Below are 40,736 nucleotides of genomic sequence, written 5' to 3'. Positions count from 1 at the left end.
TCGTCCTTCTCCCAACCAGCGGCGAAGGATGTCATAGATGCGCCCATAGCAAGAAGAGCTGCTGCAGAAAGAACTGCAACATATTTAGTCTGCTTTCTCATTTAATGCACACTCCTTTTTCCTTTGTGTTTTTGTAAATGCTTTTTCTCGAAATTCCTGATCGCATTACCGGCACATTATACAGCCTTCTTCAGAAATAATCAAGTCAGGATTAAAACTTTCTTAATCATTTCCGTGGAATCCTTTTATGTTCCCGGTTCTCCGATTACAGTTCACATTATAATATACTGCTTTTTGGATTGCTATAAACACTTTCTAATTGATTTCTTACGGAAACGTTACAATTTGAGACTTGTTTTCGTAAGGTTTGAATGCAATATTTCCTGCAATATCTGCGTTATAAAAGGGTCAATTCCCTTTTTTCATGCGGTTTCCATTGTTTTTCCCGAATTCCCGTTATAAAATGTTCATATGAATTATATTTAAACCCTTTATTGAACAACATATGGAATGTATTCTTACGGAGGTTTTATGGATCGGATCGGAATGGTCATACGCAGCTATTATGAACATGATGCGCTCTCACAGCGTGCATTGGCCGATCTTCTCGGCGTATCCCTAGGAACCGCCAATGCACTTGTGGCAGATTGTACGGCAAAGGGATTCCTCGCGGAAGTCCCGGGAACTTCGCTGCGCAAGATGACACACCGGATCACCGAGAGTGGAATCGCATATCTGGAAAACTATCGTGTCGACGGCGCCGTAATCTTTGCGGACCGCCCGCTCGGCGATCTCCATTCGATCTTTTTATACGGATTCGAATGCCGCGACCAGCAGATCACATTTCCGGCGTCAGCGCTTATGCCGCTTCCGCTGCGGAGCCTTAACGGGGAGGTGCTGATCGAGCGGCTGATCCGTCAGCTAAAAGAGGCCGGAATCCGGGATATCACGGTTGTCATCGGATACATGAAGGAAATGTTTGAATACCTCACGGACCAATTTCAAGTCCGGCTTCTCTATAATCCCGGCTTCATCACGCCCGGAACGCTTTCTTCTTTCTGCAGCGCGAAAGATCACATCCGCGGAAAACGGGTTTATCTGCTGAACGGCAACATTTGGCTCCGCACCAATCTCTTTCATACCTATGAGTGCGGTGCGAAAGTGAGTTCTGTATATAAGAAGGGTCCGGTCAGGGAATGGTGCCTTTCCTTAAATAAAAGAAACCGGGTGGAGGAAACGGTTTACGGCGGTGAAAATACCTTGGTCTTTTTCGGCCCGGCCTGTCCGGACCCGGCCACAAGCAAGTTATGGGCTGCAAAGGCGGAACAGGCTTTTTTGATGCCGAAAAATAATGCCACCGATTGGGAATCGGTCATTCTGAGCCGCACCGACGATCAGGAACTCTATGCCGAACGGATTGAGGACGGTCAGATTTATCGTTTTCATTCGCCTTCAGAATTACATACCTTTGGATCCGAACGGGAGAAGATCTCTTCAAGAACCGCAGTCCGCGCAGTAGCGCAGGCATGTGAACTTCCGGAAGCCTCGGTTTCGGTTCTCGGAACGCTCAGTGAAGAAACGGAAAGCCGGGTTTATCTTTGCGACGCCGGTGGAAAACAGCTTGTGTGTCGGATTCCGATCCGTTCCATACACCATTCTTCACTGACAAGCGCCGCATCCCAGAATCCGTTTCAACGGCGTGCGCTTAACCCTTATGCAGGCGAATACGCCGCATACAACGCAGTTCGGCCGCTGCACTTATCCGAAAAGATCATCTCGTTTGATATCGAGACAGGTTATAAGATCTCACGGTATTATGTCAATACTCTGCCTGTTAATCTTTCAGATCCGGCATCTCCGACCACTGTAAAATGTCTCAGTCTTTTGAGGATGCTTCATGACGCCGCGCTTGTCATCGACAGTCCGTATGATCTTGACTCACAGATTTCCGCGCGGGAACAGTTCTGCGGAGACATGGCCGGCTTTCTCTTCGCAGATTACGCAGAAATGCGGGAGAATATGCGAAAAATCCAGAACGACCTTGCTTCGCTGAAACGTCCGCTGGTTCTTTGCCACAACAACCCGTCGGCAGATCGTTTTATTCTCCTTTCCGGCGACAACGTCCGGCTTGTGGATTGGAAAAATGCCGGAATGCAGGATCCGCTTATGGATCTGGCAATGTTTTCTTTGAACAACGATTACGATGAGTGGAAGACGCTGCGAATTCTGGAGATCTATCTCGGAAGGAAGCCGGACGCAGAGGAACAGTATGTAACCTTCGGTCTCGCCGCACTCAGCGGTTTTCTCGGAGTTCTGAGGGCGGTATCCGGCGGAATGCGCGGCATTGATGCCGGCGACAGCACTCTGCGAATGTACGGTTTTGCCAGACGCTACTATCAGATTATTGTCAGGGAGCATTTAGATGATTGCATTAAAGATTGAAGACTTAAAGGAATTTACGAAGCAGCTGTTTACCGGGGAGACTTTTGACCGTTTTCTGGTGAAGGAGGCAGCATTTTCGACGTTCTGCTCGTTTGCAATTGACGGGGAGCTGAGGAGAGGATTTTTAGAAGAGGCCTCTGATTCTTCGGCAGTTTCCGCGGATAACAGCTCTCCGGCTTCCGCTGCCGGAAACTCGTCTCCGGTTCCGGCTGACCGCTACGCGACCTGGAAGTTGCTGCGGCCGCATTGTTTTCAGATCATCAAAGGGAAACAACTCCCGGAGAGTTTTTCGGTTGTCCTGAAACTCCCGGCTGCAGGGACAGAAAAATTCGTTCGGAGCACTGCACCGAATCTGGCAGAGGGAACCGTCTCCGGATTATATCTGAATATCCGATACGCCGAGAAAGCCCTCACCTGTGTCACGGCGGTGTCTTATGGCCAGTTTACGCTGGATAAGAGTGTCGAGAGAGAGTGGGACGAGTCGATCAGGAAGTTTCTGAAGACCGCGGGGATCGCGGCGATGGAAGGGTAATTGCTGCCGGTCGGATCATGATATATCATACCGGTCATCCACCGGGCCGAAACACATTTCACAGATTCCGCCCATTATAGCAATAAACCTGCCAATGTCTCGTGCCAGCACGGACTTTGGCAGATTTACTACATCAATTAAATCCTTCTTAAACCGATTGGACGGAACGATATCAAGCATCAGCGGTAACCTCATCAAACATATCGTCAAATGAACGATATCTCTTATAAGAAGACTTATCTTTCTTCATTTCCTCATACTCAGCCAGAGCGGCTGCCGTCTCTGCATTCGGGACCTGGCGCTTAACTTCAAAAGGGATTCCATTATGAGATACGGCACTCTTCAGAAACATTGTGATTGCGACAGACATATTCAACCCAAGATCATTGAACAAACTCTCTGCATTTTGTTTAAGTTCCGTATCGACGCGAACATTGATATTCGTTGTAGCCATTATCATAGCTCCTTTCTATAGTTCCATCATATCTTGTTGTAATCACATCGTCAATACTGTGTAAAACAATAAACAAAAACTGATAATTGAGGTGCTGATAACTGACAAAAAACTCATATCAACAGAGATCCAACACTGCTGATATGAGTTTTGCTTTGCTATACCTTGCCTTTTTGATTTACACTTACCGGCTCATCACGCTCTGCGCAATCAATCCCGGAACCATCTTATTCTGCTCCCAGAGAGTCGAGAATTCGCCGAAATTCACCGGTGCATTGCTCCGGCCAACCTCAATTGTAATTCCCGGAATGGAGTTTGCTCTCCGCTGAAGCCAGTCCTTGAGTCCGGCCACGCCGTCGCAGGACTGGATCGCATATCCGTTCGCATTGTGAACGAGATTAGCAAATTCCAGTGAAACCGCGGCTTCCCTGTTATTCTCCGTATCCCAGTAAATCACGTCTCCCATCGCGTGATAGTTGATCACGGCGCGGAATCCTTCGCGATCAATGAAATCCGCCAGAGCCTTGCTCTCTGTCTCCGACAGCGGAGCCATTCCCTTATATCCCTGATTCGATGGATGTTCCACCGTCTTTTTCTCTGCCCAACCGGCATCAAAGTTGCGGTTCAGATCCACGCCGCGCGCGTTGGACTTCCAGCGTCTCAGATATTCTTCAAAGGAAACCTGCGTTACTCCCTCTGCGAGATCCTGCGCATACATCTGCTGGATTCCGTTCCGGAGTTCTTCATGTCCGATGCCGCCGAGACCGAACTGACTCAGGCTGACACCATCCGGATTGGTCATCGGAATAAAATGAATACACATATTCTGAAGGAGACTGCTGACCGGAGTTCCGTTCAGTGTTCCGCCATTTGCCGCCCCCTGCAGAAGATTCTCCGCCTGCCGCATCAAGATCGGAACAACGATGTATTCTCTGGCGTGCATTGCGCCCTGAAACAGGATTTTCTTTCGAGCGCCCGTATTACCGATCGCAATGTCATAGATCTGACGGCCATCCGCGGTTGTGCCGATGGATGACACCGTCACAAGATTCGGATATTTTGCCTTGAGGGCATTCATGTCGGCTGACATCTGATCGTAGGAATACCGGTCGACCGGATTTACGATGCTGTCACTATAGCCGGCATTATAGTAATTGTCATTCTGCATAGTCTGTGTGCCGGAACCGCCTGAAGCTCCTGTTCCCCCGGTCTGCGAAGAACTTCCTGAGCCTGCCGGGCCGGTCACCGCTCCGCCGCCGGATGTCCCGGTCCCCGCCGGGCCGGACGCGGAACCGCCGCCCGATGTGCCGGATGATCCGTTTGCCGCCGCACCCGCCGGATCTGTGTTGGACGATCCGTCTGCCCCAGTGATCTCCGATGCCGGGCCGGCATATGCCGTGATTTCACCGGTAATTACGCTTTTTAAGGCACCTGCTGCCTCAGCAATTTCAATCCATTCCGCAGCGGTTCCGCCTGTTGCCGCTAACATTCCGGATGCCATCGGAAGCATTGACGGTGAAAGCGTCAGCAATGCCGCGGTCAGTGTGATCACCGTTGCGGATTTCATGCTCCTTCGTCTGAAAGCGGTTCGTTCTGCAGTCGTTTTGTATTTTCTTACACTTGTGAATTTTTGTTTCATATTTCTTTGTTTCCCACCCAATTATTGCCAAACACATAATACTCTATGTTCCGCCGGAATAGTTGCATTTTTCATAACTATTTCGACGAACGATGTCTATTATAAGCAGATGCGGATAGGGATACAAGATGAATTGTGTCACAGTTTTGCCGCTGTGTAAAATGAATACATACTTATCCTTTTCTCCCGTACTTCCCGAGCAGATACACCGCCAGAGCAATGAGAATGACCACCAGAAAGATTCCGACCATCCCCTGCCCCATGATCTGCAGGGATATAAGGAAATTCTGCATCACACTTGAGTTCATATCACGTCTTCCTTTCTCTCCTTTGCATCCGATACCGATGTTAAACTGTCATTTCCGCTTCATTCTCAATCCGAAAATGCTGTATCGTCCCACGATCGATATCCGGACTATCCGATGCCATTTCTGTCTGACTATGGCATTTTCATCAGCACAGATACTCACCAATACTCACCAATTCTCACAGGTATTGTCCGACCAGCTTGATGACCAGTCCGCCCGCGATCACGGACGCGATCTGGCCGGAGACATTGACCCCGACTGCCTGCATCAGAATAATGTTACCGTTGGACTCGGCTGTCGCAAGTTTCTGCACCACGCGGGAAGACATCGGAAATGCGCTGATGCCGGCTGCGCCGATCATCGGGTTGATCTTAGTGCGAAGAAACAGATTCAGAACTTTGGCGAACAATACGCCGCCGATGGTATCAAAGATAAATGCAATCAATCCGATCGCCATGATGAGAAGCGTATCGACGCGCACGAACTCGTCAGCTCGCATACTGAAGGAAATGGTGATGCCGAGCAGGATGGTGATGAGATTGGCCAGCTCATTCTGCGCGGTTTTGGCAAGATTATCCAGCACACCGCATTCGCGGAGAAGATTTCCAAACATCAGGAATCCGACGAGCGCCACCGATGCAGGAGCAATCAGGCCCACGATGATCGTTGTCAGAATCGGAAAGAGGATTTTGGTCTGTTTCGTAATCTCCCGCGGGTTATACGTCATACGGATCTGGCGCTCTTTATGCGTGGTTACCAGCTTGATCGCTGCCGGCTGGATGATCGGCACCAACGCCATATAGGAGTACGCCGCCACTGCGATCGCGCCGATATAGCGCGAATGCAGAATCTGCGAAACCAGAATCGAAGTCGGGCCGTCGGCGGCGCCAATGATGCCGATCGACGCGGCGTCTTTTAAATCAAAACCGAGAAGTGTCGCGAGACTGATGGCGAAAAAAATGCCGAACTGCGCCGCAGCGCCGAACAGAAACATCACCGGCTGTGTGAGAAGAGGTCCGAAATCGATCATTGCCCCGATGCCGATAAAAAGCAGAATAGGCAAGGCCTCCGACGCCTCAATGGTTGTCTCGAACAGCCACTCGATAATTCCGGCAGTCTCGCCGATACCGGCCATATTCTGGTTGATCACGCCGGACAGCGGAAGATTGACCAGAATCGCTCCGAAGCCCATCGGGAGAAGGAGAGCCGGTTCGTACTGTTTTTTCACGGCAAGCCAGATGAGAAATGTTCCGATCAGATACATGACGATCTGCTGCGGTGTCACCGCAAGAATGCCTTCCAAAAGATATGACATGCGTTACCTCCTTGATTCGTCCATACACAATGATAAACTCTGTCCTCGTATGTTGCTTATGTTTTCCGTTCAAACCAAAATTGAGCAGACATACCGCCCGATACCGTTTTCCAGCCGGCGAGTCATATTCAAACCATGCCGGATGATCCGAAAAAAAGAAGACTTCCAACATGTACGGCATTCTGAGAAACGGGCCATTTCCCCCGTCATCTCAAAAGCGGATACATGTTAAAAGTCTTGTTCCTTGGTGTTCAAAGGGCATACAACCATGGGACAAACCCAGGGTATGTTGATTGTATGCTGAAAACTACTCCCCTTTAACGGTATTCATTTTTCAATCCGCAGAATCACTGTTCTGCTTTCTATTCCGTTTTATTTCTCAGCCGGAACATTGACACCGGCGATCTTAACATTGACTTCCAGAACGGAGAGTCCGGTCATGTTCTCGATGGAATCTTTCACCTTGTCCTGAACGGCAACGCTGACATTCGGAATGCTGTAACCGTACTTGATATTCAGGGAAATGTCGACGTAGACATGATCCTCGTCAACGGTAACTTTTACGCCCTTTCCGAGGTTCTTCATGCCGAGTTTAGACAGCATTTCCTTAGTGTAATCTCCGGCCATGGAGTGAACGCCCTCGACCTCTGTCGCCGCAAGACCGGCAATCACAGCCACGACATCATCCGCGATCTTCACCTCGCCGATGGAATTGCCCGAATAGATTGTATGTGTATTCTCTGCCTTTTCAGCCATGGGATTATCCTCCTCATATTGTTAGCGTTATGCATTATCTGTAAAGTATACCGACATTATAACAAATTGCGGGGGGATAGTAAACTGTGTGAGAAAATACACATGGTTTGACACAACTTTTTCTTTTTCATCGGCATCGACCTATTCTATTTTGCAATATAAACTTGATTGATTCTTGATTTGCAGACGCTATCCATTACATGAAGCAAGCCGTTCTTGACACAACTTTTGACTCAATTGATATCTTAGACAGATTTCTTTGCGATCGGTGAAATAAATTCAAGTTTAAGCTGCATCCCAAGTCCCTCTGCAAGTCGCTTCATCATCGTCAAGCTTGGATTGCGTGTGCCGTTTTCAATGCGACTAATATCTGCCTGAGTAATTCCTGTTTTTATTGATAATTCCTTTTGAGTCATTTTCTGATCATTTCGGGCATTAATCATTGCCTGAATAATGTCATATTCCGGTTGAATCGCATCATACTCTTCTTTTACAAGAGGATTTTTTAAAACTTCTTCCTTATATTTTCTATAGCTGCTCATTTCCCAAACCTCCTCATATAATCATCCCTGTATTTCTTTGCAAGATCGATGTCCTGTTTCGGTGTTTTACGTGTTTTTTTCAACAATCCATTAGTCAAAATTACCTTTTGTCCTACAAAGAAAAAGTAAAAAACTCTGGTAATATTCGATCCTTGTTTAGTACGGAGTTCAAATATTCCATCTCCCATCGGTCCAGAGTAAGGTTCTCGAAGAACCGGACCATTAACTTCCAATAAATCGATAGTGCGGAGCGTCTTCGCCAACATTTTGGGTTCCAATGAATTCAGAAATTCACGAACTGGACAATAACCATCCTTTGTATCATAGAATTCAACTTCGAACATATTTACTCCTTCTCCTAATTCAATAATATGTTGTATAGAACATATTGTCAACCATAGTTTCACTTTTATCTGCATTTTTAGAAAAAGCATTTACACAAAACACAAAGGAAAAAGGAGTGTGCATTAAATGAGAAAGCAGACTAAATATGTTGCAGTTCTTTCTGCAGCAGCTCTTCTTGCTATGGGCGCATCTATGACATCCTTCGCCGCTGGTTGGGAGAAGGACGAGACAGGTGCATGGCATTATTACGACAAAGACGATGACATGGTTACCGGCGAGTGGAAGAAGGACGGCAATAAGTGGTTCTATCTTGACGACGACGGCAACATGGCAATCAACCAGTGGGTTGAGGATGAATACTATGTAGGCGAAGATGGCGCGATGATCACCAATGGATGGGTTAAGACTCTCGAGGATGATGAGGATGTTGACAGCCCGGAAGATACCGGTGAGCATTGGTACTATTTCAATGCCAAGGGTAAGAAGATTCAGGATGCTAAGAAGACTATCGGCGGCAAGACATATCACTTCGGTGAAGATGGTAAGATGCTTACCGGTTGGCAGAATAGCGGTGATAATATTTACTATCTTGGAACAGAGGATGAAGGCTGGGAATCTCGAAACGAATGGAGATGGCTTGAGAAATCCGGAATCGATGATGATACTGATGATCCTGATACCGGTCACAGTGTCCTTGGATGTTACGAAGAAGATGACTGTGATGACGAAGGCTGGTATTGGTTTGATGCATCCGGAAAGCTCTATCATCAGAAAGGCGAAAAAACCATCAAAGGCCGTAAGTTTGCGTTCAACAATCACGGTCAGATGCTCTATGAGTGGGTTTTCAACAGAAAAGTAGATGCTACCTATGGCCAGCTTGATAAAGCAACAGATGGCAATGTCGACATCACTGATATGCGATGGTATCAGGAGAATGGTGATGGCGCAAACAACGGTGCGCGTTATAAGGGTTGGCAGTACATCTCTGGTTCGGAAGCTTTAGATAAAGCCGGTGATACAAACTGGTATTACTTCAAAGACAGTAAAGCAAAACACGCAGATAAGCTTGATGCTACAGCTGAAGCGGGTCGTTCTACTCTCACAAAGGCTGAGCGTAAAGATTGGACCGGTCTGGACGATGAAGGATCACCGGTATACAGAAAGAAAGAAAAGCTCTCCTGGGACGGTAAGAACGGTACATTCTGCTTTGACCAGTTTGGTAGAATGAAGACTGGCCTTCAGTACATTGAAGGCAACACTTACTTCTTTAACGATGACGGTTATATGCAGACCGGTAAGATTTCCAACGTTGAAGAGGCAGATGGCGATACCTTCACCTACTATTTCCAGACCAAGAACACCGGTAAAGGTCATGGCATCACCGGTGAGAAAGATGGATATCTCTACTTCATGGGTAAGAGACTGGAAGCAGATGATGATTACAGAATTTACTACGTAGATAATAATTATTATCTTGTAAACAGTAAGGGTAAACTCCAGAAGACATGCACTAAGAAAGATATCGAACTCTTCACCGGAGATACCGAAGAGGATAAGACTCTTAGCATTAACAACAAAAACTACAGAATCAACCTCGAGAAGGACAAGAATACTGGCGCGATCGATTGGACAAACGAATATAACAAATTCATTAAAGATAATGCTGTTATTCCGCACATCCATCTCGACAGCACAGATAACTACATCTTAGGTAACGAAATTCTTAATGCTACTGAAACAGCATTCGCAGAAGACTATGATTTCCTGAATCAGGCTAAGCTTACAGTTGCTAAGACGGATGCAGCTAATGCTAAAAAGGCCAACACGAAGTAATTCATTCTAACTACTATGTGATCTTCATTTGTCTGAATGAAAATCATGACAGGGGGGGTCCCGCTTCGGCGGGACTCCTTTTGCGTATTTTACTGTATTTTCCCGCTCTTTCCCGTATAACTCTTATCGAACTGAAGTTATCTGCGATGTTATGTTTAATATCTTTACTATATTAAAATAAGGAGATGACGACTATGGAGAAGAAATTGCCACAGGGAATTACACATCGCAAGGACGGCCGCTATATGTGGCGGTTCCAGCATGAGGGAGTATCGTACAGCGGATACAGTGCCCATTTAAAAGACGCGGAGATCGCGATGTATCGCAAGAAATATGAAGTTTACAATCATTTGTGTGAACGCATGACGACGCCGACGATGAATCAGTGGTTTCTGGAATGGATGACTATCTATAAAAAGAACTGTAAGGCCGTGACGGCGTATTCTTACTGGAAAGCATATAAAAACTACATTGCCGATGATTTGGGGGATTACCGCCTCGATCAGATTCCCGCCAAAGAGCTTCAGGAGACTATGAACGATCTTTCAGACCACTACTCTCCCACCGTGATCAATACCAGCCGGGTGCTGCTTTACGGAATGCTGGAACAGGCGAGAAAGAATGCAATGATCGAGTTTAATCCGATGAAGAACATCAGCCGGCCGAAGACGCAGGAAAAGCCGAAAAAGCAGGTTCTGACCGCCGAAGAAGAACTGATCTTCCTGAATGCCGCATTGCCCAGCTTTTACTACCCTCTCTACAAGCTGGCGACACTGACCGGGATGAGGATCGGCGAGATCACCGCCCTTCGCTGGAATGACATCGACATGGAAAACCGGCTGATCCATGTCCGTCATACGCTGGATTACACCGCAGAAAAAGGGTTGTTCCTCGAAACGCCCAAGACAAAATCATCCAAACGGGATATTCCGATGATTTCCGCTGCCGCCGAGCTTTTGGCAGAACACCGCAAAGAACAGAAACGGCTACTCCATGAAGCGGCGATGAACGCCGCTCCGGACCGTGGCGATGAAGATGTCAACGCCTGTTCCGCCGTCTGTGTTCCTGCCCTTTCTCCCGATTACAGAGTCAAGAACGGTACGAAAGTCATCCCGAATCTTGTATTTACGAGCCCCTGCGGCAAACCGATCTATCAGGCCTGTGTCCAGAAGGACCTGTCCAAAATCATCACTCCTCTTCTTGCAAATAATAGCATCAGTCACTCTTTCACGTTCCATACGTTACGTCATTGCTTCGCGACGCGCTGCATTGAAAACGGCATGAGTTACAAGACACTGCAGAGCATTCTCGGCCACAGCTCTCTCTCAACGACGATGGATATCTATGCGCACAGTCTGGATGAGACGAGGCGCAGCGAGATGGAGAAGGTTGCGTCATATCTGGATCATTTATGATCGACATCGCTCATCAAAACCCGTTTCACTGATTACTCGATCAATAACAGATCAGGCGACAGGATCTTTGTCCCGCCGCCTGATACATTTTCCGATGATTCATTCCATCTCTAGAAAGGCATCAATATCTTGCGAAAATGATTTCCTTATGTAGCTATATGTTGTTGTGGTTTTACATTTATTCCGTCAATTCGTTTGCTTTTTACGATTTTTTGCAACCAAAGTGCAACCATTAACCTTGCATAAGATTGTAAGGCCTGATATCTGACATATCAACAATCTTACCTGTTACCTTAAGCATATCAAGATCATACTGATTCTGAATGTTAAGCCAAAACTGAGGAGTTGTTCCAAAGTACATTGCGAATCTCATAGCAGTGTCAGCTGTAATTCCTCTCTTTCCGTTTAGAATATCACTGATTCGCGACTGAGGAATATGAACCTCCTTGGCAAGTCTATATGCTGTTACATTCATTGGTTCCAAAAACTCCTCCTGTAATATTTCTCCAGGTGATACAGGTCCTAAATCTATCATATAGGTCACCTCCTTAGTGATAATCTCCAATTTCTTCAATAATTACGTTTCCGTTATTCCAATAGAAACATATTCTATACTGATCGTTTATTCTAATGCTATGCTGGCCTTCTCGATTTCCTTTTAATGCTTCAAGATGATTAGAAGGCGGTATTCTCAAATCATTAATGCTTGCAGCCGAGTGAATCATTACAAGCTTTCTTCTCGCTGTCTTCTGAATGTCATGAGGCAGCTTCGTCGAGAAATTCATATTCCATATTTTTTCGGCCTCTTTATCATGCCATTCTGCTATCATTTACTTCTGTTCTCCATTAGTACTTCTGTTTTAAAGATATACCTTATTACTCGTTTTGTCAATCCTCTACTCAATAAATCTTGTTCATTAACGAATAACAATCCTGAACACGCATATATTCCACCACCTCCTTAAACTTGCTTAAATCTGCACATAAAAAATAGGCATAAAAAATGCGTGGGAAGAAAATCAATTCTTCTCACGCATCTTAAATGCCTTTGATTTTTCTATCTTAATATTATCACTATTCTTTTCCCGCGTATATGTCCAATGTCGGACGAGACGAGACAAAACAGGTCAAAACGAGACAAAATGAGACAGAATATTAAACTGCTGATTATTGCAACCATTTTGCAACCAAACAATTTAAAAATCCAGTATTTATATCTGTTTCCAGCGATAATACATTATTCCATCTCTATAGTGTCTTACTGATTGTTTCCTGATTCCGTCTGCTGAATACGGCTCTCAAAACAATGATGTGTTCGTTTTCTTCATCGACAAAATAATACGCCGTAAAATTATTTACCAGAAAACGCCGAACATCATTTCTCCTTATATACGAATTTTCTACAGGTCTTCCGATCTTCGGATTCCTACAAATCTCTTGAAGAGTATCTTCCAGTTTCGTCACAAAATTTGCAGCCGCAGCCGAGTTTGATAAATCTTCTGCCATATATGATAGTATTTCATCGATATCAGCTTCTGCCATCTCAGTAAAAACATATTCGTATTCTTTAAATACCATGTTTTTCCCTTATTCTTTTCAGCGCAGTTTTGCCGTCAACCACATTTCCGTTCTCATAATCTTCGATTCCCTTATTGACAAGAGCCGCCTCATCAATTTTTCTCATTGTCCGTTCATAGTAGTCGATGTCCATGACAACAAGTCTTCCATATCCATTCTTCGTGATAAAGATCGGCTCATTCGCTTCTGCACACATACGCTCGATTTCAACGGTGTTTTTTAAATCTCTCATTGGAACGATCTGCATAGAGTCCTCCTTTCTGTGGCCAAATTATAGTATATATTTGGTCGCATTTCAATTTTTATTTCCCTTACATCTCAAAATTATTTATGATACGGCTCATGGCTGATGATCTTAAAGCTCCGGTAGATCTGCTCCAGCAGAATAACACGCATGAGCTGGTGCGGGAAGGTCATTTTGGAAAAGCTGAGATGGTAATCCGCTTTCTTCAGGACCGCCTCGGAAAGACCGAGGGACCCGCCGATAATGAACTGAATGTGGCTCACGCCGCTGACGGTCTTTTTCTCAATCAGTTCGGCCAGTCCCTCAGAGCTTTTCATCTCACCGTCAATGGCAAGGGCCGCGGTAAATGCGGATTCATCCCATTTTGCCAGAAGACGTTCTCCTTCCGTAATACGGATCTGCTCTTCTACTGCCGGTGGAGCATTGTCCGGTGTCTTCTCATCCGGCACCTGGATGATCTCCGGCTTGCAGTAGCGGCCGAGACGCTTCATGTATTCGTCAATGGCGCCGTTCCAGTACTTTTCTTTTATTTTTCCGACGCAAAGAATGGTGATTTTCATTGGTTGTTCCTCTTGTTACATCGTATCCTTCTGAAAGGGATTTACTTTTTTCCACTGCGTTATATTCAAAACATCAAATGCATATTTGAATGTCTTTCAAGAGAGTGATGTCCATTTTGAATAAATTTCCACGTTTCCTGATAGGTTCCCCGAACCGCAATATCCGCAGAACCAATCCGTCGGAGAAAGCCTTCCAGATCTTCCTCGTATTTCTCCGCAAAATCATCGGCAAGTTCCATTTTTTCATCGTCCGACATATCATCCGCAATTCCATACAATGCATGTTCCAGATTTCTCGAATTATAAAAAGCACGGTATGGTATTCTGTGAACACTTGTTGTATGGCTCAGTTTAAAAAGAATGTCACTTTTTCGATGATTTCTCTCCCGAATGAATCCTACATCCGGCGTTTCAATGTGATCTAAGTAATACTTTATGGAGGTCATCTGTTTCGCTTCCCTGACGTCCTCATCCAGAATACAGACACCATCCATATCCAATATATGAAAAATCTGCTTCATATCCGCATCGTGATAACCATACCGGTTCATCATGATATGGATTTGCTCATCAATCACCCGGATGATATTGCCGGCATTGACATATTTCTGCAACGTGATGTCCCCATGAATAACCACAAATTGGATTTCCTCCGAAGAAAAATATGCTTTCAGTATAGAACCGATTGCATCTTCATCTGTCGGACCTTCTACGATGATCGCAATAACCTTCTTCTCAGTCTTAGCCATTTGCAATCCTCCTGCCAGCCTTCCGGAATGCACGTGCTATCTTTAGACTATCCGTTTCTTCATACAGTTTTTCGTTCTGTCCCCCCAAAGTAATGCTCCGAATATACACATCCCGAAGATTGTTTGTATTTTTCACATTTTTCATATGAATATATCGTTTCTGTGGGTTCGCCGTAGAAAATACAATGCTGTCTTTATTCAGCATTTCCAGCGGGCGGAGATTATGCGACGTAAAGATCAGCTGTCCCTTTGCGCTTTTAGCAGCTATCGACAGAAGTTCGCCAAACATATACTCAAATATTCCGGAATCCATCTCATCGATTACAAGGCAGATCGACGGATTAGCGAAAAGTTGAATCATAGCATTCAAAATAGAAACGATCTTGATAATACCTTCGGATTCCATACGGATTGGGATGGCCGGAAGATCATAATGCTGTGCCAACAGTTCAACACGGTGTCCCTCTTGTCCGTCTTCCAACGTCTGCACACCAAGATCTTTCACAAGAATGTTCATTCCCGGAATAATAGTGAACAGCACAGTGTTAATATCAGCAATAATCTTATTAAGTACTTCCAGCTTATTAAGATCAATCAGCGTCGGTTCCCGAAGCGAAACAGCAAAATCCCCTTTGATTCCACTATTTTCTTCATCAATTCGGAATGCCATCGGCAAGGCAATGTTTGCCGTAATATATCCGGAATGAGTATTCCGGATAACAAAGAGGTCTTTTACTGCAAAGGTAAATAACGCCGAAATAATGATTGCATAGTCCCATCTTGCCCTTCCGGTCTCGTCGCAGGACAGAAAAATTTCTCTGCTGTTTTCACCGAAGATATAGGAGCATCTGCTTTTCTCCGCTATTCTCTTTGCGACAATTAAATTGATTGTCGCATTCGGGACTTGTTTTATAATCTCATCATATCTTTTTTTCGGAGTGAATGCTTCAGACTCTCCGGTCTGAAAGCTGAGAAATGTTGTTTTGTTGGTACGTTTATCTGATGTAATCGTTGCGGAAGCCAGCGACTCTTCTGATATTTTTACCATTTCACCGTCCCGCGATATGACCACGGAATAGGTGACATCATATACTGCGTTTTCACAAAATACCGTAAAGACTGCCTGAATTTGCGCCGTGTCTTTTCTTGAATCGATATAATCAGACCAGCTTTTATCAATACTCTTTCCGCAAAGCAACATTTGGAGGAAATGAATTGTATCAACAACCGCTGTCTTACCGGAACCATTTTGACCATATATGCCCAGAATTTCCGCCTTGTCATATGTCATCTCTTTATTGAGTGCAAATGGCATCTGAATCTCACCATCCTCAACATTCTTTATGTTCCTGATCGCAAGAGTCTGAAGACGTACGATGGGTGTTCTCATAATAATTCCTCCATCACCGGCTTTATGGGACACGAAAATACTATAATCCACGAGCTAAACTAATAGTGTTCATAATTTCCGGCAATTTTCTATATAAGATCATTGTATTCTTACTGCATTATAGATCATTCCCGGAGGAAATATCAACTTTATTTGTGATTCGAAATTTTATATTCCATTCTTTTCAAAATAACATCTCTTGATTTGTTTTTTAAATTCATTTTCCGTCAATCCGTCTTTTCCACCGTACGTCTTTTCTATGTGATTCATTTCAATTGAATTCTTTCTCTTGCACTCTATGTCATCCGTTCTCCGCTTTCTTCCTCAAAAACGAATACTCCGGATTGAGCACAATGTTATGTCCGCCGGACACTTCGAGTGATGTTCCGTTCACATAAGAGGACACGGGACTTGCCAGAAACAGCACCGCTTTTGCGATCTCTTCGGGATCTGCCATGCGGCGGAGAAGATTGTTCTCCATCAGATGATCCAACGCCTCTTTCGTAAATGTGGAGGCGACCAGCGGCGTCATTGTATATCCCGGCATCAGGCTGTTGACTCTGACATTGTACGCGCCGTATTCACCGGCCACAGTCCGGGAATACTGCACCACCGCCGCTTTCATCGCCGCATAGATGGTCGAACGCCCTGTGGTTGCCGCGCGGGCGGCAAGGCTCGCGATATTGACGATACTTCCGCCGTTCTGTTTCATAAAGGAAAATGCCGCCTGCGTGCCGAAGACGGTGGCCTTAAAGTTTGCCGCGATCAGAAAATCCAGTTCCCCGTCCGTGTATCCTTCTCCTGCTCTCGCCCGGTTGGTTCCGATATTGTTGATCCAGGCAGCAATGGACCGGCTGCTGCTCTTTTCCGCTGCAAAAGATGCCAATTCCGATACCGCCTGTTCATCCGTACCGTCCAGAACCAGTCCATGGATCCGGTTCCTCATGGTTTCCGCCGTCTGACCATCCACTTCCGTATGACACAGTTCCTCCACTGCCTGTTCCACTTCATCCCGATTTCTGGCATTGAAGGTGACGATCGCGCCTTCTTTCAGGAATTCTCTGCAGACCGCAAAACCGATCCCCTTGCTGCCTCCGGTCACAACAACAGACTGATCTCTTAACTCATAATCCATTTTCCCGCTCCTTTTTATCACTGTATGCCTATCTGTATTATATGTTTTTGTTTTCCATCATATACCTATTCTTGATTTATGCAAGTTTTTTATATCTCCGACACCGTTTTTTCCCGTTTTCGCAGCAAACGCAGAGGACAAAGCAGGCTTGAACTGCGCTGAGTTCTCACGCAAAAGAACAAAGTCCGCGAAAAAAGCAGCCATCCGCTTTATTTCATCCGGGAAACAAAGCAGTATGGCTGCAAATTTCAGTATTCAAACTCCTGTAGAATCTCACGGTTGCATTCCATCGATCTGCTTTACAAGAAGCAGGTTCTGTCTATGCAATGTGCCATGTCTTATCGAGTATGCATTTTGTATTACACGATCTCCAGATCGTTCCGGTCCTTCAGCATGTAGCTCTTCAGCGGAGTAAGGCTCGCCACATAGTAGAGAAGGCCACCGAAGATCGCGTCGAAGCCGCTTCCGGTTGTCACGAGGAAGATCGGGCTCTGCGCGGTCGCTGTGATCGGATTGTATACGAAGAATACGGTCACAACGCAGGAAATGATGACGCACGCCAGGCCGACCAGATTGAAGCCGTCCGTGAACTCATACGCGTCATGGCCCTGCATGTGATATGCGGATTTCAGCGAAATCTTTCTGCGCTTTACCATCATGTAATCGACGATGGACATGCCGATGATCGGCGCCTGAATAAATGCCGCAATGGAGATAAACGCACCGAAGTTCTCTTCTACTCCGCCCCATACGGTCAGGAACGCCACATAGATGCCGGTCAGAATGACGAGCATGCGGTAGTTAAGTTTCGGAAGACCGCTCTTGATGATCATACAGTTGACGTAAGATCCGGTTCCCTGTGTGCCGACATTGGCAAATGCCACAAGCAGAAGGGAAAGAAGCGCGAAACCGCCGCCGCAGAGTGTCGCGAGCATTGCGGTCGGATCACTCTCGTAAACACCGGTGCGGACAAACATGGCCAGCGCCATAACGCCGCCCGCAAATACGAAGAACGGTGCCACAACGCCGTAGGCAAGTGTGGTCGCCCAGTAACCGCTGCGCTCGGTTCTCGCGAGGCGCGGCATAACCAGCGCCTGCGTGGACCAGGAGAACGCAAATGCTACATTTCCCTCCGCGGAAACCATAAAGTTCATCAGGGGACTTGTACCCGGCTCAAGAACCGGCTGAACATTCAGGATGTCGCTCAGCGGAACCGCGCTGAAGCAGAGAAATACGATGATGACGCCGACGCCGAGAAGCGCGGTTACAAGGAAACGGTTCGTCCACTTGATGACCTCCGGTCCGCCGACTGCGATCAGGCAGCCGAGGAAAACGCACAGAACGCCCAGAACCGGTTTCCAGACCGTCGGATCGAGGGCGAGTCCCATGTTGCCCGCAAGGTTGATCATGGACGAGGAGAAGAGGCCTGCTGCCACGGCATACCAGCCGAAGTTTGCAAGGCTGATGACGGTTGCAAGGATGGCAACGCCCTTCTGTCCGAGAACGGAGCGGAGCCAGATCCAGAGGTCAATGCCGTAGCGAACGGCGAAGAGCACCGGAAGGCACTCGAGGGTTACCCAGATCAGATTAAAGCAGAAAATGTTGATGAGCATCTGCTTGAAACCGAGGTACTGAGCGACATACGCGCCCTGGGTGTAGCACCAGGTTGCGATCGCGAAGCCGCTGGTGGAAAGAAACAGATCGAGGAAACTGTACTGACGGTCCTTTTTCAGCATCGGAACGACGCCGGTTACCGTTTCCTGAGCGATATAATCGGAATGGTTCATTGGTTTTACTCCTTTTTGTCCGGAATGACTGCGGACGGATTATGAAATAATGCTACAGAATATGGTCATTCAATGCATTTCTTTATCTTATGTCTTTTTCATTGAATGTTCCCGCTATGCGAATCCGATTACCGGATTGCGCCCGTCATACACATGGCGATCAGCACAAAGCTGACCACGCAGATTCCGGTGATCATTACCCAGTCGATGGTTTTCAGCTGCTTCGGAAATTCGTATTCCGGCTTCTCCATCTCCGCAAGGCGCTTTTCGGTCTCATCGTAGATGAGCTTTCCGATATCATTCGACTTGCTGTCTGCATTTACTGCGGCATTCGGCATGCTGCCGGTTAATTCATTTGCCATAGGTTCCTTCCTTTCATTGTTCTGGTTATTATTCATATTCTCATCCTCAACTCTGTTTTACCGTTGTTTTGTGGCACCGGTATTTCAGTTGGTTTCATACATCGCAAGCGCTGCTCTTCCGTACATCTTTGTATGACGGTACCAGAGATACATCCACTCGCCGACAGTCTTGCCGACGCTGTCCTGATACAGGGACCATACAAACCAGTAGTAGGATAAAATGCCGGCGTACGCCATGTAATGGCGCATCACCTCATCATCCGGCACTTCGTCGAAATAGGTAGTGATGAGCTTTTTCGCCTCATCCACACTGTAATCGGAGCAGGCGATGAAGGTTCCGAGATCGACCGCCGGATCGGCCATGCCGGAGTATTCCCAGTCGATCAGGTACATTTTCCCGTCTTTTCCGATCAGGAAGTTCGGATCGTAGCTGTCCGCATGGCAGAGCGTCTTCTCCACGCCGTCCGCATCCGTATATCCGCGGAGCTTCTCAATCATCTGGGCCAGTTCCGGCGCATCGGCAAAATCATCGCGGTTGCTCGCCCGAAGCGTCTCCTCGAAGGTTTTGATCTGTTTCCAGATATCAAACTCAAACCCGGTATCCACGCCGGCCGTGTGCAGCTTTCGCAGCATCCGCATGGCTTCTTTGACCTGCTCATCGTTGTGATAATCGAGCGTTTTCGCGTCCTCAACGAAGTACGAGATCTTCCAGCCCTCTTTCGCATCCATGTAGATGAAGGTGTCATCCAGCCCGAGCTTCCCGGCCGCATCCATGGATCTCGCCTCACTCTCACGGTTAATGTAGGCGTTCGTGCCGACACCCGGATGGCGGTATACATAATCTCTGCCCTTGCAGGTAAAGAAGAAGCTGAGGTTGGTCAGGCCCGTCTTGATCGGATGGATGTGCTCAATATCCTTCTCTTCGCAGTGAAGCACGCCGCAGATATTCTGAAAGATCGCGGAGTGGGTGTGATTCCAGTAGGACTCGTCGAACTGACGGAGTTCATCCAGAGAATCAAATTCTTTGATCTCCTCCTCATCATATTTGCGAATGTAAAGATCCAGTTCTTTGATGTGCTGGATGTAGAGATCCTCCCAGAGCATCTGTCTGGTCGCCGGCTTCTCATACTCATTTTTCAGAATTTCCGTGAAGCGGCGGCTGAATTCGCGGTCCCAGTATACATGTCCGAGCATGTACCATGCGCTTCTTCCGCCGATATCCACTCTGGTGATGCGGCCGTCGCGGGCGGTGGTCAGGCAGTACTCGTCGGTCTCGCCCGGCGCATAGACGGCGGAATAATACGCCCGGTAGACGTATTTTTCAAACGGGTTCTTCGTAAAATAGTTGTCGGAAGAACAGATGTAGGTATTGCCCAGATCCTTCAGAACCCGCATGATCGTGGATGTGTTGTTGAAGCGGTAATAATCCTCGTTGACCACGACGTCGATTCCGAATTTGTCAGCCAGATAGAAGAGCTTTTCCTTCATATATCCGGTCACAAGAATGATGTCGCGGATGCCCGCCTCCTGAAGCTGACGGATCTCACGCTCGATGAGAAGTTCGCCTTTTACTTCCATAAGTGCCTTCGGCTTCTCGTAGGAAAGCGGCGCAAACCGGGTGCTCATGCCGGCAGCCATGATGACCGCATTCTGGACGCGGTACGGTTCCAGCGCCTTCCGGCCGTTCTCAGTGAGGACATTTTTCTCATCGATGAGCCGCTCGTCTTTGAGCGCAGCCAGAAGCTGGTTAGTCTTGCCGAGGGCAAAGCCGACCGATTCGGCGATCTCCCGCTGCGTGTGTTCCGCGCTTCCGCCTTCTTTTTCAAGGTAAACCAGAAGCTTAAACTGATTTTCTGATAACATGTTATTTCCTCTTTTTGTTCTGATGAAATCCGTGGCATTGCTTTCCCAACGGACAACGTAACGCTCCCTGCGTCACCTGCGGTATCGCGTGAGTCCTCTCTTACGGTATCTCCCATGGCGTTGCTTGCGGTATCTCCTGCGGCAGCGCTTGCGGTATTCCGTATGTATCCGCGCGGAGTATCTCATGACGGATTCGCATCAGTCTTTTGTGTTCACATTTTTTAAAACTCACAAAAATTATGAACATGCGGTGAAAAATCTGCTCCCGTTTCCGCAGAAACAGGAGCAGTCTCTAAAAAAACCTCATGTATCATATCACATTTCCGGGAAAATGGGTATGACATTTTAATTTTTGTCTGCCTTGTCGGTTATATCTGCTTTGTCTGTCTTATCTTTTTTGACATCGTAGATGATCTTCGACTTCTTTGGTTTCTTCGCCACATCCAGCGGGTCGGTGCTGTTCTCCGCCGTTACCGTCCAGTTCTTCCGGTTCCACATATCATCGTGAACCGCAAACCAGGTCGACGGCGTGAACTGCGTTCCATTGTTCGTGGACGCGTCCCAGTCATCGGAACCGATGATATACTGCGGATGTGCGGTCTTCTCACGGTTGTCGATCACCTTTCCGGTAAACGGGTTCACCGGATTCTCCACGACATCCTTCAGCGCGAGTGTCGGCGTGTCCGCATTGGTCATAAATGTCTCATCGGTTTTGAATCCGGTCGCGCCAAAATCCTTCACCATCAGCAGCGGTGCATAGGACTCGGCATCGTAGAGATTGCTGGATCCGTCGTCGAGGGTCAGCGCATCGAACTGCCACAGATTTCGGCCGTGGTCGGCAACCAGAATGATCTTCGTGTTGTCGTAGACGCCGTTCTCCCGCATGAAATCGAACCACTTTCCGAGCTGGATCATGGACGCCATATTGACCTCATAGTGTGCAAGGCGTCCTTCCGTGTGGATGATCATGTCGCGGTCTTTCGGAAGTGTTTTGTGTTCGATGGAACCGTTCTTCAGATCAAAGCGGTCGCGATGCGCCTCATCGTACTCCGTATTGTCGACATTGTCCGCCGGTTCGTAAGCCGGTTCCTGAAGCAGCATCGGCTCGTGCGTGGAATCGTTCGTCATCATGAGGAAGGTGCCCTTGCTGCCTGCTGCGCCCACGTTTTCGTTCTGTCCGGCCTGTGCGGCGCTGCCTGCTGCCGGAGCGTCAGCTTCCGAATCACCCTCTCCTACAATCTCCGTGATGTTCGGCAGATTCTTTAATACATTGAATGTATTCATAAATGCCGCTTTGAGGCCCTGGCTTCTGGAAATTCCGTCCTGCACCTGCGCGCCGTAGGCCGCCACTTTCTGCTCGGACTGGTTATACCGTCCGTTCTGATAGAAATACGGCTGAACGATCACCGGCATGACTTTCGTGAGACCGAAACAGAAGAAATTGCGGTTCAGGTCGCGGACCTCCGCCGCTTTTTCCTCCGGATCATTAAAGCTTCCTTTTGTGTTAAATGCACGGATATCCGGATAGTCATCATAGATCGTCAGATCCGGTACCCATGCATAGCTCGCGTACGTCGGATCACAGACCGTGACATCGTAACCGTTCCGGTCAAAGAGAACCGGCATCACCTTGAGCGCCTCGTTCTGCTTGTCCGCGAGAAGCTCTGTCTTCCGGCGGTTCATCTCCGCCGGCGTATACTCATACCCGCCGAAGAGTCCCGGCGTTCCGAAGATGGTCGAGCCTCCGAATGAGATCGTATTCGGATAGTAGGTAAATCCGTCAAATTGTTTCTTTAATTCCGGTTTTTCATTAAATATATATGGTACAAACGGTCCCATACCGCGGTCGAGCATAAGAACGATAACATTTTTTCCGGTCTTGCTGAGCGGAATCGTCGCCTTCTGCGCTTCGCCCTGCGCGAGGAGACTTTCCGCCTGCGCTCTCGCCTCTTCCACCGGTCCTCTCGCGGTGACAAGCTGGAAAACGGTCATCGCGGAGATCGCAAGCGACGCGGCCAGAACCGCGCCGCGGATATGAATGCGGATACGTGTGAAGCTGCGTAAAAGGATGCCTGAGTGGATCTGTGGGCGGTGGCCGGCGCCAGTGCCGGAATAATCACGATAAACAAACACGATCCCTGCTGCAATCAGCAGCATGAGTACGGTATTGAGGATCCTTTCCACAAGCGAAAAGCTCATTCCGTCATCGTACTGGAGCGCCGTCGAGAGATTGCCGAGCCCCCGACCGAAGAACATATAGTTCACAAGAGCCGCAAGGCAGGCAGTCACCATCAGGCGCTCAAAGATCACCTTTCCGCGATGATTGGCCAGCCAGTAAAAGACTCTCATCCAGACACAGAAAAAGCCGACGGCGATGCAGAAGCTTGAGCCGACATACCACAGCGGATTGTGAAAGTCGTGAATATCTATGAATTCCTGCGGCGATGCCTGAATGATGGCGGCCGGGATCGCACCGCCGATCAGCACCGCGAGGAAGAAGCCGCAGGTGCGGAAAAGTCCCGGATTCGGTGTCGCACCCGCCGCGCCGGTCCGTTCCCCCGAAGCGGCATCATTTCCGTCCGGAGCGGCATCATTTCCATCCGGCGCAGCAGTCTTTCCGTCCGGAACAACAGTCTTTCGGTCCGGAACAGCAGTCATTCCATCCGGAACAACAGTCTTTCCGTCCAGCTCCGCAGTCTCATCTGCCCGTCTCTTTCTTCTGCGTTTTTCAATGATCTTGTAGACAATCGTCTTCACCAGTGAAAAGAGGTTATTCAGTGTCCAGTAGAATACCAGTCCCGCCGGGGAGGTATAGAGGAAAAAGAGGAAAAACAGCGCCATCACGTTCAGCTGAATTTTCGTCTTTAACGGATACCCTTTTGTGAAGATCGCGCAGGAGATCAGATTCACACCCGTCATCAGAAACGGGAGAACATTGATCCGTGTTCCGAATGCAAAAAGGAGCGCGTCCGGTGCGCCGAGGTCCGCGATCGGGCCGAAGCTGACACCCTGAATCGTCACCAGATTCGAGAGAAACCGGTACGCCGAGATAAAAAACGGGATCTCAAGGAACAGGGAAACAGAGCCTTTGATCGCATCCGTCGGACGGTAGTTGTTCTGACGGTAATAGGCGTTCAGCATCATCATGCGCTCGTCGCCGTCGAACACCTTTTTAATGTGATCGACTCCGCGCTTCAGCTTTTTCTCCATATCCCGCGCTTCAGCCTGAACCGCGTCCGCGCGGTCATAGAGCGGAAGCACCAGGATGTTGATTGCAAGACTCAGGGCTATGATGGAGAGCCCCGGATGATGCGTAAACCGGTTTGCAGTGACAAAGATGACCTCAAAGAGTAGCCGAAGCGGCTCGATGAGAATCGTGTAAAGAATATCAATCATGTTCATAATCGTAACAGTTCCAAATTCTGAAAGCAATCGATGGACCCGCATGATTCTGCACACGGATCCATCCATACTATCTGTTTATTTTTTTCTGTATTTCATCCCTTCCCATGAGGAAGAAATATTTCCGCGGATTGGTCATTCTCGCGGGTTCGTCTTTCCCACGGATTTGTCATTTCCGCGGATGCGTCATTCCCATGAATCGTCATTTCCGCGGATGCGTCATTCCCGCAGTTCGGTTTTGTCCGTCCGGGATTCTTCCGGGAAGACCGCCTTGTGGTTCAGCACCTTCCAGTTATCCGGATTCCAGATGTCATCCCTCACCGCAATCCAGGTGTCCGGTTTATACTGCGTACCGTCGTTGACATTGATATCATAATGATTCGACGCAAGGATGTACTGCGGATGCGCCGTCTTCTCGGCGTCCGTGATTTCTTTTCCCGTGAACGGGTTCACCGGATCCGCGATCACATCCTTCACCGCCAGCACGGCGGCATCGGCGTTGGTCATAAAGGTGCTGTCCGTGGTAAATTCCTTCGCGCCGAAATCCTTCACCATCAGAAGCGGACAATAATACTCCGCATCGTAGATATTTTCCGAACCCTTATAGGTGTCATATCCATCGAGAATAAGCTGAGGGAAACGATTTCTGCCAAAACCGTGGTCGGAGACAAGGATGATTTTCGTGTTGTCGTAGACGCCCTGATCCCGAAGATAGTCAAACCATTTTCCGAGCTCCAGCATCACGCCCATGTTTGTCTCGTAATCGCCATACTGCAGCGATCCCTTGACCTCCATCTTCCGGCCGTTCACGGTGAAGCGCTTCCGGTGCGCCTTATCGTAGACAGTATTGTCGATGGAGCTGCTCACCGTGTAATCCGGCTCCTGCAGGAGAACACTGTTGTGCGTTGAATCGTTCTGCATCATGAGAAATGTTCCGGCGCCGGTGTTTCCGGGATCGGATTCCGCACTCGGTCCGGCATCATTTCCCACCACTTTCGTGATCTCCGGAAGCTTCTGCAGCACTCTGAAGCTGTCCATGAAGGTCTGGTTGATTCCCTCCTGCTGGGAGGTTCCGTAGATCACCTGACCTTCGTCCTCCGATTCCGCAAGCTTTGCACCCGGCGCCTGATTGTACTTTCCGGCGTTGTAGAAATAGTTCTGCGCAAAGAGCGGGGAGGATTTCATCAGCGCATAGAGGAAGAAATTCCGCTGATTGTCCGCGCGGACGCGCTCCGCACCGCTGTGGTCGCTGAATTTCCCCTGTGTGATATAGGCGTGAATATCCGGATAATCATCGTAAATGCTGATATCACTGTTCCACTGATAGTTCGCGTACGGCGGGTCCGTAACAGTCACATCATATCCGGCCTGTTCAAACATTACCGGAAGCACGCGGAGCGCTTCGTTATGCTTGTCACAAAGGTTTTCCTGATCGCGCTTATTGAGTTCCACCGGCGTGTATTCATATCCGCCGAAGAGTGCCGGCACGCCGAAATTCGTATGACCGCCAAAGGAAACCGTATTCTCATAATAGGTGAATCCTGCAAACTGTTCCTTCAGTTCCGGCTTCTCCTGCATCAGATACGGAATGTGCGTGCCGAGGGCACGGTCCAGCATGAAAACAATGACATTTTTCCCGTTCTTTGAGAGCGGAAGAACCGGATCGGCATCGGTTGCCCGGATCGCATTCTTCTGCAGTGACCGTGTGCTCCCGTCAATTCTCTGTCCGTGGACAACCGTCATCACGCCGAGGGCAATGACGCCGGTGAGAATGCCCATGGAAAAGTGTTTCTCCGTCTTCCGGAAATGAAGAAAAACGAGGACTCCTGCGCCGGCCGCAGTCACTGCCGCCAGATTGAGAAGAATGTCCGGCATCAGGATATTCGGCACTTCATCATACCGGAGCGAATTGCTGAGGTTTCCGTAATCTCCCGGAAAGGCCATATAATTTACGGTCGCGGCCGCGCAGCAGACCGCAAGAACCCGCTCCAGCGCCAAACGTCCGTCCCGGTTCGCGATCCCGTAAAATACGCCCATCCAGACCAGAAAGAATCCGGCGGCCGTAAGAAGAGAAATCGCGATATAAAGGAGCGGATTGTAATAGGAAAACGTCGAGACGAATTCCTGCGGACTTGCCGCGATGACACCCGACGGGATATGACCGCCGAGAAGCAGCGTCAGGAAAAGACCGCAGAGACGGAACCGAACCGCGTTCGGCTCCATTTGCCTCCGGCCCGGCCGGTCGGAATGCCGCGCTGTGATGCGCTCCGCCATCCGGAGTTCATACGCCATCCGGAAGAGCGGCATCATAAACCCGACGCCGATGATGGCAGTGACAATCCGGCGTTCCGCAATATTGTCGTAAAAGAGGAGGCCATAGACTGCCAGCGCCGCACCGCACACGGCAAAGAGCACCGCCAGCACCTCTCTAGGATGTTTTAATTTATAGAAGATCGTCTTGATCAGCGAAAAGAGGTTGTTCAGCGTCCAGTAAAACACAAGCCCCGACGGCGAGGTGTAGAGGAAAAACAGAAAGAACACCGCCATGGCGTAAAGCTGTATCTTTGTGCGGACCGGATATCCTTTCGTGAAGATCACACAGGAGATCAGATTCACCGCCGTCATGATGATCGGGAGAAGGTTGACCGGCTGCGGCAGGGCCCCGATTGTGATCAGGCCGTCCGCATTTCCCAGATCGGCGATCGGTCCGAAACTCACACCGTGAAGAGTCTGCAGTCCGGACAGAAAGCGGTAGGCCGCGATAAAGAACGGGATCTCCAAAAACAGGGAAATGGATCCCTTGAAGGCATCCGTCGGCTTATAGCTGTTCTGGCGGTAATACGTCTGCAGCACCATCATGCGCTCGTCGCCGTGAAACACTTTTTTGATGTGCGCGACACCCCGGTGAAGTTTCTTTTCGATGTCGCGTTCTTCCGCCTGCACCGCATCGGCGCGGCGGTAAAGCGGGAGAACGAGGAAATTCATCGTAAGACTCAGCACGATGATGGAGAATCCCGGATGATTCGTAAAACGGTTCGCCGTGACAAAGATGATCTCGAAAAAGAGCTCCAGCGGCTTGATCAACAGGGTGTACAGAATCGCCGATACGCTCATCCCTATGCCTCCTTATCCGGACGTTCCGCAGGATTCAGTTCACGGTATTTCTTCATCAGATAATCCACCGTGCGGACCGCGCCCTCGCCCATGTGCTCCCACGCCTCGCTTCTGGCTTCGTCTCTGCCTTTCGCGTAGCGCGTGTCATTCAGGCATTCGTCGATGATCGAGTGCAGCATCGGCAGATTCAGTCCGTTCAGCTCATGACCGATGCGCGGAAGGATTCCCGTCGTCCAGAGCGGCGTATCCAGCCACCAGGCGTCATAGACACTGGTGTCAATATTGGCTGCCGTGTAGATAACCGGCTTATCGTAAACCATCGCAAATTCAAAGATAACGCCGGAGAAATCGGAGATCAGAATGTCCGAGCGGCGAAGAACCTCAAAGTTGTCATTGTCACGGTTCCACTCGATCCGGTCGGATTCCGGATATTTCTTCATAATGGTCTCGATCATGTCCTTCTCCGCAGTGTAGGACTGCGGGTGCGGGCGGACAATGATGTGATATCCGGTCTCCAGAAGCACCTTCAGAATCTGATCGCCGTATTTGGAGAAGATCGCTTCCGGCCCCCAGGACGGCGCAAGCAGCACGGTCGTCTCATGTTTCGGCGCCGGTCCTGCCTTCTCAAAGCGCACTTTCATCTCATCCATGTACGGGATACCGACCTCGACCAGATCCTTTGCCGGGAGATTGCGGAGTTTTTCGAGATTCCGCACATCCGTCGCCTGATACTCCCCGGAAAGAAGGATGGAATCGTAATAGTCGATGCCGAACATGCGGTAGAGCGTCGCTTCGCTCGCCGCATGAAGAATGTGGACATAGCACTGCACTTCTTTGGAGCGCTTCCACTGATAGACATCCAGTCCCGGCGTCGTGGAGAGGACAATGCCGGCTTTCAGGAAATTGAGTTTCGCAAACGCGCGGTTTCCCTCACCGATGAATTCGCCGCGAATGTGCGGATACGGATTCTGAAGGCCCGGATCATCCGGCGATGCCGTCATGTAGACGACGTCCACGCCGCGCTTGTCAAACTCCCGAAGAACAGGTTCGAAGATATTCCAGTACCGCTTGTGATCGGCAAACACCACAAACGGAATCCGGTTCGCATTCATGTCCACCTTTTTTCCGCCGCTCAGGATGAATCGGAGCTTAACGATCAGCATCCGCGCGGAATAAATTCCCGCACCGACAAGTCCGATCAGAATAGTAAACAGCATGCTTCCCGTGCCTGGGTCAATATATAATCGCATAAGAAACTCCCTTTATCTGTAAATATCGCTATGTGCGCTGTGACTCTGCTCTGCCTTTCCCGTGCCCTGGTGTTCCGGGACGTTTGCGTACAGGATCAAAGTCCTCCAGCGGACTTCGGCTCCCCATCCCCGCGGAGCATTTTTTATAGAAAATGCCGAGTGCTTTCCTATGAAATAAAACAAAGCAGACCGTGCGAACACAGTCTGCCCTATTATATACTTATTGTTATGTTTTTGGAATAAGGTTTCACGTTTCTTCGGATTGTTTATTGTTTCCGGCAGTCGTTTCCAGTCATTGTTTCCGGAGATCATTCCCGGTCATCGTTCCCGGTTATCGTTTCCGGGGATCGATCCCGGTCATCATTCCCGGTTATTGTCCACGGCAACAGCTCCCGGTAATCGGAGATAAACCGATCGCAGAGTGCGCGGATTTTCTCACGATCCGCCCTGCTTGCCGCATCCTCCACTCCGATGGTGAAAAAACCGTCCTGCTTTGCGCTTTGGGCTGCAAAATAGGTGTCCTCGAAGACAGCGAATTCCGATGAAATGCAACGGTTCCGTTTTTTCGTTTTCCCGCTCTGACTCCGCTCCGGTAAATGACGCATTTCTCCTGTCCCGAGGCGGTCTTCATCGATCACCCGCTGCAGAATCCGGGCCGCCTCCCGGTAGATCACCGGCTTAGTCTTATCCGTCTGAAACTCCGAGCAGGTCACAATCCCGCAGATGCAGTCATCCAGCCCGAGCCGTCGGAAGGCGGCATAAACCGGTTCTTTTTCATTGCTTGTCGCAAGAATGACCGGAATTCGGTTTTTCCTCAGATTCCGGAGAAATTCCGCCGCGCCGGGCTTTCCGGTGACTTCATCCCGGTAGAAGGTGTCGATGATCGAAAAGATATGCCTGCAGACATCCTCGTTGCTCTCCTGCAATCCGTAATGATCGATCAGATACTGCGCCGCCTGCACCGTCGATTTCGGAAAAAGAATCCGGTCCAGGTCTTCCTCCGCGCAAATCCCTCGTTCCGCCAGATAGCGCCGTCCAAGTCCGGTCCAGATCCCCATGGAATCCAGAATGGTCCCGTCAACATCCATGATGCAGCCGCGAATCTGCTGCGGCAGTATCGCACTGCTTCCTGACGTATGGCTTCTCTCCAGTCTTCCGGATGACATTGCTTTCTGCCCGATCCGGCCGTCCATCGCTTCCCGTCCTGTCTGTTCTTGTGCCTTCATGATGATACTGCTCCCGCTGCGTTTTTTGTTTGTTCGGTCTGCCGGTTTCGCACCTTTTCCGGTTCGGATCGGTGCACTGCAAAGGATGGCTTTTACGATTCGAATCGGTGCGCCGCCAAAGATCGCTTTTCGCTTCGGATCGGCGGCGGTTCTTTGATCTCCGCTTCCGATGTTATGGTCTCTCAGCAGAGTGAACCATACGTTCCACCGCCGTCTTCAATTCCGCCGTCGCCTCATGGATATCTTCTTTCGCAAAGATCGCGCTGATGACCGCCACGCCGGCAATTCCGGTTCCGGAAAGCTCTCCGACATTGTCCTTTGTGATTCCACCGATCGCAATCACCGGGATGGACACGGCCTCCACGATCGCTTTTACCGTGTCATAGCTGACTTCTGTTGCGTCATCCTTCGATCCGGTCGGAAACACTGCGCCGACACCGAGATAATCTGCTCCCGCCTGTTCTGCGCGGATCGCCTGCTCGACCGTCTGGGCGGAAACGCCGAGAATCCGGTCCGGTCCGATGAGAGAGCGGACATTGCCCGCCTCCATGTCACTCTGACCGACATGAACACCGTCCGCACCGACCTTCTTTGCAAGCATAACGTTGTCATCCAGCACAAACGGAATATGGCGTTCCCGGCAGAGAGCCCCGATCTCCCGAGCTTCCTGTTCGAAACGTTCCTCATCCAGTTCTTTCTCCCGGAGCTGAATGAACGTCGCCCCTCCGTCAATTGCCTCTCTGACCTGATCGATCAGTGTTCTTCCGTTCAGCCAGTGGCGGTCGGTGACTGCATAGAGCAGGAGGCTCTCTTTGGTACAATTCATGCTGTCTTCTCCTTTTTTCTCTCAGCAAATCTCATATCTTGCACATTTATTCAGCATCGCGCCGGTCATGTTGTATACGGCATCAATGATACGGTTCCGGTAGGTCGCATTGCCTTCTCCGTCTTCCATGCGGCTCCAGCCGATCTCTCCGGCCACCCCCATCGCGCAGACCGCGGCGGCCGTTGCACCCAGCATATTGCGCGGATTGGAACAGATAAACGCGTTGATCAGCGCGCCAAGCTGACAGCCCGTTCCGGTAACCTTTCCCATCTCTTTTTTGCCGTTCCGGATGACAAAGCACCGCTCCGCATCGGCAACCAGATCGATCTTTCCGGTGATCGCAACGATACAGTTTTTGGCTTTCGCAAAGTCTTTGGCAAACTTCACCATGACGTCCAGATTGTCTTCCGTCACAACGTCCGCAGCCGACGCATCGACACCTCTCGTCGAGCCGGAGCCATCCGCCAACGTCCGGATCTCGGAGACATTGCCCTTGATCACATGGAAATGAAGGGAATCCATGAGCTCCAGCGCCGTTTTGGTCCGATATGCGCTTGCACCTGCGCCGACCGGATCCAGCACCATCGGATGACCGAGCCTTTCCGCAGCTCCGCCCGCGATGTTCATGCCGCGCACTCCCCGTTTGGTCAGTGTGCCGATGTTGATGTAGAGCCCGGAACAGATCGATGTGATCTCCTCGACATCGCGCGGCTCCGCGGACATGATCGGGCTTGCGCCCGATGCCAGAAGCACGTTCGCGACATCATTGACCGTCACATAGTTGGTGATGCAGTGGATCAACGGTGAATTCTGATGAACATTCTCCAGATACTCTCCTAACATAGTTTTCCCCTTTCGTTTATTCGTTCATAAATATCTTCCGTTTTTTGTGCAAACAGGGCAGCGCCCTGACGGACGCTGCCCTGTTTGCATTTGAACTGATATTCGTCAAATCCCTACGTTGGCATTATCCAAATCAGGTTTCGGTCGAAACGGCCCAGTTTCCTCTCAGCCCGCTGCCGCGAGCTCCCGTCAGTTGCAGTATATCTTTATTTCTTCGATGCCGTGTGCTCAGGCCTGAAAGTAGTATCCTACCCCCCATTTGGTGTGAACATACTTCGGATCGCTCGGCTTCGGCTCAATCTTTTCGCGAAGCCTTCTTACGTGAACATCCACTGTGCGCACATCTCCGCCGGAAGCCGCGGCCCGGTTTCCCCATACCAGTTTCAGAAGATCCTCGCGGCTGTAAACCTTGCCCGGATGCGTCATCAAAAGCTCCAGAAGATCAAACTCTCTGGCGGTCAGGTTAATCTCTTTTCCCGCTACAAAGACCCGTCTTGTCTCCGTGTTGATCTCCATGTCCGATGCCTGGATCACCGCTTTTTTTACATCATTTCCGGCACTGGCCTTCTCAATCGCCTTCTGTGCCTTTGACGCGCGCCGCAGGATACCCTTGATTCTTGCCTTGACCTCCAGAATATTGAACGGTTTTGTGACATAATCATCCGCACCGCTCTCAAGTCCCATGATCTTATCCATGTCCTCGCTCTTGGCTGTCAGCAGAATGACCGGCATATCCGAAAATTCCCGGATAGACTGAAGCACTTCCATTCCGTTCATCTTCGGAAGCATCACGTCAAGAAGCACACAGTCATATTCCTGCGCTTTCGCCAGTCCCAGCGCCTCTTCTCCGTCGTACGCACAATCAACCTCGTATCCGTCCTGAAGAAGGCTGAACCGGATTCCCTTTACGATCAGCTTTTCGTCATCCACTACCAGAATCTTAGACATTTTTCTTCCTTCCTGCTGTTCTCCTCATCTACACTGCGATCCGGTCTTTGATCTTCCCGAATGCCCCCTTCTTAATCCCGGGAACTTTCATGATCTCCTCAATGCTGTCAAACGGCTTCTTCGCCCGGTACGCGATGATATCCTCCGCCCGGCTCTTCCCGATTCCGGGAAGCTGTTGAAGCTCCTCTCCGGAAGCGGTGTTGATATTGATTCTGCCGCCATTTAGCGGATAACCGTTCCCCTGCGCAGTCCCTGCCGAATTGGTCCCGCCGGCAATGCCGGCCGCCGCATTCACCGTCTCGTTTTTTCCCGGCACCCGGATCTGCAGACCGTCGCTCACAGGCATCGCAAGATTCACGGAATCCTGTGATGCATCCGGCGCAAAACCGCCCGCTGCCGCGACTGCATCGCAGATGCGGCTCCCTTCCTTCAGGAAAACCACACCGGGCGATACCACATGTCCGCAGACGTAAACCGCAAGTTTTTCCGCATCCGGCCGGTGTTCTCCGGAATCGGGGCCGGAGTCGGGGACTTCTTTGCCGGGTGATGCGGTCTCCTGTCCGTCTTCACTGCTCAAATCAGCCGGATCCGCGCTCTCCATTGACTGCTCCTCACCGTCAATGGTAAATGTTGTCTGTGTTCTTTTTCCCGGACCGGTAAGATATGCCGCGGCCATGATCAGAAATGCCGCCGCAATCACCGAAATCCGGATGCACTTTGTTTTGATCGGATTCATTTTCTCCCTTTCTCAAAAAAGAACGGAGAAAAAAGTCCTGCCTCCCTATATTTTAACGGAGACAGGACTTAATGACAATAGCCGCGGGCATTCTTTCTGCCCGAAAGATACGGACATATATTACTTTCTTCGGGATTTCGCGGCGCGGAGAAGGTGCTCCGCAAGGATCGCCGTCGTGACACCGCCGACGCCGCCCGGAACCGGCGTGATCATCTTCACCTTGTCCAGAATACCGTCAAAATCGGCATCCCCGCTGATATTTCCCTCCTCGTCGACATTGAAACCGACGTCGATGACAACCGCATCCTTCTTGACATACTCGGCGGTGATCAGATCCTTCTGCCCCGCACATGTCACCAGAATATCGGCTTCGCGGCACCGACGGTCCATATCCACCGTCTTGGTGTGGCAGATCGTCACCGTCGCATCATGCTGCAGAAGCATCATTGCCAGCGCACGTCCGACAACCTTGCTCCGGCCGACAATCGTCACATTCTTTCCCTTCAGTTCAACTCCCGCATGCAGAAGGAGACGCACGATCGCCTCCACAATCGCTGCCGCATAGCCTCTTGCGTCCCAGCTGAAGACACGCGCCACATTGATCGGAGAAATGCCGTCGAGATCTTTCATCGGGTCAATGGTGCCGTAAACTTCCTCTTCCGAGATGTGCTCCGGGAACGGACGCATGAGGAGAATTCCGTCGATGGCATCGTCGTCGCTGATCGCCTTGAACTCACGGACAAAGTCCTCCGTCGTGATAGATTCCGGGAAAACGTAGGACTTCGCATCCATTCCGTAGGCCTTCATGCGGCGGACCGCATTTCTCTCATACGCAATGCTGTCCGGTTTCTCGCCGATGCGAACCGTCGCCAGCATCGGTTTTTTCTCCATGGCGGAAGCCTCCGCAATGAGTTTTTCTTTGATCTCCGCGGCCAGCGGCGCGCCTTTTAAAATCTTATTTGTTTCCAAGATGATGTTTCCTTCCTGTTTTCCTTTTTTCTGCTTGCTTATCCAATCATCATGCCGGATATCATCTCCGCAATGTAAACCGCTGCGATGGCCGCCACCGCTACCACGACAAGACTTTTGCCCCGATAGCCGAAGAAGCACGCCACTGCCGTTCCGACCAGTGCCGAACAGATGGATCCGGTCGAGAAAAAGACGTCCGGAAATGTCAGCGCTCCCAGCACCGCATACGGCGTATAATCCAGAAATGACCGGACAAACCGGCTTTTGATCTGTTTTCGAAAGACCGTGACCGGAAGAACCCTCGGCAGGTAGCTGACGAACGCCATGATGGCCACACAGATCAAAACTCTTGTCAGATCATACTGCATGTCTGTCCTCCTTCTCTTCCGTTCCGGTTTCCCCAGCATTTTCCATGAACGTTACTGATTCACTGTCCGGTTCCGTTTCCGCCGCAGATTCTCTCACCGGCGGTTTGCTGTCTGCGGAGCAGGAATCGTTCTCCTCCGGCTTATGGTCTCCGGAGCCGGAATCATTTTCCTCCGACAGATCTTTCGGAAAAAACTTTGCACCGATCGCCGCGCCGAAGACCGTTGCGATAATGATCCGGAATCCCGCGGAAATAAAGGAAAAGGCCGGGACATAGCGCAAAAACAGATTCATTGCAACCGCGCAGATGATCACGATCAGAACATTTCTGCTCTCTCTTGCGGGCGGAATGATCAGCGCAATGAACATTCCGTAGAGCGCAATTCCCATCGCGCTTCGAAGTTCCGGTGTGAGAAGTCCCGTAATGGAAGCACCGGTCCACGTTCCAAGTGTCCATCCGACCGTCGGGAGTGTGATCAGCCCCATCAGATACGGAAAACGGAGTGTTCCCTGCTCCATCGAAGCCACAACAAAGGTTTCATCCGTAATTCCGTATGAAAAAAGGAGGCGCTTCAGCGTCCCCATCTTCTGGTCAATTCTCTGAGAGATGGAAAGCGACATCAGCATATACCGCAGATTGATGATCAGAACGGTGAGCCCGATCTCGACGTACCCTGCCCCTGCAAAGATCAGATTCGTTCCCGCGAACTGTCCCGCACTGGTCAGGTTGGTCAATGAGACAAGCACGGCCACCCACACCGGAAGACCGCCCGCAACTGCCATGAATCCATAGGTAAATGACACCGGAAAGTACCCAAGACCGATCGCCAGACCGTCCTTCAGGCCTTTCCTGTACACCTGTTTCCAATCCATCTCACATTCCGCCCCCTTTGGCGGTCATTCATTTGTTCTCAGTTTCTCTTCCACCCGGCGTACTCCGCATCATGACACCGGTTCAGCCACGCGATTCCGTCTTCAATTCCTTTCTCATCAAAGGAAAATGTCTCTGACTTTTTCTGGTCATCCGGCGTGAAATCATAGGCAAACGGCTCCGGCCACTCGACCACCCGCAGAACGGTCTCTTCTTTCGCATCATCGCCTTCACCGACGGTGACGGAAGCCTTCTCCATACGATAGCGCATCCCCTGATAGCTCCCCGTAAACTTTTCCAGTTTCAAAAAGCTGATCGGCATCACATCGTCCCGTTCAATCATTCCGTCTCCTCTCTGACTATTGTTACATATTGTATCAGAAGTTATGGTTTTTGTTAATAACTATTCCTTCAGGGAATCTTATATAATATCAGGTAATCGTCGTTATTCATTTAATGCATACTGCAGAAAACGCGGATCAAACGGTTCTCCGGGCGGCTTTCTTACCGGAACCGGTATCGTCTCACCACGGCCTGAAGACTCTTTCTGCCATTATATTCATTGATTTCCGGATAATAGACGATGTCCACTGTGGTCCGGCCGCCGCGTTCTTCCTCAAAGCAGTCTCCGTCAGTGAAGACAACCGCTTCCATCGCGTGACCGTCCGGCTCCACCAGCGTCATTTTGACCACATTCCGGTTTTTCCCGAGAACGCGGCAGCTTCGGATACCGAGTCCCGCCTCCGCGAAGATCGGTTTGTCATTGGCCTGGCCGAAGGGCTCCAGCATTTCCAGCTCCCCGATCAGTTTTTCCGAGACATATCCGATCGGCATCGGCACATCGATCCAAATCTTCGCCGTCAGATCTTCCTCGCGAAGACCGCTGTTCTCATTGAGTCTTCTGCGGAACTCATCCACATTTTCCCGATCAATGGAAAGTCCCGCCGCCATCGGATGCCCGCCGTATTTCAGAAGAAGGTCCTTTACTTCCGTGAGTTTTGCGAACATGTGATAGTTTTCGATGGATCGTCCCGATCCCTTGACGGACGTCTCGCCATCGGTCAGTACAATCGACGGCTTCTGATATTTTTCCCTCAGCCGTCCGGCAATGATGCCGGCCAGCGACTCATGACATCCCGGAAGATACACCACCAGAACCTTATCGTTTTCGTACTGCGTCTCCACGATCTCCGACGCGCGAACCGTTTCCTGTTCGGTCATGTCTTTCCGCTCATCGTTCAATTCCACAAGGCGTTTGGACAATTCCTCAATGGTAAACGGATCTCTTGAGAGAAACAGCTCTTCCGCGATGTCCGCCGACTCCAAACGGCCGCCAGCGTTGATGGCCGGTCCCACTACAAAGCCGATCGCATACGAGGTCAGCGTATGCTGTCCGGCACCGGTCTTTTCAATCAAAGCGTGCAGGCCCGGATTCTCGGTGCGCTCCACCGCCGGAAGTCCGTATTTCACGATGATCCGGTTTTCATCTATGAGCGGCATCACATCCCCCACCGTGGCGATGGCCGCAAAATCCAGATATTTCATCCAGTCGCTGTCGGGCCGGCCGGCATTTCGGAAGAGCACTGCGATCAGCTTCCATGCGACCACCGCGCCACAGATCTCCAGGAACGGATATCCGCTGTCCGAGATCTTCGGATCAATCACGACATCTGCCGGCGGAATGATTTCCCGGTCTCCTTCTTTCGGGACCTCATGGTGATCTGTGACGATCACCGTCATTCCGGAAGCTTTTGCCTTCTCGACCTGTGCAAAGGCACTGATCCCATTGTCACAGGTAATGACCGTGTCAATGCCGTCTGCAAGCGCCTCATCGATAATGGCTTCGTTGATGCCATATCCGTCTTTGATCCGGTGCGGAATCCGATGATCAACGTCCGCTCCAAGCATGGACAGGGCTGACACCAGAATATACGTCGAGCAGACACCGTCGATGTCATAATCTCCGACCACACGGATCCGCTTCCCTTCACGGATCTTCTGAAGAAGAATCTCTGCCGCCCGGTCTGTGCCTTTGAGGAGCGCCGGATCATACAGATCCTTCAGAGTCCCGTTGAGATACCGGTCGATGGCCTCATCTCCGACAATCCCGCGGTTGGTTAGAATGCGTGCCAGAACCGGATCAATGCCGAACCGATCCGCGATATGGCGGAAATCCGCTTTTTTTGTGTATACCATCCATTGCTGCGGCGCTGTCTGTGCCATGTCCTTTTGCTCCTGTCTGCGTTATCTGCGTGTTAATCCTGTGCCGGTTTTTCCTGTGCCAGTTATCCCTGTGTATGTTTTTCCTGCGCCATTTTATCCTGTATCTGATGTTCCTGCGGCAGTTTACCCTGTATCTGTCTTTCCGCGGCAATTTACCCGGTATCTGTCCTTCCGCGGCAGTTTATCCTGTATCTGATGTTCCTGCGGCAGTTTACCCGGTATCTGTCTTTCCGTGTCAGTTTATCCTGTATCCATTATCCCGGATCAGTGTTCCCTGCTATGATCTTTTTCTCATAGCGAATCAGATGTGGTATTCTTTCAGTTTTTTTCTTCGCTCTTTGTAATCCGGAAGAATGCTCTCCACAATCGCCCAGAACGACGCAGAATGGTTCATTTCCTTCCGATGGGCGAGTTCATGGACAATCACATAATCCCGGAGTTCCTCCGGCAGAATGGAAAGCCGCCAGTTGAAATTCAGATTTCCTTTCGCCGAGCAGCTTCCCCACCGGGTTCTCTGATTGCGAATCGAGACGCGGCCGTACGTAACGCCCATGCGTCCGGCATAATATTGAAGACGTTCTTTCAGGACCGGAACAAATGCGTTAACCTTTTGTTTCCTCTCATCCTGTGACAATTCTTCCAGCTGTGTTCCATTTTCCCGCTCTGTCAGCTTTTTCGCCATATGCTGCACGATCCATGGAAAATGTTTCCGGGCGAGTTCCTCGACATCCCTCGTCTTTGTCCGCATCGGAGCGCGAAAAACCAGATTGCAGTCACGGCCAATCTCAATAGAGATGGTTGCGCGACCGCTCCGGATCATCTGATATGGAATCCGGTACTCTTCCACCATTTCCAATGCAGAACCGGCCGCATCCGTCTGTTCATCTCCGAATGCCGGAATTCCATTGGCAAAACCATCCGCAAACTTATCCTTATCCGCAGCTCCGGCAATGTTTTTTCCCTCCGCTCCGTCGTCTGGGCTACCGGACGTTCTGTCCGCCAATACCTTACCGGAGCGGCTCAGAAACTCATCCGGTGTATACTCGCGCGGTTTCCCTGCGTTCAGAACGGAAGCAAGCATCTGCTCAAAGGTTCCGCCAAGCTGTCCCGGAAGCGATCCCAGCGTATGTCTTCCCGTAGCAGATTCTTTTTTCGGAATTTTTCTGATCTTGTCTGCGCTGACAAGCAGATCAATCTTCCGATTAAAGTCCGAACTGTCCGGCCATGCCCCAATTTCTCGGATCTTCCTGGGATTTATCCGCAAATACTGCATAAATTGCATCTCCCTCTTCCTGGATTGTCTCCGCACATTCCTCCAGGATCTTCTCAAAACATGCACCGGCCTCTGCCATCGGAGAAGATGCATCCGCACAGTGCGTGACACGAATACAGCCATTGCCGACATTTCCCTTCAGAAGGTCGCGAAGCGCATCCATGGTCATGGCATAATCATTCGGAAACTCAAATTCCTTTGCAAGAATCTCATGAATTTCCTTCTCAGACTGCATTTTATTCAAATCGATTTCAATCAGTTTCATCGTTTTATCCCCCTGTTTGATCGGTTGGTCCAAAACGTAATTATAAATGATTTTATCGGGAAAGGGAACGGTCAAATAACCTCCTCTTTTAAACGCCTCTTTTAAACATCTCTTTTAACCGCTTCTTTTTGTTCAACTGTCTTCTGTCAGAGCGTCTTCTGTCAGAGCGTTTTATATCACAGGGAAATGCGAAGCACTTTCCTATGACATAGAAAAAAGGCTCCGGATTTCTCCGAAGCCTCTCATTATGCGTGTGACATGATTCGAACACGCGACACCTTGGTCCGTAGCCAAGTGCTCTATCCAGCTGAGCTACACACGCATTTCCAACTGATCTCTCAATCAGAACAATGACTATTATATACCTTTCGTTCTGAAAGTCAAGCAAAAATATAAAATTATGAATATTTATTTTCGCGCCGCTGCTGGTCACCGGAAAGTGACATTCCCTCTCAGCAGCGTGTGTAAACCTTGCGGAACGTTTTATGTTCCATGGGTGGTGCGAAGCTCTTTCTTCTCCAATTACTCAAATTTTTTTTGAATTCACAGGTTTTATCATCCTCAGATCGAACGATTGCTGTGAAACAAAAAAAGAGACAGCATACGCTGTCTCCAATCGTGGACCTTCAGGGACTCGAACCCGGGACCTATCGGTTATGAGCCGACTGCTCTAACCAGCTGAGCTAAAGGTCCAAAAAAATGTATAAAAAAAACTCCTCCAGTTGGACTTGAACCAACGACATCGTGATTAACAGTCACGCGCTCTACCGACTGAGCTATAGAGGAATAAAGGTAAATGGTACATACCTTCAAAACTGCTTACTGATTGAAATATCTCCGATTTTTGAAACCTTCTGGATAAGCCCTCGACCTATTAGTGACAGTCAGCTGCATGCATTACTGCACTTCCACCTCTGCCCTATCAACCTCATACTCTTTAAGGGGTCTTACTTCTTACGAATGGGATATCTCATCTTGAGGGGGGCTTCACGCTTAGATGCCTTCAGCGTTTATCCCCTCCCGGCTTGGCTACTCTGCCATAGGATTGATTCCTAACAGATACACCAGCGGCCAGTCCATCCCGGTCCTCTCGTACTAGGGACGGCTCCTCTCAAATATCCTGCGCCCGCGCCGGATAGGGACCGAACTGTCTCACGACGTTCTGAACCCAGCTC

37 protein-coding genes, 3 tRNA genes and 1 rRNA gene are annotated in these 40,736 nt (G+C 49.6%); 4 read left to right on the top strand and 37 right to left on the bottom strand.

Annotated elements, in window-relative coordinates; all coding sequences use genetic code 11:
- The first annotated feature begins 531 nt into the window (after positions 1–531).
- Positions 532–2,442, top strand: a complete 1,911-nt coding sequence (locus BR86_RS0112570; RefSeq protein ID WP_031474413.1) for a phosphotransferase — start codon at positions 532–534, stop codon at positions 2,440–2,442.
- Positions 2,423–2,974, top strand: coding sequence for a DUF5721 family protein (locus BR86_RS0112565; protein ID WP_031474411.1), 552 nt, complete (start codon positions 2,423–2,425; stop codon positions 2,972–2,974). Before BR86_RS0112570 ends, BR86_RS0112565 begins: the two co-directional genes overlap by 20 nt.
- A gap of 172 nt (positions 2,975–3,146) precedes the next feature.
- Here BR86_RS0112565 and BR86_RS0112555 read toward each other — a convergent pair whose 3' ends face one another.
- From BR86_RS0112555 to BR86_RS0112525, 7 genes are all read right to left on the bottom strand, one after another.
- Positions 3,147–3,428: a type II toxin-antitoxin system RelB/DinJ family antitoxin gene (locus BR86_RS0112555; RefSeq protein WP_031474409.1), complete on the bottom strand. Its 282-nt coding sequence runs from the start codon at positions 3,426–3,428 to the stop codon at positions 3,147–3,149.
- Positions 3,429–3,612: 184 nt separating this feature from the next.
- Positions 3,613–4,995, bottom strand: a complete 1,383-nt coding sequence (locus BR86_RS0112550) for a M14 family zinc carboxypeptidase (RefSeq protein ID WP_051684801.1) — start codon at positions 4,993–4,995, stop codon at positions 3,613–3,615.
- Between the two features lie 245 nt (positions 4,996–5,240).
- On the bottom strand, positions 5,241–5,375 hold the full coding sequence (locus BR86_RS16450; RefSeq protein ID WP_278245608.1) for a hypothetical protein: 135 nt from the start codon (positions 5,373–5,375) through the stop codon (positions 5,241–5,243).
- 178 nt (positions 5,376–5,553) lie between these two features.
- Complete coding sequence (locus BR86_RS0112540; RefSeq protein WP_031474405.1) at positions 5,554–6,690, bottom strand: sodium ion-translocating decarboxylase subunit beta; 1,137 nt, start codon at positions 6,688–6,690, stop codon at positions 5,554–5,556.
- A 372-nt stretch (positions 6,691–7,062) separates the two neighbouring features.
- The gene (locus BR86_RS0112535) at positions 7,063–7,446 is read right to left on the bottom strand and encodes an Asp23/Gls24 family envelope stress response protein (protein WP_031474404.1); all 384 of its coding nucleotides are present in this window, start codon (positions 7,444–7,446) and stop codon (positions 7,063–7,065) included.
- Between the two features lie 245 nt (positions 7,447–7,691).
- Complete coding sequence (locus tag BR86_RS0112530; RefSeq protein WP_031474403.1) at positions 7,692–7,988, bottom strand: helix-turn-helix domain-containing protein; 297 nt, start codon at positions 7,986–7,988, stop codon at positions 7,692–7,694.
- On the bottom strand, positions 7,985–8,332 hold the full coding sequence (locus BR86_RS0112525) for a type II toxin-antitoxin system RelE/ParE family toxin (RefSeq protein ID WP_031474402.1): 348 nt from the start codon (positions 8,330–8,332) through the stop codon (positions 7,985–7,987). The genes BR86_RS0112530 and BR86_RS0112525 overlap by 4 nt, the downstream gene beginning before the upstream one ends.
- A gap of 127 nt (positions 8,333–8,459) precedes the next feature.
- Between BR86_RS0112525 and BR86_RS0112520 the strand changes: the two genes are divergently transcribed.
- Both BR86_RS0112520 and BR86_RS0112515 read left to right on the top strand, forming a co-directional pair.
- The gene (locus BR86_RS0112520; protein WP_051684800.1) at positions 8,460–10,166 is read left to right on the top strand and encodes a hypothetical protein; all 1,707 of its coding nucleotides are present in this window, start codon (positions 8,460–8,462) and stop codon (positions 10,164–10,166) included.
- A gap of 194 nt (positions 10,167–10,360) precedes the next feature.
- Positions 10,361–11,581 carry a tyrosine-type recombinase/integrase gene (locus BR86_RS0112515; RefSeq protein ID WP_031474398.1) on the top strand — a complete coding sequence of 407 codons (1,221 nt, stop codon included), beginning with the start codon at positions 10,361–10,363 and terminating at the stop codon, positions 11,579–11,581.
- Between the two features lie 232 nt (positions 11,582–11,813).
- Here BR86_RS0112515 and BR86_RS0112510 read toward each other — a convergent pair whose 3' ends face one another.
- The 30 genes from BR86_RS0112510 to BR86_RS0112350 all read right to left on the bottom strand — a co-directional run.
- A complete protein-coding gene (locus BR86_RS0112510) occupies positions 11,814–12,116 on the bottom strand; it encodes a HigA family addiction module antitoxin (RefSeq protein WP_022750486.1) in 303 nt (100 codons plus the stop codon).
- Positions 12,117–12,129: 13 nt separating this feature from the next.
- On the bottom strand, positions 12,130–12,411 hold the full coding sequence (locus BR86_RS0112505) for a type II toxin-antitoxin system RelE/ParE family toxin (protein WP_031474395.1): 282 nt from the start codon (positions 12,409–12,411) through the stop codon (positions 12,130–12,132).
- Positions 12,412–12,829: 418 nt separating this feature from the next.
- Complete coding sequence (locus BR86_RS0112500) at positions 12,830–13,159, bottom strand: type II toxin-antitoxin system RelE/ParE family toxin (RefSeq protein ID WP_031474393.1); 330 nt, start codon at positions 13,157–13,159, stop codon at positions 12,830–12,832.
- Positions 13,149–13,406 (bottom strand): type II toxin-antitoxin system Phd/YefM family antitoxin, encoded by a 258-nt coding sequence (locus BR86_RS0112495; RefSeq protein WP_031474391.1) that lies wholly within the window; start codon positions 13,404–13,406, stop codon positions 13,149–13,151. The genes BR86_RS0112500 and BR86_RS0112495 overlap by 11 nt, the downstream gene beginning before the upstream one ends.
- A 77-nt stretch (positions 13,407–13,483) precedes the next feature.
- The gene (gene rlmH / locus BR86_RS0112490; RefSeq protein ID WP_031474389.1) at positions 13,484–13,963 is read right to left on the bottom strand and encodes a 23S rRNA (pseudouridine(1915)-N(3))-methyltransferase RlmH; all 480 of its coding nucleotides are present in this window, start codon (positions 13,961–13,963) and stop codon (positions 13,484–13,486) included.
- A 65-nt stretch (positions 13,964–14,028) separates the two neighbouring features.
- The gene (locus tag BR86_RS0112485; protein WP_031474387.1) at positions 14,029–14,712 is read right to left on the bottom strand and encodes a hypothetical protein; all 684 of its coding nucleotides are present in this window, start codon (positions 14,710–14,712) and stop codon (positions 14,029–14,031) included.
- Positions 14,705–16,102, bottom strand: coding sequence for an AAA family ATPase (locus BR86_RS0112480; protein ID WP_031474385.1), 1,398 nt, complete (start codon positions 16,100–16,102; stop codon positions 14,705–14,707). The genes BR86_RS0112485 and BR86_RS0112480 overlap by 8 nt, the downstream gene beginning before the upstream one ends.
- A gap of 301 nt (positions 16,103–16,403) precedes the next feature.
- The gene (locus BR86_RS0112470; RefSeq protein ID WP_031474383.1) at positions 16,404–17,237 is read right to left on the bottom strand and encodes an SDR family NAD(P)-dependent oxidoreductase; all 834 of its coding nucleotides are present in this window, start codon (positions 17,235–17,237) and stop codon (positions 16,404–16,406) included.
- Positions 17,238–17,596: 359 nt separating this feature from the next.
- Positions 17,597–19,024, bottom strand: coding sequence for a cytosine permease (locus BR86_RS0112465; RefSeq protein ID WP_031474381.1), 1,428 nt, complete (start codon positions 19,022–19,024; stop codon positions 17,597–17,599).
- A gap of 128 nt (positions 19,025–19,152) precedes the next feature.
- Positions 19,153–19,386 (bottom strand): hypothetical protein, encoded by a 234-nt coding sequence (locus tag BR86_RS14830; RefSeq protein ID WP_038288728.1) that lies wholly within the window; start codon positions 19,384–19,386, stop codon positions 19,153–19,155.
- Positions 19,387–19,470: 84 nt separating this feature from the next.
- Complete coding sequence (locus BR86_RS0112455) at positions 19,471–21,249, bottom strand: phosphotransferase (protein WP_031474379.1); 1,779 nt, start codon at positions 21,247–21,249, stop codon at positions 19,471–19,473.
- 345 nt (positions 21,250–21,594) lie between these two features.
- Positions 21,595–24,651, bottom strand: coding sequence for a YidC/Oxa1 family membrane protein insertase (locus BR86_RS0112445; protein ID WP_031474377.1), 3,057 nt, complete (start codon positions 24,649–24,651; stop codon positions 21,595–21,597).
- A 219-nt stretch (positions 24,652–24,870) separates the two neighbouring features.
- A complete protein-coding gene (locus tag BR86_RS0112440) occupies positions 24,871–27,765 on the bottom strand; it encodes a YidC/Oxa1 family membrane protein insertase (RefSeq protein ID WP_031474375.1) in 2,895 nt (964 codons plus the stop codon).
- A 2-nt stretch (positions 27,766–27,767) separates the two neighbouring features.
- Complete coding sequence (locus tag BR86_RS0112435; RefSeq protein ID WP_031474373.1) at positions 27,768–29,015, bottom strand: CDP-glycerol glycerophosphotransferase family protein; 1,248 nt, start codon at positions 29,013–29,015, stop codon at positions 27,768–27,770.
- A gap of 308 nt (positions 29,016–29,323) precedes the next feature.
- The gene (locus tag BR86_RS0112425) at positions 29,324–30,241 is read right to left on the bottom strand and encodes an HAD family hydrolase (RefSeq protein WP_051684798.1); all 918 of its coding nucleotides are present in this window, start codon (positions 30,239–30,241) and stop codon (positions 29,324–29,326) included.
- A 172-nt stretch (positions 30,242–30,413) separates the two neighbouring features.
- Entirely contained in the window at positions 30,414–31,067 is a 654-nt protein-coding gene (thiE, locus tag BR86_RS0112420; protein WP_031474367.1) for a thiamine phosphate synthase, read from the bottom strand.
- A 21-nt stretch (positions 31,068–31,088) separates the two neighbouring features.
- Positions 31,089–31,910: a hydroxyethylthiazole kinase gene (gene thiM / locus BR86_RS0112415; protein WP_031474365.1), complete on the bottom strand. Its 822-nt coding sequence runs from the start codon at positions 31,908–31,910 to the stop codon at positions 31,089–31,091.
- 228 nt (positions 31,911–32,138) lie between these two features.
- Entirely contained in the window at positions 32,139–32,858 is a 720-nt protein-coding gene (locus BR86_RS0112410; protein WP_031474363.1) for a response regulator transcription factor, read from the bottom strand.
- Between the two features lie 28 nt (positions 32,859–32,886).
- Positions 32,887–33,594 carry a helix-hairpin-helix domain-containing protein gene (locus BR86_RS15345; protein ID WP_051684797.1) on the bottom strand — a complete coding sequence of 236 codons (708 nt, stop codon included), beginning with the start codon at positions 33,592–33,594 and terminating at the stop codon, positions 32,887–32,889.
- Between the two features lie 120 nt (positions 33,595–33,714).
- Complete coding sequence (locus BR86_RS0112400; RefSeq protein WP_031474359.1) at positions 33,715–34,563, bottom strand: bifunctional 5,10-methylenetetrahydrofolate dehydrogenase/5,10-methenyltetrahydrofolate cyclohydrolase; 849 nt, start codon at positions 34,561–34,563, stop codon at positions 33,715–33,717.
- 38 nt (positions 34,564–34,601) lie between these two features.
- On the bottom strand, positions 34,602–34,931 hold the full coding sequence (locus tag BR86_RS0112395; protein WP_031474357.1) for an AzlD domain-containing protein: 330 nt from the start codon (positions 34,929–34,931) through the stop codon (positions 34,602–34,604).
- Positions 34,921–35,802, bottom strand: a complete 882-nt coding sequence (locus tag BR86_RS0112390; protein ID WP_075034501.1) for an AzlC family ABC transporter permease — start codon at positions 35,800–35,802, stop codon at positions 34,921–34,923. The genes BR86_RS0112395 and BR86_RS0112390 overlap by 11 nt, the downstream gene beginning before the upstream one ends.
- Before the next feature lie 38 nt (positions 35,803–35,840).
- Positions 35,841–36,143: a hypothetical protein gene (locus tag BR86_RS0112385; RefSeq protein WP_031474353.1), complete on the bottom strand. Its 303-nt coding sequence runs from the start codon at positions 36,141–36,143 to the stop codon at positions 35,841–35,843.
- A 161-nt stretch (positions 36,144–36,304) separates the two neighbouring features.
- On the bottom strand, positions 36,305–38,023 hold the full coding sequence (gene recJ, locus BR86_RS0112380; protein ID WP_031474351.1) for a single-stranded-DNA-specific exonuclease RecJ: 1,719 nt from the start codon (positions 38,021–38,023) through the stop codon (positions 36,305–36,307).
- Between the two features lie 301 nt (positions 38,024–38,324).
- The gene (locus BR86_RS16375) at positions 38,325–39,296 is read right to left on the bottom strand and encodes a M48 family metallopeptidase (protein WP_242841613.1); all 972 of its coding nucleotides are present in this window, start codon (positions 39,294–39,296) and stop codon (positions 38,325–38,327) included.
- Entirely contained in the window at positions 39,226–39,561 is a 336-nt protein-coding gene (locus BR86_RS0112370) for a barstar family protein (protein ID WP_031474347.1), read from the bottom strand. Before BR86_RS0112370 ends, BR86_RS16375 begins: the two co-directional genes overlap by 71 nt.
- Before the next feature lie 248 nt (positions 39,562–39,809).
- Positions 39,810–39,883 (bottom strand) — tRNA-Arg (locus tag BR86_RS0112365).
- 297 nt (positions 39,884–40,180) lie between these two features.
- Positions 40,181–40,254: transfer RNA gene (locus BR86_RS0112360), tRNA-Ile, on the bottom strand.
- Positions 40,255–40,274: 20 nt separating this feature from the next.
- Positions 40,275–40,347: transfer RNA gene (locus tag BR86_RS0112355), tRNA-Asn, on the bottom strand.
- 68 nt (positions 40,348–40,415) lie between these two features.
- A 23S ribosomal RNA gene (locus BR86_RS0112350) occupies positions 40,416–40,736 on the bottom strand; the annotation flags it as partial.

Source organism: [Clostridium] aminophilum DSM 10710 (genome assembly GCF_000711825.1).
GTDB lineage: Bacteria > Bacillota > Clostridia > Lachnospirales > Lachnospiraceae > Clostridium_R > Clostridium_R aminophilum.
Note: the sequence above shows the minus strand (reverse complement) of the source record. Positions and strands in the feature narration are given on the sequence as shown.

What these genes read in the sequence shown, in the direction of transcription:
- BR86_RS0112570 (WP_031474413.1), top strand. Translation starts at nt 532, where the DNA reads ATGGATCGGATCGGAATGGTCATACGCAGCTATTATGAACATGATGCG.
- BR86_RS0112565 (WP_031474411.1), top strand. Translation starts at nt 2,423, where the DNA reads ATGATTGCATTAAAGATTGAAGACTTAAAGGAATTTACGAAGCAGCTG.
- BR86_RS0112555 (WP_031474409.1), bottom strand. Translation starts at nt 3,428, where the DNA reads ATGGCTACAACGAATATCAATGTTCGCGTCGATACGGAACTTAAACAA.
- BR86_RS0112550 (WP_051684801.1), bottom strand. Translation starts at nt 4,995, where the DNA reads ATGAAATCCGCAACGGTGATCACACTGACCGCGGCATTGCTGACGCTT.
- BR86_RS16450 (WP_278245608.1), bottom strand. Translation starts at nt 5,375, where the DNA reads ATGAACTCAAGTGTGATGCAGAATTTCCTTATATCCCTGCAGATCATG.
- BR86_RS0112540 (WP_031474405.1), bottom strand. Translation starts at nt 6,690, where the DNA reads ATGTCATATCTTTTGGAAGGCATTCTTGCGGTGACACCGCAGCAGATC.
- BR86_RS0112535 (WP_031474404.1), bottom strand. Translation starts at nt 7,446, where the DNA reads ATGGCTGAAAAGGCAGAGAATACACATACAATCTATTCGGGCAATTCC.
- BR86_RS0112530 (WP_031474403.1), bottom strand. Translation starts at nt 7,988, where the DNA reads ATGAGCAGCTATAGAAAATATAAGGAAGAAGTTTTAAAAAATCCTCTT.
- BR86_RS0112525 (WP_031474402.1), bottom strand. Translation starts at nt 8,332, where the DNA reads ATGTTCGAAGTTGAATTCTATGATACAAAGGATGGTTATTGTCCAGTT.
- BR86_RS0112520 (WP_051684800.1), top strand. Translation starts at nt 8,460, where the DNA reads ATGAGAAAGCAGACTAAATATGTTGCAGTTCTTTCTGCAGCAGCTCTT.
- BR86_RS0112515 (WP_031474398.1), top strand. Translation starts at nt 10,361, where the DNA reads ATGGAGAAGAAATTGCCACAGGGAATTACACATCGCAAGGACGGCCGC.
- BR86_RS0112510 (WP_022750486.1), bottom strand. Translation starts at nt 12,116, where the DNA reads ATGATAGATTTAGGACCTGTATCACCTGGAGAAATATTACAGGAGGAG.
- BR86_RS0112505 (WP_031474395.1), bottom strand. Translation starts at nt 12,411, where the DNA reads ATGATAGCAGAATGGCATGATAAAGAGGCCGAAAAAATATGGAATATG.
- BR86_RS0112500 (WP_031474393.1), bottom strand. Translation starts at nt 13,159, where the DNA reads ATGGTATTTAAAGAATACGAATATGTTTTTACTGAGATGGCAGAAGCT.
- BR86_RS0112495 (WP_031474391.1), bottom strand. Translation starts at nt 13,406, where the DNA reads ATGCAGATCGTTCCAATGAGAGATTTAAAAAACACCGTTGAAATCGAG.
- rlmH (WP_031474389.1), bottom strand. Translation starts at nt 13,963, where the DNA reads ATGAAAATCACCATTCTTTGCGTCGGAAAAATAAAAGAAAAGTACTGG.
- BR86_RS0112485 (WP_031474387.1), bottom strand. Translation starts at nt 14,712, where the DNA reads ATGGCTAAGACTGAGAAGAAGGTTATTGCGATCATCGTAGAAGGTCCG.
- BR86_RS0112480 (WP_031474385.1), bottom strand. Translation starts at nt 16,102, where the DNA reads ATGAGAACACCCATCGTACGTCTTCAGACTCTTGCGATCAGGAACATA.
- BR86_RS0112470 (WP_031474383.1), bottom strand. Translation starts at nt 17,237, where the DNA reads ATGGATTATGAGTTAAGAGATCAGTCTGTTGTTGTGACCGGAGGCAGC.
- BR86_RS0112465 (WP_031474381.1), bottom strand. Translation starts at nt 19,024, where the DNA reads ATGAACCATTCCGATTATATCGCTCAGGAAACGGTAACCGGCGTCGTT.
- BR86_RS14830 (WP_038288728.1), bottom strand. Translation starts at nt 19,386, where the DNA reads ATGGCAAATGAATTAACCGGCAGCATGCCGAATGCCGCAGTAAATGCA.
- BR86_RS0112455 (WP_031474379.1), bottom strand. Translation starts at nt 21,249, where the DNA reads ATGTTATCAGAAAATCAGTTTAAGCTTCTGGTTTACCTTGAAAAAGAA.
- BR86_RS0112445 (WP_031474377.1), bottom strand. Translation starts at nt 24,651, where the DNA reads ATGAACATGATTGATATTCTTTACACGATTCTCATCGAGCCGCTTCGG.
- BR86_RS0112440 (WP_031474375.1), bottom strand. Translation starts at nt 27,765, where the DNA reads ATGAGCGTATCGGCGATTCTGTACACCCTGTTGATCAAGCCGCTGGAG.
- BR86_RS0112435 (WP_031474373.1), bottom strand. Translation starts at nt 29,015, where the DNA reads ATGCGATTATATATTGACCCAGGCACGGGAAGCATGCTGTTTACTATT.
- BR86_RS0112425 (WP_051684798.1), bottom strand. Translation starts at nt 30,241, where the DNA reads ATGAAGGCACAAGAACAGACAGGACGGGAAGCGATGGACGGCCGGATC.
- thiE (WP_031474367.1), bottom strand. Translation starts at nt 31,067, where the DNA reads ATGAATTGTACCAAAGAGAGCCTCCTGCTCTATGCAGTCACCGACCGC.
- thiM (WP_031474365.1), bottom strand. Translation starts at nt 31,910, where the DNA reads ATGTTAGGAGAGTATCTGGAGAATGTTCATCAGAATTCACCGTTGATC.
- BR86_RS0112410 (WP_031474363.1), bottom strand. Translation starts at nt 32,858, where the DNA reads ATGTCTAAGATTCTGGTAGTGGATGACGAAAAGCTGATCGTAAAGGGA.
- BR86_RS15345 (WP_051684797.1), bottom strand. Translation starts at nt 33,594, where the DNA reads ATGAATCCGATCAAAACAAAGTGCATCCGGATTTCGGTGATTGCGGCG.
- BR86_RS0112395 (WP_031474357.1), bottom strand. Translation starts at nt 34,931, where the DNA reads ATGCAGTATGATCTGACAAGAGTTTTGATCTGTGTGGCCATCATGGCG.
- BR86_RS0112390 (WP_075034501.1), bottom strand. Translation starts at nt 35,802, where the DNA reads ATGGATTGGAAACAGGTGTACAGGAAAGGCCTGAAGGACGGTCTGGCG.
- BR86_RS0112385 (WP_031474353.1), bottom strand. Translation starts at nt 36,143, where the DNA reads ATGATTGAACGGGACGATGTGATGCCGATCAGCTTTTTGAAACTGGAA.
- recJ (WP_031474351.1), bottom strand. Translation starts at nt 38,023, where the DNA reads ATGGCACAGACAGCGCCGCAGCAATGGATGGTATACACAAAAAAAGCG.
- BR86_RS16375 (WP_242841613.1), bottom strand. Translation starts at nt 39,296, where the DNA reads ATGCAGTATTTGCGGATAAATCCCAGGAAGATCCGAGAAATTGGGGCA.
- BR86_RS0112370 (WP_031474347.1), bottom strand. Translation starts at nt 39,561, where the DNA reads ATGAAACTGATTGAAATCGATTTGAATAAAATGCAGTCTGAGAAGGAA.